Source organism: Peptostreptococcus russellii (assembly GCF_900110295.1).
GTDB classification, from domain to species: Bacteria; Bacillota; Clostridia; order Peptostreptococcales; family Peptostreptococcaceae; genus Peptostreptococcus; species Peptostreptococcus russellii_A.
The window spans coordinates 57,672-115,342 of record NZ_FODF01000003.1; the positions used below are offsets into that span (position 1 = coordinate 57,672).

Annotated in this window: 50 protein-coding genes (1 of these 50 only partly in view); 41 read left to right on the forward strand and 9 right to left on the reverse strand. The window is 31.0% G+C overall.

Annotation, left to right across the window (positions count from 1 at the left end):
- Window positions 1-258 precede the first annotated feature (258 nt).
- Window positions 259-1,515 (forward strand): Nramp family divalent metal transporter, encoded by a 1,257-nt coding sequence (locus BMY82_RS02815; RefSeq protein ID WP_091974461.1) that lies wholly within the window; start codon window positions 259-261, stop codon window positions 1,513-1,515.
- Window positions 1,516-1,766: 251 nt separating this feature from the next.
- On the opposite strand, the gene BMY82_RS02820 is transcribed toward BMY82_RS02815, so the two are convergent.
- Together BMY82_RS02820 and BMY82_RS02825 are read right to left on the reverse strand one after the other, a co-directional pair.
- The gene (locus BMY82_RS02820; RefSeq protein ID WP_091974463.1) at window positions 1,767-2,042 is read right to left on the reverse strand and encodes a GNAT family N-acetyltransferase; all 276 of its coding nucleotides are present in this window, start codon (window positions 2,040-2,042) and stop codon (window positions 1,767-1,769) included.
- A gap of 121 nt (window positions 2,043-2,163) precedes the next feature.
- Entirely contained in the window at window positions 2,164-2,676 is a 513-nt protein-coding gene (locus tag BMY82_RS02825; protein ID WP_091974465.1) for an ECF transporter S component, read from the reverse strand.
- A 249-nt stretch (window positions 2,677-2,925) separates the two neighbouring features.
- On the opposite strand from BMY82_RS02825, the gene BMY82_RS02830 reads away from it, so the two are divergent.
- The 14 genes from BMY82_RS02830 (at window position 2,926) to BMY82_RS02895 (ending at window position 19,147) form a co-directional block, all read left to right on the forward strand.
- Entirely contained in the window at window positions 2,926-3,675 is a 750-nt protein-coding gene (locus BMY82_RS02830) for a DeoR/GlpR family DNA-binding transcription regulator (protein WP_091974467.1), read from the forward strand.
- Between the two features lie 392 nt (window positions 3,676-4,067).
- The gene (pfkB, locus tag BMY82_RS02835) at window positions 4,068-4,988 is read left to right on the forward strand and encodes a 1-phosphofructokinase (RefSeq protein WP_091974468.1); all 921 of its coding nucleotides are present in this window, start codon (window positions 4,068-4,070) and stop codon (window positions 4,986-4,988) included.
- Between the two features lie 192 nt (window positions 4,989-5,180).
- Complete coding sequence (locus tag BMY82_RS02840; protein ID WP_091974470.1) at window positions 5,181-7,070, forward strand: PTS fructose transporter subunit IIABC; 1,890 nt, start codon at window positions 5,181-5,183, stop codon at window positions 7,068-7,070.
- Between the two features lie 215 nt (window positions 7,071-7,285).
- Entirely contained in the window at window positions 7,286-7,714 is a 429-nt protein-coding gene (locus BMY82_RS02845; RefSeq protein ID WP_091974472.1) for a hypothetical protein, read from the forward strand.
- A gap of 21 nt (window positions 7,715-7,735) precedes the next feature.
- The gene (locus BMY82_RS02850) at window positions 7,736-8,731 is read left to right on the forward strand and encodes an asparaginase (RefSeq protein WP_091974473.1); all 996 of its coding nucleotides are present in this window, start codon (window positions 7,736-7,738) and stop codon (window positions 8,729-8,731) included.
- A gap of 293 nt (window positions 8,732-9,024) precedes the next feature.
- Window positions 9,025-9,288, forward strand: a complete 264-nt coding sequence (locus BMY82_RS02855) for a TM1266 family iron-only hydrogenase system putative regulator (RefSeq protein ID WP_091974475.1) — start codon at window positions 9,025-9,027, stop codon at window positions 9,286-9,288.
- Complete coding sequence (gene hydE, locus BMY82_RS02860; RefSeq protein WP_330386660.1) at window positions 9,279-10,499, forward strand: [FeFe] hydrogenase H-cluster radical SAM maturase HydE; 1,221 nt, start codon at window positions 9,279-9,281, stop codon at window positions 10,497-10,499. The genes BMY82_RS02855 and hydE overlap by 10 nt, the downstream gene beginning before the upstream one ends.
- A gap of 113 nt (window positions 10,500-10,612) precedes the next feature.
- Window positions 10,613-12,016: a [FeFe] hydrogenase H-cluster radical SAM maturase HydG gene (gene hydG, locus BMY82_RS02865; RefSeq protein ID WP_091974477.1), complete on the forward strand. Its 1,404-nt coding sequence runs from the start codon at window positions 10,613-10,615 to the stop codon at window positions 12,014-12,016.
- Window positions 12,017-12,036: 20 nt separating this feature from the next.
- Window positions 12,037-13,224: a [FeFe] hydrogenase H-cluster maturation GTPase HydF gene (gene hydF, locus BMY82_RS02870; RefSeq protein ID WP_091974479.1), complete on the forward strand. Its 1,188-nt coding sequence runs from the start codon at window positions 12,037-12,039 to the stop codon at window positions 13,222-13,224.
- Between the two features lie 140 nt (window positions 13,225-13,364).
- Entirely contained in the window at window positions 13,365-13,853 is a 489-nt protein-coding gene (locus BMY82_RS02875) for a DUF1097 domain-containing protein (protein WP_091974481.1), read from the forward strand.
- Window positions 13,854-14,011: 158 nt separating this feature from the next.
- Window positions 14,012-15,109 (forward strand): PIG-L family deacetylase, encoded by a 1,098-nt coding sequence (locus tag BMY82_RS02880; protein WP_242938897.1) that lies wholly within the window; start codon window positions 14,012-14,014, stop codon window positions 15,107-15,109.
- Window positions 15,110-15,140: 31 nt separating this feature from the next.
- Complete coding sequence (locus BMY82_RS02885; protein WP_091974483.1) at window positions 15,141-16,193, forward strand: NADPH-dependent oxidoreductase; 1,053 nt, start codon at window positions 15,141-15,143, stop codon at window positions 16,191-16,193.
- A gap of 1 nt (window position 16,194) precedes the next feature.
- Window positions 16,195-17,205, forward strand: coding sequence for an SH3 domain-containing protein (locus tag BMY82_RS02890; protein ID WP_091974485.1), 1,011 nt, complete (start codon window positions 16,195-16,197; stop codon window positions 17,203-17,205).
- Between the two features lie 73 nt (window positions 17,206-17,278).
- Window positions 17,279-19,147 (forward strand): cation:proton antiporter, encoded by a 1,869-nt coding sequence (locus BMY82_RS02895; protein ID WP_091974487.1) that lies wholly within the window; start codon window positions 17,279-17,281, stop codon window positions 19,145-19,147.
- Between the two features lie 94 nt (window positions 19,148-19,241).
- Here the strand turns inward: BMY82_RS02895 and yaaA are convergent, their stop codons facing one another.
- Window positions 19,242-19,985, reverse strand: coding sequence for a peroxide stress protein YaaA (gene yaaA / locus BMY82_RS02900; protein WP_091974489.1), 744 nt, complete (start codon window positions 19,983-19,985; stop codon window positions 19,242-19,244).
- A 366-nt stretch (window positions 19,986-20,351) separates the two neighbouring features.
- On the opposite strand from yaaA, the gene purE reads away from it, so the two are divergent.
- From purE to BMY82_RS02965, 13 genes are all read left to right on the forward strand, one after another.
- A complete protein-coding gene (purE, locus tag BMY82_RS02905; protein ID WP_091974490.1) occupies window positions 20,352-20,825 on the forward strand; it encodes a 5-(carboxyamino)imidazole ribonucleotide mutase in 474 nt (157 codons plus the stop codon).
- Window positions 20,826-20,980: 155 nt separating this feature from the next.
- Window positions 20,981-22,057 (forward strand): phosphoribosylformylglycinamidine cyclo-ligase, encoded by a 1,077-nt coding sequence (purM, locus tag BMY82_RS02910; protein ID WP_091974657.1) that lies wholly within the window; start codon window positions 20,981-20,983, stop codon window positions 22,055-22,057.
- A gap of 150 nt (window positions 22,058-22,207) precedes the next feature.
- The gene (purN, locus tag BMY82_RS02915) at window positions 22,208-22,801 is read left to right on the forward strand and encodes a phosphoribosylglycinamide formyltransferase (protein ID WP_091974492.1); all 594 of its coding nucleotides are present in this window, start codon (window positions 22,208-22,210) and stop codon (window positions 22,799-22,801) included.
- A 115-nt stretch (window positions 22,802-22,916) separates the two neighbouring features.
- Window positions 22,917-24,449: a bifunctional phosphoribosylaminoimidazolecarboxamide formyltransferase/IMP cyclohydrolase gene (gene purH, locus BMY82_RS02920; protein ID WP_091974494.1), complete on the forward strand. Its 1,533-nt coding sequence runs from the start codon at window positions 22,917-22,919 to the stop codon at window positions 24,447-24,449.
- Window positions 24,450-24,812: 363 nt separating this feature from the next.
- The gene (gene purD / locus BMY82_RS02925; protein WP_091974497.1) at window positions 24,813-26,081 is read left to right on the forward strand and encodes a phosphoribosylamine--glycine ligase; all 1,269 of its coding nucleotides are present in this window, start codon (window positions 24,813-24,815) and stop codon (window positions 26,079-26,081) included.
- The gene (locus BMY82_RS02930) at window positions 26,065-29,841 is read left to right on the forward strand and encodes a phosphoribosylformylglycinamidine synthase (protein ID WP_091974499.1); all 3,777 of its coding nucleotides are present in this window, start codon (window positions 26,065-26,067) and stop codon (window positions 29,839-29,841) included. The genes purD and BMY82_RS02930 overlap by 17 nt, the downstream gene beginning before the upstream one ends.
- Before the next feature lie 758 nt (window positions 29,842-30,599).
- Window positions 30,600-32,522, forward strand: coding sequence for a BglG family transcription antiterminator (locus BMY82_RS02935; RefSeq protein WP_091974501.1), 1,923 nt, complete (start codon window positions 30,600-30,602; stop codon window positions 32,520-32,522).
- A gap of 13 nt (window positions 32,523-32,535) precedes the next feature.
- Window positions 32,536-32,976, forward strand: coding sequence for a transcriptional regulator GutM (locus tag BMY82_RS02940; protein WP_091974503.1), 441 nt, complete (start codon window positions 32,536-32,538; stop codon window positions 32,974-32,976).
- Window positions 32,977-33,043: 67 nt separating this feature from the next.
- The gene (gene srlA, locus BMY82_RS02945; RefSeq protein WP_091974505.1) at window positions 33,044-33,589 is read left to right on the forward strand and encodes a PTS glucitol/sorbitol transporter subunit IIC; all 546 of its coding nucleotides are present in this window, start codon (window positions 33,044-33,046) and stop codon (window positions 33,587-33,589) included.
- Window positions 33,590-33,643: 54 nt separating this feature from the next.
- The gene (gene srlE, locus BMY82_RS02950) at window positions 33,644-34,654 is read left to right on the forward strand and encodes a PTS glucitol/sorbitol transporter subunit IIB (RefSeq protein WP_091974507.1); all 1,011 of its coding nucleotides are present in this window, start codon (window positions 33,644-33,646) and stop codon (window positions 34,652-34,654) included.
- Window positions 34,655-34,747: 93 nt separating this feature from the next.
- A complete protein-coding gene (locus BMY82_RS02955) occupies window positions 34,748-35,104 on the forward strand; it encodes a PTS glucitol/sorbitol transporter subunit IIA (protein WP_091974509.1) in 357 nt (118 codons plus the stop codon).
- 127 nt (window positions 35,105-35,231) lie between these two features.
- Window positions 35,232-36,029: an SDR family oxidoreductase gene (locus BMY82_RS02960; protein WP_091974511.1), complete on the forward strand. Its 798-nt coding sequence runs from the start codon at window positions 35,232-35,234 to the stop codon at window positions 36,027-36,029.
- Window positions 36,030-36,066: 37 nt separating this feature from the next.
- Window positions 36,067-36,729, forward strand: coding sequence for an HAD family hydrolase (locus tag BMY82_RS02965; protein ID WP_091974513.1), 663 nt, complete (start codon window positions 36,067-36,069; stop codon window positions 36,727-36,729).
- A gap of 63 nt (window positions 36,730-36,792) precedes the next feature.
- Here the strand turns inward: BMY82_RS02965 and BMY82_RS02970 are convergent, their stop codons facing one another.
- The 4 genes from BMY82_RS02970 to BMY82_RS02985 form a co-directional block, all read right to left on the reverse strand.
- Complete coding sequence (locus BMY82_RS02970; RefSeq protein ID WP_091974515.1) at window positions 36,793-37,017, reverse strand: hypothetical protein; 225 nt, start codon at window positions 37,015-37,017, stop codon at window positions 36,793-36,795.
- Between the two features lie 665 nt (window positions 37,018-37,682).
- The gene (locus BMY82_RS02975; RefSeq protein WP_091974517.1) at window positions 37,683-38,237 is read right to left on the reverse strand and encodes a biotin transporter BioY; all 555 of its coding nucleotides are present in this window, start codon (window positions 38,235-38,237) and stop codon (window positions 37,683-37,685) included.
- Window positions 38,238-38,476: 239 nt separating this feature from the next.
- On the reverse strand, window positions 38,477-40,234 hold the full coding sequence (gene dhaK / locus BMY82_RS02980; RefSeq protein ID WP_091974519.1) for a dihydroxyacetone kinase subunit DhaK: 1,758 nt from the start codon (window positions 40,232-40,234) through the stop codon (window positions 38,477-38,479).
- A 304-nt stretch (window positions 40,235-40,538) separates the two neighbouring features.
- The gene (locus tag BMY82_RS02985; protein WP_091974521.1) at window positions 40,539-41,672 is read right to left on the reverse strand and encodes a glycerol dehydrogenase; all 1,134 of its coding nucleotides are present in this window, start codon (window positions 41,670-41,672) and stop codon (window positions 40,539-40,541) included.
- Window positions 41,673-42,200: 528 nt separating this feature from the next.
- Between BMY82_RS02985 and BMY82_RS02990 the strand changes: the two genes are divergently transcribed.
- Window positions 42,201-43,256 carry a PocR ligand-binding domain-containing protein gene (locus BMY82_RS02990; RefSeq protein ID WP_091974532.1) on the forward strand — a complete coding sequence of 352 codons (1,056 nt, stop codon included), beginning with the start codon at window positions 42,201-42,203 and terminating at the stop codon, window positions 43,254-43,256.
- Between the two features lie 139 nt (window positions 43,257-43,395).
- On the opposite strand, the gene aroF is transcribed toward BMY82_RS02990, so the two are convergent.
- Entirely contained in the window at window positions 43,396-44,202 is an 807-nt protein-coding gene (aroF, locus tag BMY82_RS02995) for a 3-deoxy-7-phosphoheptulonate synthase (protein ID WP_091974533.1), read from the reverse strand.
- Between the two features lie 473 nt (window positions 44,203-44,675).
- Here aroF and BMY82_RS03000 point away from each other — a divergent pair, with 473 nt between their 5' ends.
- Both BMY82_RS03000 and BMY82_RS03005 read left to right on the forward strand, forming a co-directional pair.
- Window positions 44,676-45,518, forward strand: coding sequence for a DUF5685 family protein (locus tag BMY82_RS03000; protein ID WP_091974535.1), 843 nt, complete (start codon window positions 44,676-44,678; stop codon window positions 45,516-45,518).
- An 84-nt stretch (window positions 45,519-45,602) separates the two neighbouring features.
- Window positions 45,603-46,958, forward strand: coding sequence for an MATE family efflux transporter (locus BMY82_RS03005; RefSeq protein WP_317316045.1), 1,356 nt, complete (start codon window positions 45,603-45,605; stop codon window positions 46,956-46,958).
- A gap of 66 nt (window positions 46,959-47,024) precedes the next feature.
- Here BMY82_RS03005 and BMY82_RS03010 read toward each other — a convergent pair whose 3' ends face one another.
- Window positions 47,025-47,708, reverse strand: a complete 684-nt coding sequence (locus tag BMY82_RS03010) for a class A sortase (protein WP_091974537.1) — start codon at window positions 47,706-47,708, stop codon at window positions 47,025-47,027.
- Between the two features lie 296 nt (window positions 47,709-48,004).
- On the opposite strand from BMY82_RS03010, the gene BMY82_RS03015 reads away from it, so the two are divergent.
- From BMY82_RS03015 to BMY82_RS03060, 10 genes are all read left to right on the forward strand, one after another.
- Window positions 48,005-49,312: a SpaA isopeptide-forming pilin-related protein gene (locus tag BMY82_RS03015; RefSeq protein WP_180366711.1), complete on the forward strand. Its 1,308-nt coding sequence runs from the start codon at window positions 48,005-48,007 to the stop codon at window positions 49,310-49,312.
- Window positions 49,313-49,485: 173 nt separating this feature from the next.
- Complete coding sequence (locus BMY82_RS03020; protein WP_091974541.1) at window positions 49,486-50,064, forward strand: hypothetical protein; 579 nt, start codon at window positions 49,486-49,488, stop codon at window positions 50,062-50,064.
- Window positions 50,065-50,545: 481 nt separating this feature from the next.
- The gene (gene sufC, locus BMY82_RS03025) at window positions 50,546-51,313 is read left to right on the forward strand and encodes a Fe-S cluster assembly ATPase SufC (protein ID WP_180366712.1); all 768 of its coding nucleotides are present in this window, start codon (window positions 50,546-50,548) and stop codon (window positions 51,311-51,313) included.
- The gene (gene sufB / locus BMY82_RS03030) at window positions 51,303-52,724 is read left to right on the forward strand and encodes a Fe-S cluster assembly protein SufB (protein ID WP_091974544.1); all 1,422 of its coding nucleotides are present in this window, start codon (window positions 51,303-51,305) and stop codon (window positions 52,722-52,724) included. The genes sufC and sufB overlap by 11 nt, the downstream gene beginning before the upstream one ends.
- Window positions 52,725-52,735: 11 nt before the next feature.
- Window positions 52,736-53,560 carry a SufB/SufD family protein gene (locus BMY82_RS03035; RefSeq protein WP_091974546.1) on the forward strand — a complete coding sequence of 275 codons (825 nt, stop codon included), beginning with the start codon at window positions 52,736-52,738 and terminating at the stop codon, window positions 53,558-53,560.
- A 36-nt stretch (window positions 53,561-53,596) separates the two neighbouring features.
- Window positions 53,597-54,832 (forward strand): aminotransferase class V-fold PLP-dependent enzyme, encoded by a 1,236-nt coding sequence (locus BMY82_RS03040; protein ID WP_091974548.1) that lies wholly within the window; start codon window positions 53,597-53,599, stop codon window positions 54,830-54,832.
- Window positions 54,822-55,268 carry a Fe-S cluster assembly sulfur transfer protein SufU gene (gene sufU, locus BMY82_RS03045; protein WP_091974550.1) on the forward strand — a complete coding sequence of 149 codons (447 nt, stop codon included), beginning with the start codon at window positions 54,822-54,824 and terminating at the stop codon, window positions 55,266-55,268. The genes BMY82_RS03040 and sufU overlap by 11 nt, the downstream gene beginning before the upstream one ends.
- A 158-nt stretch (window positions 55,269-55,426) precedes the next feature.
- The gene (locus tag BMY82_RS03050; protein WP_091974552.1) at window positions 55,427-56,317 is read left to right on the forward strand and encodes a hypothetical protein; all 891 of its coding nucleotides are present in this window, start codon (window positions 55,427-55,429) and stop codon (window positions 56,315-56,317) included.
- A 131-nt stretch (window positions 56,318-56,448) separates the two neighbouring features.
- Entirely contained in the window at window positions 56,449-56,757 is a 309-nt protein-coding gene (locus BMY82_RS03055) for a hypothetical protein (RefSeq protein ID WP_091974554.1), read from the forward strand.
- Window positions 56,758-56,792: 35 nt separating this feature from the next.
- Window positions 56,793-57,671, forward strand: the 5' portion of a protein-coding gene (locus BMY82_RS03060) for a leucyl aminopeptidase (RefSeq protein ID WP_242938902.1). 219 nt of this gene lie beyond the right edge of the window; the window shows 879 of its 1,098 coding nt (coding positions 1-879); its start codon is at window positions 56,793-56,795; the stop codon falls past the right edge of the window.

The window sequence follows — 57,671 nt, forward strand, 5'->3', positions numbered from 1 at the left end:
CTTTTTTTGTGATAAAAATAAATAAAAAATACTTATTTATAAGATATTATTTAATATGTTTAAGTATATTCCCATATGGGTATTTTCAAAATATAGCTGATTGAATATAATGGTTATTATTTTAATGATTTAGATATAAAAAACAAAAAGCCTTGAAATATTTTTAGGTGATTAATATATTAAGTGCACTATTAAAAATATTAGTAGAATATTTAAATTTATATAAGGGTGCAAAATATTTTATAGAAAGGATAGTTTATGGATTTTTTAGGAAAGTTTAAGACAGGTGGTCATAAGCCTGCAAATGGTATTAGAAATTTTTTAAAGTATGTAGGTCCAGGTTTGCTAGTTACAGTAGGATTTATAGATCCTGGAAACTGGGCTTCAAATATATCTTCAGGAGCGGATTATGGATATTCTTTATTGTGGATGGTTACCTTGTCTACAATTATGCTGATAGTGCTTCAGCATAATGCGGCACACTTGGGAATAGCAACAGGAGATTGTATATCAGAAGCTGCAAGTAAGCATCTTCCCAAGAAAGTATCGATTCCAGTTTTAGCAACTTCGTTAATGGCTGTAGTGGCTACCAGTATGGCGGAAATTTTAGGTGGTGCAATAGCTTTGAAGATGCTTTTTAATATTCCGATTAAACTAGGTGCAATTCTTGTATCTATTCTTGTAGTAATAATGATGCTTTCAAACTCATATGCTAAGTTAGAAAGGTATATTATAGGATTTGTATCTCTTATAGGTATTTCATTTATTATAGAGTTAAAAATGGTGCCTGTAGATTGGGGAGAAGCAGCTAGAAGCTGGGTAACAGTATCTTTGCCAGAAGGTTCTCTTCCCATAGTTATGTCTGTTCTTGGAGCAGTTGTAATGCCTCATAATTTATTTTTACATTCTGAAGTGATTCAGTCTAGAGAATTTAATAATGAGGATGAAACAGTAATAAAAAAGCAGTTAAAATATGAGTTTATGGACACTTTATTTTCAATGGTTATAGGTTGGGCTATAAATTCTGCCATGATTATATTGGCAGCAGCTACATTTTTTCAACATAATATAGCCGTTTCTGAACTAGAAAGTGCCCAAAGGCTTTTGACTCCTATGTTGGGTAATATGGCATCTGTAATATTTGCTCTAGCGCTTTTATTTGCAGGTATTTCATCTACAATTACAGCACTTATGTCAGGAGGATCTATATTTGCGGGAATGTTTGGTGAACCTTATGATATTAAGGATTTTCACAGTAGATTTGCAGTTATTGCAATAGTGATTTTGTCTACTATCGTTATATTCTTTATACCAGATCCATTTGAGGGTTTGATATATTCTCAGATGCTTTTATCAATACAACTCCCTATAACGGTATTTCTTCAGATATATTTGACTTCTTCAGAAAAAGTTATGGGTAAAAATAAAAATAGTTTTCTTACAAAAGCAATGCTTATAATAATAGCAGTAATTTTAACTGTTCTTAATATAATGCTTTTTAGAGAACTCCTGTAATAATTTAATAGTATTGAATTAATAATAGACACTATAAATAAAAAGAAAGAAGCTTCTCTTTACTAGAAGCTTCTTTCTTTTCTTGTGAATTTTATTTAAGCACATTATACGAGTTTAGCTTATTAAAAATAACCGACTTTAAATATCATTTAACGTATCTAACGTATCTAACATATCTAACATATTAAAATTATATCCCACATATTAAAATTTAAAATAACTAATTTACAATAAGTCTATCAAAATTATCGCTATTTTATAAATAGAAAGTTCTTTTCTGGATGTTTTTCAAGCCATTTTTTAGCGTAACTGCATTGCGCCTCTGCTTTCCATCCCTTGCTTTCTATTGTATCAACAGCTTCTTGCATAAGTTTTCCAGCCATACCTTGTCCTCTTAGGGCTGGAGAAACAAAAGTTTTGTTAATAGTTACAAGGTCTTTGTCTAGAAATGGAAAAGTGATTTCTGCAAGAGTATCCCCCTTATCATCTTCTAGATAAATTCTGTTGTTTTCTTTCTTAAAATCCATAACGCTTCCTCCTTAAAGTAGTACTTAATATAATATATACCATTAAAAAAATATAAGAAACAGTTGCTAATTATGGATTGTATAAAAAGTTTTTATTTTATAAAATTATGAAAAAAAACTTTTATTTTTTTAGAGCCTTTTTAACTCCTGCAAAAATTGCAAGGGCAGTAACGACACCAAATAACGCTTGCATTGTATTTGCTGGAACTGCTGCTATTGAAGTTTTAAGGTTAAACATAAATATTTCTCCTATAAAATAACCAGAAACCATTATTATTCCACCTACAACTGCAGCTATTGTTTCACCCTTTTTTCCAGGAACTCTTTCAGCAATAAGTCCACATATAAATCCTTCAAGTCCTTTTGTTACAAATGTAAGAGGAGCGTATACACCATATCCAGAAATTAAATCTGCCATAGCTGAACCAACTCCACCTATTAAAGCACCGTGTTTTTTTCCAAGGTATAAACCTGAGAATAAAACAACAGTATCTCCCATATTTACATAACCATGAGCACCTACAACAGGAATCTGAACTATCATTGTCATGACAGTTGTAAGTGCCATAAGTATTCCGCATAAAACGAAATCTTTGGTTTCAAATTTGTGTTCCTCATAAATCTGACTGCTCATAATTGACCTCCAATTAGAAAATTATTATAATTATTTGTTCAATAATAATAATAGTATAAATGGGGACATTATTCAATTTGTATTGGAAATAAAAATAAAGTGTATCGGTTCAATAGAAAAGCTTTGTAAAAAAAATGGAGGAAAATGAAAAAAATATAGCAAAATAATAGAAATAAAATGATTATTATTATATAGTAAATATATAAATAGTGTGTATGGGTACAAAAGCGATGAATTTTAGGAGGTCAGATGTTAACAGAAGAGCGTTTTAAATATATATTAGATAAAATAAAAATGAATGGTACAGTTAAATTAAAAGAACTAGTTTCAGAGTTAGATGTCAGTGAATCTACAATTAGAAGGGATTTCGATGAATTAGAAGATAAGGGACTTGTAAAGAGAGTTCATGGTGGTGCAGTTGGTACAAGAAGCAACTTTACATATGATAATACAATTACTGAGAGAATTACTCAATTTGTAAAGGAAAAGAAAAAAATAGCCAAGTACTGTGGAGAACTTATTAAAGATGGGGATTTTATCTATCTGGATTCAGGTACTTCTACATATGAAATAATACCTTTTTTACAGGGAAAAGATGTAGTAGTTGTAACAAACGGTGTATACAATATGGAAAAGCTTATAGAGAACGATATAAAAACATATATACTAGGAGGCGAAATTAAGCCTATAACAAAGAGCATAGTAGGAGAGCAAGCTATTATGCAGATTGAAGATTTTAGGTTCAGTAAGGCTTTTTTAGGGGCGAACGGTATTACAGTAAATGCTTCAATTACTACTCCAGATATTAGTGAATCACTTCTAAAGAGGGCTGCAATAAAAAAGGCAGAAGAAGCCTATATACTTGCAGATTCTAGTAAGTTTGGCAAGGTTTCATTTTCAAAGGTTTGTGATCTTGATGAGGTAACTATTGTTACAGATGCCAAGAGAAAAGATATTGAGGAATTATGTGCCTTTACTAGAGTTATTACAGTAGAATAAAATATTAGAAATAGATAATTTAATTGATTTTGTACTTTAGATACTTTACAAAAAATGTTATAATAAAAAGCAATAAAAAAGAAGGTGGCAGTTGCCATCTTCTTTTGGTTTTTGATAGGCAAAATAATATATATTTGCCTTACTTTATACTAATTACTATATTAAAAAATTTTATATATGTTTTACTGGGGAATGACAGAATTTGAAAGAATGTAAATGGAAAAACGATTTAAATGCAGCAAAAATGAAAGAAAATGATTGATTTTTGTTTTTTACAATGTTATAATCAAATAAATTAAAAAAAGATGCATTGAAAGTACTGTTTAATCAATGTTTATGGATTTATGAAAGATTTTGAAAGAAAAGAGTGAGGATATAAGGGGAGTGAGAATATGATATATACGGTAACTCTTAATCCATCAATAGATTATATAGTTGAAGTAGAGGAATTTATTGAAGGTGGATTAAATAGAGCAAAAAAGGAGTATTCAAATATAGGTGGCAAGGGAATTATGGTTTCTAAGCTTCTTAAAAATATAGGGATAGAGAGTACAGCATTAGGTTTTATAGGTGGATATACAGGAGATTATATAAAAACTTGCTTTGAAAAAAATGATATGAATGAAAATTTTACAAAGGTTAGGGAAAATACAAGAATCAATGTAAAATTGAAATCTAAGTGTGAAAGTGAAATCAACGGTAGAGGACCTGAAATAAAAGAAAATGAACAGGAAGATTTTCTAAAAAAGATAAAGAATATATCAAAAGGAGATACAGTAATCATTTCTGGTAGTAGTGCTCCTGGTCTTGATCAAGATATAATATCTCAAATAATAGATATATGTATAGAAAAAAAAGCAGATTTTGTGGTGGATATTTCTGGAGAAAAGCTTTTAGATTTGATATCAAGAAAACCCTTGTTAATAAAGCCGAATATAGATGAGCTTGGAGAGTTATTTGGGATAGAATTCAAGTCTATAAAAGAGATAATACCATATGGAAAAAAGTGTTTGGAAATGGGAGCTAAATATGTAATTGTCTCTATGGGGGAAGAAGGAGCTTTGTTCTTCAGTAGTGAAGATATTTACTTTGCACCTAGAATAGAAGGAAAACTAATCAATTCAGTAGGAGCTGGAGATTCCATGCTTGCTGGATTTGTAGGAAGTCTAAAAGAAGGAAAAGATAAAGTAGAAAGCTTTAAAATATCTGTAGCTTGTGGAACTGCCACAGCCTTTTGTCAAGATATAGCAAATAAAGAAGAAATAGAGAAAATATATAAAAAAGTACTTATAAAAGAGTACAGAACTCTATAAAAAAATTATGTAAATATACAGAGTAAAATAGTGAGATGAAAGTTTTAAGTATTGAGAGATATATGGTATAGCTTTGTATTTAAAGATAGATATAAATTTATATAAAATATAGTTAAAAGTTGATTATGAAGAATAGACATTAAAAATTTAGTATATATTTTTTAATGTCTAGGATATAGAAAGGGAAAGAGCATGAAAATTTCTGATTTATTAAAAAAAGAAATAATGATTATGGAACTTGCTGCGGACAATAAGATAGATGCAATAAATGAAATGATCGCTAAGTTAAAAGAGAAAAAAATGATAAGTGATGAAGAGTTATTTAGAGAAGAAATAATGAATAGAGAAGAACTTTCATCTACTGGATTGGGAGATGGCATAGCCATGCCTCATGCAAAGACTAAGGCAGTAAATACCCCTTGTGTTTTATTTGCAAGAAGTGAAAAAGGGATAGACTATGATTCTCTAGATGGACAGCCGGCACATCTATTCTTTATGATAGCTGCTGAAGAAGGCGCAAATAATACTCATATTGAAACACTTGCCAACTTATCAAAGCTTTTATTAAAAGCCAATTTTATAGAAAAGCTAAGAAAAGCTAAGAATCCAGATGAAGTAATAGAGCTTGTAGAAGCAGGAGAAAAAGAGAATAAAGAAATAGAAAAAAAGAAAAAAGAAGATAAGAAAATCCAGACAAAAGATATTAAAAAGCCTTTTATAGTTGCTGTAACAGCCTGTCCTACGGGAATTGCTCACACATATATGGCAGAGGATGCTTTGAAAGAAAAAGCTGAAAAAATGGGTGTGGATATAAGAGTAGAAACTAATGGAAGTGATGGAGCAAAGAATGTTCTTACAAAAGAAGAAATAGAAAAAGCCGTGGCTGTAATTGTTTCAGCAGATAAAAATGTTGAAATGGACAGATTTGATGGAAAGCACTTAATAAAGACTCCTGTAAGTGAAGCTATAAGAAATACAGAAGGACTAATTAATAGAGCTTTAAATAAAGATGGCAAAATATACAATGCTGAAAATAAAAATCAAGATAAAGAATCAAAGGGAAAATTATCAATAGGAAGTAAGATATACAAAGATGTAATGAATGGAGTCAGTCATATGCTTCCATTTGTAGTAGGCGGTGGTATTCTAATAGCAGTATCATTTATGGCTGAGAGCTTATTTGGTTCAAATAGTGAAATATATAAATTTCTTATGGATATAGGTGGTAATGGAGCCTTTTCATTATTAATACCAGTACTGGCTGGATATATAGCTATGAGCATTGCTGATAGACCTGCTCTTATGCCAGGTATGGTGGCTGGTCTAATGGCAGTTCAGACTGGATCAGGATTTTTAGGAGGACTTGCAGCAGGTTTTATAGCAGGCTATGTAATAGTATTGCTAAAGAAATTAACAGCTAAGTTACCAAAGTCCCTTGAAGGTATTAAACCTATGATTATATTCCCTGTGCTGGGGCTTTTAATTACAGGTGCAATTATGTATTTTGGAATTAATCCAGTTTTTTCAGGAATTAATAAGTCTATGAATGATGCACTTACTCATCTTGGAACAGGAAATGCCGTATTGTTGGGAGCAGTTCTTGCCGGAATGATGGCGGTAGATATGGGTGGACCTATAAATAAGGCAGCTTATACTTTTGCAATCGGTGTATTTACATCTACTCAACAGGGGAACTTTATGGCAGCAGTAATGGCAGGTGGAATGGTTCCACCTCTATCGATTGCCCTTGCTACAACAGTATTTAAAAGTAAGTTTACTAAAAAGGAAATACAGTCTGGTCTTACAAACTGGATTTTAGGGCTTACATTTATTACAGAAGGTGCAATTCCCTTTGCAGCAGCAGATCCTGTAAGAGTAATAGCCAGCTCGATAGTAGGTTCTGCAGTAGCAGGAGGTCTAACTCAGTTATGGCATGTAAGCACTCCTGCTCCACATGGTGGGATTTTGGTTGCATTTGTAATGGAGCCACATCAGATACTATTTTTCCTTCTTGCAATAGTAATAGGAACAGCAATATCTGGAATCATATACGGAATATGGAAAAAGCCAACAGAAATATAAGATAATTAATAATACACAAGATAAAAATGTACAGCCAATGGCTGTGCATTTTTTGTTTTGGAATAATTTAAACTAGATAAGTAAGTAGTTAGAGTGGATATATATTTTTCATACTGTGGAAAAACATAAAATTATTGTGTATAATATTCTATGTGTGCAATCCTTGCATGGTATTATTAGATGATAAGAAAAATATTAGATAAAGGGGAAGATGTATGAGATGGATAAGTGATAGATTTGATTTTCTTAGTGCTACAGTTTTTTCAGTAGGAATTTTTGGAATTGCGGCACTGATAAAAAGCATTGTCGATCTTTTTAGAGGTTTTATGGCCAAAAGTTATTTGGCGACGGAAAGCGTAATTACAAGAGGAGATATTTTTACTGTAATAGTAGTGATAGTAGGAGTTCTTTTTATTATATACAAAATGTATACATCACCTGAAAATATGACTCAGGAAGAAGATAATAGAAGGCAACTTTTCTACAAAATGATAATACTATTAATGCTTTTAGGAGCAATGTTATCATATTCAAAGCCTGTATTTTTAGTTGTTTTATTTAAGGTTAAATCCATAGAATTGTTTATGTTTGGATTTGTTGTATTCATGACATATAGAGTTGTAAAGAAGAAATTATATAATTAAATTTAAAAAAGAGGTATTGGGATGAAGAAAATATTATTAATTGCAACTGGTGGTACTATTGCCTCTAAGCCAACAGAAGTAGGTTTAGTACCTAGTATTACAAGTGATGAAATTCTTGAACTTGCCCCACATATTGCAGATTTATGTGAAGTAAGTGCTATTCAGCTAATGAACATAGATAGTAGTAATATGAGTCCAAAAGGCTGGATAAAAATAGCGAACTGTGTAAAGGAAAACTATGAAAATTATGATGGTTTTGTAATAACTCATGGAACAGATACTTTGGCGTATACAGCCTCTGCTTTATCTTATCTTATACAGAATTCAAAGAAACCAGTAGTAATGACTGGGTCTCAGAAATCTATATATCTAGAAGATACAGATGCTAGAAAGAATTTATATGATTCTTTTATATATGCTTGTGATGAAAAGGCATGTGGAGTACATATAGTGTTTGATTCTAAAATAATAGTAGGAACAAGAGCTAGAAAAACAAGAACTCATAGTTATAATGCCTTTGATAGTGTTGATTATCCTACGGTTGGAATAGTATTCAATGGTAGAGTAATTTATTATTTAGAAGAAAAAATCGAGGGAGAAACTATCTTCTATGATGAATTAAATACAAATGTAAATATTTTAAAGCTAGTTCCTGGAATAAGTCCAGATTTATTTGAGTTTATAGGTAAGGCATCAGATGTTTTGATAATAGAAGGATTTGGTGTAGGTGGAATACCTTGCTATGACGGAGATAACTCACTAGTTGAAAAGCTTCATGAATTGAAAAAACAGGGAAAAATAATTATACTTTCAACATCTGTGCCACATGAAGGTAGCAATATGGAAGTTTATCAAGTGGGCTATGAAATAAAGGGAAACCTTCACCTTCTTGAAAATTATAATATGACAACAGAATCTACTGTATGTAAAATGATGTGGATTACAGCTATAACAAAAGATGTAGAAGAAGTAGAGAAAATGTTTTATAAGCCAATATCACATGATATAGTTTACTAAAATATGAAGAATCAATTTTAAAATATAGTAAACCTCTTATGTAAAAATATGACATAAGAGGTTTTTTGTGTGGAAATTTTTATTGTCTTTTTATGGAATAAAAAGTATTTTTTTGATATAGTAAAGGGGTGGCTTTGTGACTAAAAAATATATTTTTATAAATAGAAATATAGGACTTTTATAAATGAAAAATATTAGGTCACAGTATAGGTTATTTTGTATTTTTAGTATTAGTACATTTAGCTGTAAAAGTATATATAGAAAGGCAAAATATATTTGGAAGGGAGATAGTTATGACGAAAAGAGTAGCTGTAATAAGTGCCATTCTGGAAAATCCAGCCTTATGTCAGAGTGAGTTTAATAATACTATATCGGAGTATAAGGGTATTGTAAAAGGCAGAATGGGCATACCATTTGAAGATGAAGGAATGTCTGTAGTAAGTATTACTGTAATTGCCACACTTAATGAAATAAATGGACTTACAGGAAGGCTTGGAACAATAGAGCATGTTACTGTTAAGACGGCTATTTCCAAAAAGGAGATGCCATGTCCATAGAAAATGGAAAAAACAGAATAAATAGCTATGTTGTGGCAGCCAGTGAATGGGAAAGAAAAAAAGGCAGTTCAAACAATGTATATATGTCTCAAGATTTTCAAGAAGAAAGATATTCTATTTCTGATGATGAAGAAATTATCAAAAAAGGTAAAGAGCATATACAAAAGATAATAATAGAGACTCTTTATAAGGAGCATGATCTAAGTGATAAGGACCTTATTTGGCTTATAGATAATATAGACAATAAGGGAAAAAAACTTCTTTTTGAGAAATCAAAATCTTTAAGAGACAAGTATTACGGAAAGAAAGTTTATCTTAGAGGTCTTATAGAGTTTACGAATTATTGTAAAAGAGAGTGTAGGTATTGTGGGATTAATGCCTATAATAAAAAAGCAGTTAGATATAGGTTGACCAAGGAAGAAATATTGGAGTGTTGTGAAAATGGAAGAAAATTAGGATATAGCACTTTTGTTCTTCAAGGTGGTGAAGATTCATATTTTAAAGATGAAGTAATGGTAGATATAGTTAAATCTATAAAAAAGAAATATAAGGGATGTGCAGTAACTCTTTCAATAGGAGAGAGAAGTTATGAAAGTTATAAGGTTTTGAGAGAGGCAGGAGTAGATAGATTTTTGCTTAGACATGAAACTGTAAATGAGGAACTTTATAGATGGCTACATCCAAAATCAAAATTTGAAACTAGAAAAAACTGTTTACTTAATCTGAAAAAGCTGGGTTATCAAACTGGAGCAGGATTTATGGTTGGACTTCCTTGGTACACGACAAAAGATTATGTAGGAGATTTAAGGTTTATAAAAAACTTACAAGCTGAAATGGTGGGGATAGGACCATATATTACACATGAAGACACAAGTATGAAAGATTATAAAAGTGGAGATTTAGAAACTACTATATTGATGCTTTCTCTTGTAAGAATGTTGCTTCCTAAAGTATTGCTTCCGGCTACAACAGCTCTTGGAACAATATCAAAAGATGGAAGAAAGGCGGGATTAGATGTAGGATGCAATGTAATTATGCCTAATTTATCGCCTGAAAATCATAGAAAAGATTACTCGCTTTACAATAATAAAAAAAGTAGTGGAAGTGAGTCTGCACAAGCCCTAAAACTTATAGTTGATGAAATTGAAAAGTATGGCTATAAATGTGATATGGCTAGGGGCGATAGTAAGATGCTTGATTCTTCTATTTAAAAGTAAGTATATATACATATAAAGCTAAAGATTAGAAAAATACTAAAAAATACATGCTAGTCTAAATATGTCTGACAAAAAAGAAATTATCTGATTTGAAAGGTGGAAAAACAATGACAAGAAAAAGATTCGATGAAAATATGAAGATAGACAGAGAGTATGTTCTATCTTTAATTGAAGGTGCAAAAGAAACTACAAAAGAGGAAATAGACAGAATTCTAGAAAAGGCTAAAAATAAAAAGGGGCTTGAACACTCTGAAGTAGCAGCTCTTTTGGAAATTGAAGATAAAGAGCAGGTAAAGAAGTTATTTGAAATAGCAGGTCAAGTAAAGAAAGATGTCTATGGAAATAGAATAGTACTTTTTGCTCCATTATATATAAGCGATTATTGTGTAAATAACTGTGTATACTGTGGATATAAATGTAAAAATAAATTTGTAAGAAGAAGACTTACAATGGATGAAATAAGAAAAGAAGTAGAAATACTTGAAAAAATGGGACATAAAAGATTGGCTCTTGAAGCAGGTGAAGACCCTGTTAACTGTCCAATAGAATATGTTCTTGAATCAATAAAGACAATATATGATACATATGAAAAAAACGGAGCTATAAGAAGAATAAATGTAAATATAGCAGCTACAACTGTGGAAAACTACAAGAAGTTAAAAGAAGCTCAAATAGGAACATATATACTTTTCCAAGAATCATATGATGAAGAAGTGTATAAGAAAATGCATCCGAACTGCTTGAAGGGAAATTATGATTATCATACTACTGCCTTTGACAGAGCTATGGAAGGTGGAATAGATGATGTAGGAGCTGGAGTTTTGTTTGGACTTGCAGATCCTAAGTTTGAAGTTTTGAGTTTGATGATGCATAATCAACATCTTGAAAAGAAGTTTGGAGTAGGTTTCCATACAATATCAGTTCCTAGGTTAAGACCAGCAGAAGGAGTAACACTTGAAAACTTCCCACATCTTGTAGATGATGATATGTTTAAGAAGATAGTTGCAATTATAAGATTGGCAGTTCCTTATACTGGAATGATTCTTTCAACTAGAGAAGATGAAGAGATGAGAAAAGAACTTCTTGAATATGGAATATCTCAGGTAAGTGCTGGTTCATGTACAGGTGTAGGTGGATATGAAGAAGCTATGAATGGAAAGAATGTAGATCAGTTTGAAAAAGCCGACGAAAGAACACCTATAGAAGTAATAGAAGATTTAATAGATCATAATTATATTCCAAGTTATTGTACAGCCTGTTATAGAACAGGAAGAACAGGTGAAAAGTTTATGAATATAGCGAAATCTGAAAAGATTCACTATATGTGTAAGCCAAATGCCTTAACTACATTGATGGAATATGCAATAGATTATGGAGATGAAAGATTTCTTAAAAAGGCAGAGAAGTTTGTAAGAGAACAGGCTTCTACAATAGATAGGGGTGATATAAAAAAATTCATTCTTGCTAATATAGACAAACTTAAAAATGGCGAAAGAGACCTGTATATATAGTCAAAAAGGATGTATAGAAAATGAATAAGACACCTATGGCAAATAGAAAAAGTATAGTTCTTGCAGGTAATAGAAATGCTGGAAAGTCCACTCTTTTTAATAAATTAATAGGACATGAAAGATCTATTGTATCCGATGTAGCGGGAACTACAACAGATCCTGTTTGGAAGGCATCAGAAATTATAGGATTTGGTCCAGTAAAAATTGTAGATACAGCTGGAATTGATGATATAGGAGTATTGGGTGCTCAAAGAGTAAAAAAGAGTCAAGAAGAATTAAAAGAAGCTGATTTGATAATATATCTTATAAATATTTTAGAAATAAAAGACATTTCTGAAACAAAAAATATTATTGAAGCTTTTAAGAAAAAATACTCAGATAAGCAGATAATATTTGCAATAAATAAATGCGATCTAAAAGATAAAGAAACATTAAATAGATTAAAAGATAGTTTTGAAGACGTCGAGTTTATATCTGATAAAAGTGAGGCTTCATATGAAAGAATCTTATCTAAAATAATAGAAAAGCTAAAAAACACAGAAGAAGAAAAAGATCTTTTAGAGGGAATGCTTGAAGCGGGAGAGACTGCTTTATTAGTAGTACCTATTGATACAGAAGCGCCAAAAGGAAGATTGATACTTCCTCAAGTACAGTTAATAAGAGCATGTCTAGACAATGGTATAAAAATAGTTGTATGCAGAGACGAAGAACTAGAAGAAACTATATCAGAAATAAAAAAAATAGACCTTGTAATTACAGACTCAAAAGTATTTGAGAAAGTAGGAAAGATAGTTCCAAAGGACATAAAAATTACAAGCTTTTCTATACTTTTTGCAAGACAAAAAGGAGACATAGATGAGTTTTTAAATGGAGCAAGAAAACTAAATGAATTGAAAGACGGAGAAAAAATACTTATAGCTGAGTCTTGTACTCATACAGTTTCACATGAGGATATAGGTCAGGTGGTAATACCAAATCTGATAAAAAAGAAAACAGGAAAAAAACTTGAATTTGTATTTTCATATGGAAAGACTTTGCCTGAAAACCTAAATGATTTTGCCTTAATAATCCAGTGTGGTGGATGTATGATGAGCAGAAATAATATGATGAATAGAGTATATAAGGCAAGAAAGAAGAATATTCCTATTACAAATTATGGAGTAGTACTGGCATATTTAAAGGGAGTATTTGAAAGAGCTGTATATTAATTGAAGTATAGTATACAATAGTATAATGATTTCTAAAGCAGTATGTCAATAAAATTGAACATACTGCTTTTTTTATAGCAAATATCTTTTAATATATGTTATAATATACGGAATGAATTTAATTTATCTAGGAGGCACTTATGAGTATGTTATTTGCTTTAGGTCTTGGTACTGGTATTTTTTGTGGTATCTGGGGTCTAATATCTTCATTACCTTCTCTAGGACTTGTTACATGGATAGGTTTTGCAGGATGCACAGCCTATTTTGCATGTGGAAAGCATGGTCTTGAAGGTGTAAAAACAGCAATTTTTTCAACTATGTCTGGAATGATATCTGCACTTTTTGCGATGTTTGTATCAGGATTTATACCAGGATCAATAGTATTTGCTGCATTAATGACAGGAATTATATCTGCAACAATGTGTTGGCAGGCAAAGGCTAAGCAACTTTGGTTTATACCAGGAGCTTTTATTGGATGCTTTTCTACATTTGGAGCTGCGTCAATGGGGCTAAATGTTTTGGGAGGAGATCTTCCAAAAGTAATAATATCTTTCCTATGTGGAGCTATATTAGCCCTATGTTGTGATACAAGCGGGCAGTGGTTTTTCAAAAAATTTGGTAAAGAATAAGAGTAATAAAATAATAGGAATATGCTATAATTATAGTATGGTTATGTATAGTAACCATACTTTTTTTCTTATAGACTTATTATGTATATAAGAATAAAACAGAATAAATTTAAGAAAATCTTTTAAAAGATTTTTAGAGATTTTTAAGAGGAGAAAAGATGAAAAGAAGTAGACGTGCTAAAAGGTTGCTTTATATAGGTTTTTCCTTAGTTATTATACTTGGAATAGCAAGCTATTCACATTTTAAATCAAATAGGCACGATGAGTATGCAAGTATACAGAAACCTTTGGAAGATAAAAGTGCAATAAAAAATGGTGTAGTAGTAAATGATGAAAAAGATAAAGAAGATATAAAGGTAAAAAAGTTTGAAAAAATAACAAAGAATAAAAAGGAAAAAACTAAAAATCATAAATATCCATATTATACTTTGGGGGACATCGGTGATGCTAAATATAGAATGCCAAAAGTAATAGATCCCATGCCACCTACAGGAATGACGGTCGATAACATAGATGAGACACCAGATGGAATAAACAGAAATGTAGTAAATGTACCATTTAATAAATATGTTATATTTTATCCTCAACATCAGGATGATGAAGTTTTGTGGGCGGGAAGCGCTATAAGATATGCTGTAAGAACAAGAGGAGCAGACCATGTATTTATAGCATTGGTATCTTCTGGAACAGGACATAAGGTGTTTAAAGAGGAAGAGTTTAAGGGTATGACTCTAAAAGAGAAGGCAGAATATAGAAATAGAGAATTTTTGGATTCTTGCAAACATCTTGGGATACCAAGAAAAAATATATTTTTTCTGTATAAGCAAAGGGATGATTGGAAGACAGATTTTAATCTTGAAAGAGAATTTGCTTTGAAAATGGAAAGTAAATATAAGAGTGTAACACATATAACACATTCGTATAAGTATGATGATCATTTTATGCATAGGGCAAATGGAGAAACTCTGTATAAATTATGGGTAAATGGAGATATAAAAGACTTGAGATTTTATATAAAACCATTTCTACTAGAATATGTAGATGCTTCATTGAATAATCTAAATGTATATTCAGTTTACAATAAGGAAGATTACGATAGAATCAGAAATGCATGTAGAGCATACAAATATATAAATCCTGCTATGTATAGGGCAGGAATTGGGTATAAAACAGACTATATGAGTTTTGATAAATTAGTATACAATAAAGAGGAAAGATCATTTATAATAATACAAAATAATAAAATAAAAGGATAGAAGATTTTTAAATCGGAAGGAGAATAATAATATGAGAAATGAAACAGTGGAAAGATTATTAGGACATAGAAGTATAAGAGCTTACAAGGATAAAGCAGTAGAAAAGGAAATAGTAGACAATTTAATTGAGGTTGCAAATCATACATCTACAAGTATGGGCATGCAGTCATTTAGCATTATAAGAGTTACTGATAAGGAAAAAAGAACCAAAATAGCAAGTATATGTAATCAGGAATATGTAAAAGATGCTCCTGAATTTTGGGTTTTTATTGCAGATCTTTACAGAAATTCTTCAATAGCAGCAGAGCAAGATTGTTATCTTGACACAAGAAATGATGCAGATAGATTTTTCCAAGGATTTACAGATGCTTGTCTAGCGGCACAAAATGTTTTAGTTGCAGCGGAATCATATGGATTAGGTGGAGTATTTTTTGGAAGTATTTCAAACGACCTTGCAGGAATTATAGAAGTATTGAATTTACCAGAATATACTTTTCCTGTTTTAGGTCTTGGAATAGGTTATCCTGATCAAGAACCACTTTTAAAGCCAAGAATGGATTCTAAATTTAAAGTATTTGAAAATGAATACAAAAAAGAGGAGAATTACCTTGATGCCTTGAAAGAATATGATGAAGAGATGAAAAAGTATTATGATATGAGAAATCCAAGTAAGTATCTTGATGAGTTTACAAAGCAGGTAGTAAATATTCTTACTGCAGCAAATGATAAAAAGAGCCATATAATTACTGTTATGAGAAAGCAAGGATTTAATCTTGAACTTGAATATATACCTGAAAGTGAAATAAGAACTATGTTCAAAAAAACTCCTGAAAAGATAGAGAAGAAGGAGTTTGAGGAAAGTAAATCAGGGTTGAAACTAGATACAAATCTTCAGGAATTATTTGATATGTATCCTTTTGTAAAGTCATATCTTTTATCTATAAACCCTAAGTTCAATAAAATAGCGGCAATGAGTATGTCGGGTAGACTCAATGAAATGACTATGACAGACCTTGCAGATATGGGAGAGATGCCAGCAGATTCACTTATTTATATGATAGAATCGAGAATTGACGAGGAATAAAATGAGGTGGAATGATAATAACCTAGATAAGCCTAAAGTTTTTGATAGCAAAGATTTAAGTGAAGATACACAAAAAATTATGCTTGATAAGATTCAAGAAAGGCTTAAAGAAGAGGAAGACTATACTGAAGAATTTAAGGCATATGAAGAATATAAAATAAGTGAAAAGAAAAAAAGAAAAAAGATTTTAATAATAGTAACAGTAATAATTTTAGTTCTGATTTCAGCAGTAAGTTTTTTTACAGTTAGGAAAATGTCGAGAATAACAAACATGGAGTATGAAGCTCAAGAATATATAAAAAAAGAAGAGTATGACAAGGCGGCAGAAATATATAAAAAACTATATGAAGAAACTGAAGATGCTGAGTATATACAAAACTATAGATTTGTTTCCAAAAACGTAGAGAATAAGGAACTTTTTAAAGAAGCAGAAAATAATATGAAGTTAAAGGATTATGAAGGTGTAATAGAGATTTTACTTACAATATCAACTAATGATGATAAAGTAGCAGATAAGATTAATTCTCAAATTAGTATTGCATCAAAGGCTTGGCTAGATGAAATAAAGGGCTATTATGACTCTGGCAACCTAGACAAATGTGTTTCTGAAATTAATAAGTTTGTAAATTTATTACCTGATAACATAAGTGGAATAGACTTTAGAAATCAAGTAGTAAAAAATGATAAATCAGATTTAGAGAAGTCCAAGAAAGGCTTTATTGAAGATAAGAAAGAAATAGAAAAATTAAGCACAAAAGCAAGTAAAAAAATGCTTGAAAAATCAAGGGCTATAGTAGGTACACAACAGTATATTACAGTTGAAAATGCTAATGTAAGAGAAAAACCTAATAGAGATGCCAATGTTTCTGGTTTAGTACATAAGGGTGAAAAAATATATATAGAAGATACTTATGTTGAAGCTTCTAACAATATATGGTGTAAGGTAATTTACTCAGAAAATAAGACGCAGAAAACAGGTTGGATATCTTTCAATATAATAAGTGGAAATTAAAAAATATTAATAGATTATCGCTGAAACTGTAGAAGAATTTTGCAGTTTTGTATAATAAAAAGGAGGCATAATTATGAATTTTTCTACGACCTTTGCTGTAGCGATGATAGTCCTACTGGGAGTTTTATCCCAGTGGGTTGCATGGAAAATATCAAAGCCAGCTATAGTAATTATGAGTGCATGTGGGCTAATAGTAGGTCCCATATTAAATTTAATAGTTCCAGCAGAACTAATAGGTGATGGGATGTACAAATCCATCATATCGCTATCTGTTGCATTGATACTATTTGAAGGAAGTTTATCTCTTAATTTTGAAGAAATCAAAGATACAAGACTTACAATTAAGAGAATAGTAACAATAGGAGCTTTTATTGCTTGGATATTAGGAAGTTTAAGTGCATATTTCTTTGCAGGACTTTCTTTAACAACATCTCTTGTAATAGGGGCAATACTAATCGTAACAGGACCTACTGTAATTCTTCCATTATTAAGACAGGCAAAACTAGATAAAAAGGTTTCATCAATTTTAAAATGGGAAGGGATATTAGTAGATCCACTGGGAGCTATACTAGCTGTATTTTCATTTGAGCTTGCGGGAGTTTTTACATCACCTTCATCAGCCAATGTACATAACTTGATACAGTTTGGTATAGGAATAATAGTAGCTGTAATAATAGGATTTTTAATAGGACTTCTTACAGGAAAAGCTCTTAGAGAAGACTATTTCCCTGAATATTTAAAGGCAGCTATGGTACTTTGTTTGGTAATAGTGGCATTTACTTTAAGCGAATTATTCTCACATGAAACAGGACTTCTTGCAGTTACTGTAATGGGTGTTGTAATGGCAAATATGAAGATACCTACTCTAGATGATATACTTCATTTTAATGAGAATATATCTATAATTCTTACATCATCAGTATTTATTATGCTTACGGCATCGCTATCAAGAGATGTTTTACTAAATATATTCCAGCCAGGAATTATACTTTTTGTTTTGGCAATGCTATTTATAGTAAGACCTTTGTCAATATGGATATCGACTATAGGAACAGATATTAGCAATAAGGAAAGGGCTTTGGTAGGCTGGATTGCTCCAAGAGGAATAGTTGCCCTTACTGTGACAGGTTATTTTTCAACTTTGCTTGTTGAAGAGGGGTATCAAGACGCTGAAATGCTTCTTGCACTTACCTTTGCATTGGTAATAGTAACAGTTATAGCACATGGATTTTCAATACAACCACTTGCCAAAAAATTAGGTCTTGCACATGATGGAAAACCAGGGCTTTTAATAGTGGGAGCAAATACATTTTCTGTTGCCTTGGCTGAATTTTTAAAAGATGAAAATATACCTACATTAACTGTAGAATACAATGACAGATACCTTAATCATGCCATTGAAAGAGGTATTGAATATCATCAGGGTGAAATATTATACGAAGTCGCAAACTATAATCTTGACTTGGTAATATACAAGAAGATGCTTCTTAATACACCGATACCTTTATATAATGTATTAGTATCAAAACAATTTTCAACAAAAATGGGAAGAGCAAATATATGTCTAGTAAATGTACTAGGAGATAAGTTAAAAGATAATTTTAAAGAACTAAATCATATAGATGTTCCAAGATTAGGAGATTATAGAGCAACATATCTTAAACTTATAGGTCTGATAAATGAAGGTTACAGTTTTAATAAAATACAAATAACAGAAGATTTTACTGAAGAAGATTATTATGAAAATATGGATTATAGAAGAGTAAATCTTTTTGTAATGACAAAGTTAGGAGATATAGAATTCTTTACAACAATAAAGCATCCAAAAGTTTCAGTAGGAGATTATATAGTGTCTCTAGCTCCTGATGAAATTCACGATGAAGGAAAAGATCAGGATATAACTGGTGATGAAGCGGCATTTAAAGTTTTATCACAATTATAGTTTTGATAAATGAATTTAAATTTTATTTCAAAAGAGATAGATTTAGGATAGGTATATTTAAAAGTCCCTAGAAAACTTTCTAGGGACCTTTATTTTATTTCTTACAAACAAATATAAACTCATTTGCTGAAGAAAGATCTTCTCTAAATACATAATTATCTTCTGAAAAGTTTTTTAGAAGCTCTGGGTCTTGTATTTTGTTTTTTACTATATAGGCTAGCATCTTTCCACGAGCCATTTTAGAGGCTGTAGATTCAACTTTTAATTTAGAGTTTTTATCTACTTTAAAAACACATGAAATATACTTTTCATTATTTAAATACTTTCTAATGGCTTTGGAGTACTCGTCAGAAGCTAGATTTATAATTATATCATCAGATTCTTTGGATAAGTTGTCATAAATATCAGAGGCCCAAAAGTCATATAGATTTTTTGTATTTTCAACTGAAATCTTTGACAAAAAGTCTAGTCTATATGGATATATAGAGTCATTTGTTTTTAAAACTCCATATAAAGCAGAAAGAATTCTAATGTGTTTTTGAGCAAAATTAAAATTATCTTCTGTAAAGCTATCCAGTCCTATATTTTTATACTGTATACCATTATAGGCTAGAAGTGCAGGAGTACCCTCTTTATCGAATTTAAAATTAGCAAAACGTTCAAAGTTTAGTTTAGCTATTTTATCATTTACCTTCATAGCCTTTTTTATATCTTCTTGACTGAAGTTTTTTAGTTTATCAATTATTTTCTCAGATTTGTCTATTAGAGCAGGAATAGAGTCTGCTTTAATTTCTATATCGTCATTAAAACCCTTAGCAGGGGAAATCAATATTATCATATAAAAATCCTTTCTATAAAAATTATCTAATAATAAGTATACCAGATTAGAAGGAATTTCAAACTTATCGAATGATAACATCATATAAAAGGCATAAAGTTCGTAAAAAATACGATTATTTTGATTATTTTTCAAAAAACTATTGAAAAAAACTGTATATTAAGTTATGATTTTAGTATAAAGTTCGTATTTAATAGAATATTTAAAGGTGAAAAATTATACAACATATTGTAAAAACTATAGAATAATCTATTATTGGCGAAAAAATTATACAAAATTTGTAAAATTTACTTTCAAAGAGCAATATAGTGTTTTTTAAAGCGTATTGTTCGGGAAAAATGGTATTTAAAAGGAGAATGTTAAGTTATGAAAATTGCGGTAGTTATGGGATCAAAGTCAGATTTACCTAAATTAGAAAGTGGAATAGAATTAATGAAAAGTTTTGGTGTAGAAGTAGTTGTGAGAATTTTATCTGCACATAGAACTCCAGTAGCTTTAACTCAATTTCTAAACGAAATAAAGGATGATACAGATGTAATAATAGCGGCAGCAGGTAAGGCAGCACACCTTCCAGGTGTAATAGCAGCTCAGACTCTTATACCAGTAGTAGGGCTTCCGATTAAGTCTTCTACAATGGATGGTCTTGATTCACTTCTTTCAATGGTTCAGATGCCAAGTGGAATACCAGTTGCAACTGTTACAATAGATTCTGGAACTAATGCGGCTTTGATGGCTTTACAAATAGCAGCTATAAAGGATGATGAAGTGAAATATAAGCTTTCAGAGTATAGAAATGAAATGGCAAGAAAAGTTTTAGCAGATGATGCTTCAATACAGTAAGATTAATTGATAAGAGTTATATAGAAAACAATAATAAATATAAAAATAGATGGAAACAAATATTAAAATAGAATATTTCCAATTTGAAATAAAATTCTCATTGGTTATTTAAAAATATAAAGAAACTTATTAATATAGGAGAATGGGAGATGGCGATGTTAACTTATAAGAATTCAGGTGTAAATATTGACGAGGGTAATAGAGCAGTAGATTTAATAAAGGGGAAGATAAAGGAAACATACGATTCAAATGTTGTTGGTGACCTTGGAAACTTCAGTGGTTCTTACTCTATAAAGGACTTTATGGGAATGGAAGAACCTATACTTCTAGCATCTACAGATGGCGTAGGTACAAAATTAAAGATAGCTCAGATGATGGATAAACATAATACAGTAGGTATAGACCTAGTAGCAATGTGTGTAAATGATTTAATTTGTCAGGGAGCAAAGCCTTTATTTTTCTTAGACTATATAGCACTTGGAAAGCTTGTTCCTGAACATATAGAAAAAATAGTAAGTGGTATAGCTGACGGTTGTAAGATGAGTAGTTGTGCTCTTATAGGTGGGGAAACTGCAGAGATGCCGGGAATGTATGGAGAAGATGATTACGATCTAGCAGGATTTTCTATAGGTATAGCAGATAAGAAAAAAGTTGTTTCAGGAGCAGATGTAAAATCTGGTGATGTACTTGTAGGTATATCTTCAAGTGGTATTCATAGTAACGGATTTTCATTTATAAGAAAAATATTCCTTGATGAGTATAAATATGACTTATCAAAGTATGTTGATGAGTTGAATATGAGTTTAGGAGATGCACTTCTTACTCCTACTAAGATATATGTTGACCTTGCGCTTGATGCAATAAAGAACAACAATATAAAGGCAATAGCTCATATAACAGGTGGTGGTCTTATAGAAAATATTGTAAGAGTAATACCTAAGGGACTAGGTCTTGATATAGAAACAAAATCATGGGAAAAGGCTCCTATCTTCAAAATGATAGAAGGCTTTGATGCAATAGATAAAAGAGAACTTCACAAGAGCTTTAACATGGGGGTAGGTCTTGTGATGATAGTTAACAAGGAAGATGTAAACAAACTTGTAGATTTTGTAAACAACAGAGAAAATAAGAATATAGCTTTTGTAGAAGATAAATACAAGGAACTAATGGAAGATAAGGCATATATCATCGGTGAAGTAACTGAAAAACACGAAGGTGTAGAGCTTATATAAGATTTTAACTAATTCTGGACTTCATAGTCATCCAAATATAACCTTAAAATAAATTATATCAACCAATGTAATTTGGCTATGAAGTCCAATTGTATTTATATAAAGAGTTTTTACTGTGCAGGTAAAACTTTTACTAGGGGAGGAAAGCTGATGAAAAAGATAGCGGTTCTGATTTCAGGTGGTGGAACTAATCTACAGTCAATAATAGACGCTGTAGAAGCTGGAAAAATAAAGGGAGAAATCAGATTAGTTATATCTAACAAGGAAGATGCCTATGGATTGGAAAGAGCTAGAAAACACAATATATGTGCAGTGTTTGACAATGATGAAGCATCGATAATTGATAGACTAAAAAGTGAAGAAATAGATCTTGTTGTATTGGCAGGATTTTTGAAGATATTAAGCTCTAATTTTACTAGGGCATTTGAAAATAAAATAATTAATATACATCCTTCTCTTATACCAGCATTTTGTGGTAAGGGATACTATGGATTAAAGGTACATCAGTCTGCAGTAGACTATGGTGTGAAGGTTAGTGGAGCAACAGTGCATTTTGTAGATGAAAATGCAGATACAGGTCCTATAATTTCACAGGAAACAGTAAAAGTACTTCCTGATGATACAGCAGAAATTCTTCAAAAGAGAGTTTTAGAAGTTGAACATAGGATACTTCCAATGGTAGTTTCTAAGTTTTGTGACAACAAAATTATAGTAGAAGGAAGAAAAGTATTTATAGAAGAATAAAAGTATTTAAGGAATAATTAAAATATAATATAGAGTTTGTCTGGCTAGATCTTATTAAAAACAAGACTAGTCTATACAGACTTTGCTTTTTAGATTTGAAAGGGGTTTATAAGTAATGAAAAGAGCGCTGATAAGTGTAACTGATAAGACAGGTGTAGTAGAATTTGCAAAGAAACTTAATGAATTAGGATATGAAATTATTTCTACAGGAAACACATTTAAAAAGCTTGATGAGAATGGAGTAAATGTAATTTCTATTGAAGATGTAACACATTTTCCAGAAATTTTGGATGGAAGAGTAAAGACACTTAATCCATATGTTCATGGAGGAATTCTTTATAAGAGAGATTTGCAGCCTCACGTTGATACAGTTGAAAAACACAATATCGGACCTATTGATATGGTAGTTGTAAGCCTTTATGATTTTGAAGGTGCTGTAAGAAGTGGAAAATCACATGATGAAATAGTAGAAAATATAGATATAGGTGGACCTTCAATGATAAGATCTGCATCTAAAAACTATAAAGATGTAACAGTAGTTGTAGATATAAATGACTATGATATGGTAATAAAGAAGCTTGAAGAAGGCGGCCTAACTGTTGAAGACAGAAGAAAGCTTGCTTATAAGGCATTTTCAGTAACAGCAAGATACGATACTTTAATCTCTTCATATTTTGCAGAAGTTGTAGAAGATAAGTATCCTGAAATACTTAATCTGACATTTGAAAAGGATACTGAATTAAGATATGGTGAAAATGCACATCAGAGAGGATTTTTATACTCTCAACCAAATGCCAAGAATCCTATACTTAACTTTGAACAGCTTCATGGAAAAGAGTTATCTTTCAATAATATCAATGACCTATACGGATGTTTAGAATTTATGAGAGAATTTAAAGACGATGAAGATGTATGTGCAGTAGCTATCAAACATGCAAATGCTTGTGGTGTAGGTCTAGGAAAGACTTCTCTTGAAGCATATACAAAGTGTTATGAGTCAGATAAGGTTTCAATATTTGGAGGAATAATAGGGATTACTTCAAAGATAGATAAGGCTACAGCAGAAATACTAAACAAAATTTTCTTTGAAATAATAGTAGCTTACGATTTTGATGAAGAAGCTCTTGAAATATTGAAGTCAAAGAAAAATCTTAGAATTTTAAAGCTTGCAAAGATAGAAGATAGCAAGCAAAAATTCGATATGAAGTATCTTGATGGCAAACTTCTTTTACAGGATAGAGATTTTATAAAAGATGAAAAGCAGGAAGTAGTAACAAAGAAAGCTCCTACAAAGGAAGAATTAAAAGATATGGAATTTGGTATGAAGGTTGTGAAGAACTTAAAATCAAATGCCATAGCAATAGTAAAAGATGGTCAAACATTAGCAATGGGTTGTGGTCAGACTTCTAGAATATGGGCTTTGAGTAATGCAATAGAAAATAATAAAGATGAGAAGAACTTTGAAGGTGCAGTTCTTGCATCAGATGCCTTTTTCCCATTTGATGACTGCGTAAGACTTGCAGCAGAATATGGAATAAAATCTATAGTTCAACCAGGTGGATCAATAAGAGATGAAGATTCAATTAAGGCTTGTGATGAATTAGGACTTTCAATGGTATTTACAGGAGCAAGACACTTTAAACACTAAAATATAGAGTATAATTAAGAATTAAAGGGATATTAAAAGATAAAATTAAGAGAAATAGCTAAACATAGAACGGAAATAAAAAACAAAAGAAAAATAAAAAAACGATTAAAAATTAATAGTGTAATTAGCTTAGAAATTAGAGATTTGAACAAAAAACATGAAATAAGTAATGTAAAAATATATATAAAGTAAAATGCTGCTTTAAAGCATAGGTACTGTAAATGGTAACAACTTAAATATTATAAAAGCAAAAGTTAAGAAGGAAATTATCTTTCTTAACTTTTGCATGAAATTTTGAATTTGAAAACAATAGCCTAGGGGCTTTAAAATATTTGCAATTATTTAAGAATTGGGGGATTCAATATGAAAATTTTAGTAGTAGGCGGCGGTGGTAGAGAACACGCTATATGCTGGAAACTAAGTCAGGAAAAAAATGTTGAAAAAATCTACTGTGCACCTGGAAATGCAGGAATAGCAGAAGTTGCAGAATGTGTAGATATTCCTGTAACAGAATTAGAGAGACTTGCTGATTTTGCAGAAGAAAAAGAAATTGATCTTACTGTAGTAGGTCCTGAACTTCCGCTTGTAATGGGAATTACAGATTTATTTAATGAGAGAGGTCTTAGAGTATTTGGACCAAACAAGCAGTGTTCACAGCTAGAAGGAAGTAAACTTTTTTCTAAGGAGTTTATGGTAAGACATAATATACCTACTGCAAAATATAAGGAATACACAGATTTAGAGGAAGCTAAGTCTGAGATAGATAGCTTTGGATATCCTGTAGCTGTAAAGGCAGATGGTCTTGCAGCTGGAAAGGGAGTAATTATAGCCAAGGATAAAGAAGAGGCAATAGATGCTTTAGAGACTATAATGAAGGATAAAAAGTTCGGAAAAGCAGGTAGCCTTGTAGTAGTTGAAGAATTTCTTTCTGGTGTTGAAACATCTATACTTGCTTTGGTAGATAAAAACACTATTGTAGCTATGGAAAGTGCAAAAGATCATAAAAAGATATTTGAATTTGAAACAGGTCCTAATACTGGTGGAATGGGAACTTTCTCACCTAGTACAATATATAATGACGAACTTTCAAAGAGGGTGTATGATGAAGTTTTACTTAAATCTTTAGAAGGATTTAAAAAGGATAATCTTGATTTTAGAGGAATATTATTTGTAGGACTTATGATTACTGACGAGGGAGAGAAGGTTTTAGAATATAATTGTAGATTCGGAGATCCTGAAATTCAGTCTATACTTATGAGATTAGACAGCGACCTTTCTGAAATAATGATGGCGATAACAGAAGATAGACTATCTGAAGTAGAAATAAAATATTCAGATGACGCAGCAGTTTGTGTAATACTTGCATCAGGAGGATACCCTGAAAGCTATGAAAAGGGCAAGGAAATTACGGGACTAGATAAACTAGATGATGATATTGTAGTATTCCATAGTGGAACAAAAATATCTGACGGGAAGATAGTTACAAATGGTGGACGAGTTCTTGGAGTATGTGCAAGAGCCAAAGACCTAGAAACAGCTGCCAATAAAGTATATGAAAATATAGATAGAATAAAATTTGATAAAGTACACTACAGAAAGGATATAGGAAGAAAATATGAAGAAGGTAAATAGAGTTTTTGTTGAGAAAAAAGAAGGTTTTGATTTAGAGTCTGTAGCTATGCAAAATGATATAGCTGACAGTCTTCACATAGATACAGGGAGAGTAAGAGTAATAAATAGATACGATATAGAGGGTATCAGCGAAAGTATATACAAAAAGGTTTCGGAAACAATACTTTCAGAACCCAATCTAGATAATGTATATTATGAAGAAATACCCAATCTAAAGGGAGAAAGAATGTTTGCAATAGAATATCTTCCTGGACAGTACGACCAAAGAGCAGATTGGGCTTCTATGTGTGCAGAAGTAGTAAATGAAGGAAATAGACCTAAGATAAATTCATCAAAACTTATAATAATAGAAAATGAAATTTCAGATGAAGATTTTGCAAGAATAAAGAATTATCTTATAAATGCAGTAGATAGTAGAGAAGCTTCTCTAGAAAAACCTGAAACACTTGAAGTAGAGTATGAAGTACCAGAAACAGTAGAAATATTAGAAGGATTTAGAGAACTTGATGAAGAAGGGCTTGCGAAGTTTTTAAAAGAACAGGGATTAGCAATGTCTAATGATGATTTAAAGTTAATACAGGCATATTTTAGAGATGATGAAAAAAGAGACCCTACTATTACAGAAATCAAGGTTCTAGATACATATTGGTCAGATCATTGTAGACATACTACATTTATGACTAAGTTAGAAGATGTTGAAATTGCAGAAGGTAGATTTACAGATGCAATTCAGGAAACTTATGACAAGTATCTTGAAGATAGAATATATTTGGATAGAAAAAAGGACATCTGTCTTATGGATATAGCTACATTAGCTATGAAGAAACTAAAAAAAGATGGAAAGCTTAAAGATTTAGATGAGAGTGAAGAAATAAACGCTTGTAGTATTAATATAGATGTTGAAATTGACGGCAAGAATGAAGAATATCTTCTAATGTTTAAGAATGAAACACACAACCACCCTACTGAAATAGAACCTTTTGGTGGAGCAGCAACTTGTCTAGGTGGAGCTATAAGAGATCCACTTTCAGGAAGAAGCTATGTATATCAGGCAATGAGAGTAACAGGATCTGCAGATCCAAGAACATCTCTTGAAGATACACTTCCAGGCAAGTTAATGCAAAAGAAGATTACCACTGAAGCTGCTAATGGATATAGCTCTTATGGTAACCAGATAGGACTTGCAACTGGTCAAGTGGCAGAAGTATATGATGAAAATTTTGTAGCTAAGAGAATGGAAGTAGGAGCAGTAATAGCTGCAGCCCCAAAGGAAAATGTAATTAGAAAAAGACCTGAAACAGGCGATGTAATAATACTTCTTGGTGGTAAAACAGGAAGAGATGGTTGTGGTGGTGCTACTGGATCATCTAAGGAACATAGTGAAGAGAGTATATCTACTTGTTCAGCAGAAGTTCAAAAGGGAGATGCTCCTAATGAAAGAAAAATTCAGAGATTCTTTAGAAACTCAGAAGCAGCAAAGATGATAAAAAGATGTAATGACTTTGGTGCAGGTGGTGTTTCAGTTGCAATAGGAGAAATAGCTGATAGTTTAGATATAAACTTAGATTTAGTTCCAAAGAAATATGATGGTTTAGACGGAACAGAACTTGCTATTTCAGAATCACAGGAAAGAATGGCAGTTGCTATAGATAAGGAAAATATGAATAGATTTATAGAATTAGCTAATTTAGAAAATCTTGAAGCTACTCATGTTGCAACTGTTACTGATACAGGATATATGAGATTATTCTGGAATGGAAAGGCAATAGTAGATATAAAGAGAGAATTCCTTGATACAAACGGATATCAGCAAAAGGCAAGTATTAAGGTAGAAGAAATAGATGAAGAATCAAAATATGAAGAACTTTTAGATAGAACAAAGAACTTTAAAACTTTGGAAGAAAAGTATCTAGAAGCAATGAAAGATTTAAATGTTTGTTCACAAAGAGGTCTTACAGAAAAATTTGATAACACAATAGGTGGAAATACGATAATAGCTCCACTAGGAGGTAAGTATCAGGCTACACCAGCAAACGGTATGGTTGCTAAGATACCGGTATTAGGAGCAGAGACAAATACTTCTTCAATAATGACATTTGGATACAATCCTAAGATAGGTAAGTGGTCTCCATTCCACGGCGCACTTAATGCAGTAGCAGAATCAGTTGCCAAACTAGTAGCTTTAGGTGGAGATTACTCAACAGCAAGACTTACATTCCAGGAGTACTTTGAAAAGTTGGGAGAGGACTCTACTAAGTGGGCAAAACCATTCTCAGCACTTCTTGGAGCATATTATGCACAGTCATCATTTGAAATACCTGCAATAGGTGGTAAGGACAGTATGAGTGGTACTTTCAATGATATAGATGTACCTCCTACTTTAGTATCTTTTGCGGTGAATACAGCAGATGCAGAAAAGGTAGTATCTCAAGAATTCAAGGAAGCTAATAGTGCAGTAGTACTTTTAGAAACACCAGAAAAAGACTATGCTTTCCCTGATTTTGAAATAATGAAAAATAACTTTAGAGTCTTACACAAGGCTATACTTGAAGGAAAAATAAAGGCAGCTTATGCACTAGGTTATGGTGGAATAGGTGAAGCTATTGCAAAGATGGGATTTGGTAATAAAATAGGAATGAGCTTTGATGAAGGAGTTTCTGAACTATTCTTAGATAAGGATCAGCTATTTAAGCAAAGTTATGGAAGTATAATAGTAGAGATGGATTCAAGTGATTTAGACATACTTGATGGTTCAAACTACATAGTAATAGGTAAAACAATAGACAAGCCAGTAATAGATGTATTTGGAGATATAATAGAATTAGATAGGTTATATAATGCATCTTTAGAGCCACTAGAGAATATATTCCCTATAAAGGCTAGCAAAGAAATTACTTCTCCAATAGAAAATATCAGTTATATAAACGATAAAAAGCCAGCAAAGTCATCTCTAAGTATAGTAAAACCTAGAGTATTTATACCAGCTTTCCCTGGAACAAACTGCGAGTATGATTCAGCTAGAGCTTTTGAAAGAGCAGGAGCAGAAGCCAAGATAGGCATATTTAGAAATATGAGCTATAAGGATATAGAAGCATCAATTGACATGATGGTTGAAGAAATCAATAAGAGTCAGATAATAATGCTTCCAGGAGGATTCTCTGCAGGAGATGAGCCAGATGGTTCAGCTAAATTTATAGCAACAGTATTTAGAAATCCTAAGATTGAAGAGGCAGTGATGAATCTTCTAAATAATAGAGATGGTCTAATGCTAGGTATTTGTAATGGTTTCCAGGCTTTAATAAAATTAGGTCTAGTACCATATGGAGAAATAAAAACACCTTCAGCTGATATGCCTACACTTACATATAATGATATAGGACGTCATCAGGCTAAGATGGTAAATACAAGAGTAGCATCAAACAAATCTCCTTGGATGGCAGCTACAGAAGTTGGAGATATACACACAATAGCAATATCTCATGGAGAAGGTAAGTTTGTAGCAAGTGATGAAGTAATGAAAAAACTTATAGAAAATGGTCAGGTAGCTACTCAGTATGTAGACTTTGAAGGAAATGCTACATATGATCCAGACTTTAATCCAAATGGCTCATATTATGCAGTAGAAGGTATAACTTCTTTAGATGGAAGAATACTAGGTAAGATGGGACATTCAGAAAGAAGAGGAGATTTTGTAATTAAAAACGTAGTTGGAGAAAAAGATCAAAAACTATTTGAATCAGGAGTAAAATACTTTAAGTAAAATTGCTGAAGTTTAAAAATCATAAATATAAAGTAAAAGTTCAATTTAGTAAGTTATATTTACTGACTGCTAGAAGGCTAGCAGAAAAATTTAAGTAGGAATCAACAGATTCAGTAATTGCAGATATATAAAATAAGGTAGATAGCGTAAGCTATCTGCTTTATTTTTTTGAAAAAAATATAAATACAAAAAAAGAGATTAAAAATAGGAAAAAATGGTAAAAGAAAGCATATAAATAGAAAATTAAAAAAGAGAACTTAGATAAAAATAAAATAAAGTTTATCATAATAGATACTTTTCTAGTGAAATAGTAGAAAAAATATAATAAAAAAGTGGAAATTTAGTTTGAGATTAAAATTAACCTTCGAAAAAATTCACATAACAAATGAATTTAGAAAATTTAAAATATAACTATAATTATATAAAAAATTAACGAAAATATAATAAAATTTAAGAAAATAGAAAAAAAGTTTTTCTTTTAAAGAAAAACATGATAATATAAAAAAGCCTATTTTAATACTTATATTATGTAATTTACTATTTTATACATTTCTTTCCATTGTTAAGAATTAGTCGTTATTAATATTTTTATCTATTATAGATATAATGGTATTAGAAAATAAGAACAAGATAATGACTGTGATTCAATAGAGATGTATAAGAGCCGATTACAAGAGTCGATTGAATATAATGATATATAGTTTTATCGAGTTAAGTATATAGGTGAATATATTAGAATTTATTAAGGAGGGATATGAATGGATTTTTACAATTTTGAAAGTAGAGAGTTAAGACTTCTTAATATACTGGAAGGCAGTCAGATAGTAAAAGAATCATATTTAAAAAGTTTATTTTCAGTAAGTTTAAAAACAATAAATAATGATGTGAAAGCCCTTAACGGTTTGTTTAAAGACTTGGCTGTTATAAGGCATGATAAAGAGCGATACTCAATGTTTATTATAGATTTAGAAAAATATTTATTGAGAAAAAATGAAATCTATAAGTCAAGAATAGATTTTAATAGTGTGAAAATTAGAATGTCCTATATATTTGTAAAGTTGGCTACCAATAAAAGTTATATTATGGATGATTTAACTGAAGAAATGTCAATTAGCAAGAGCACTCTAAATAGTGATATATCAAAGCTTAAACAAGTTTTAAAACCTTATAGGATAAGTATAGAAAGCAAGACAAATAAGGGGATATGGTTAGAAGGAAGCGAAATAGATATTAGATTCTGCGTAATGGAGAATATGTTTCGATATGCTTACAAGGAAAACCTTTTTGAAATTTCCGATGAAGCAAGGATAAAAGAAATATTGAAAAAGTACGATGTGGAGACATCTCTTATAAAGTCACTAATGAAATATCTTACAGTATCTATAGACAGATATCAGGCAGGATTTTTAGTAGAAATGAATGATAACGATGAAGAAATTCTAGATAATTACTATCTTTCAATAGTAGATGAAATAAGCGATTATATAAAAGAAAAATACTTAATAAAACTTCCTGACGAAGAAAAAGCATTTATTTCAATATGTTTTATTACTAGCAATATAAGCATCAATATAAGAAAACTAGAAGATAACTTAGATAATTACACTGAATACAATAATCTTGTTGAAAATATTTTAAATGATATAGAAGAAGTATACGGTGTAAATATAGATAGAAAATATGTAAATAAAGAGTTCATGTATCATCTTTTTTTCATGATAAAAAGAATACAGTATGGAATAAGAAGTAGAAATGAGCTAAAAGAAAAAATAAAAGAAAAATATGTTATTTCATATAAAATGGCAAAGACGGCAAGTAAAACAATAGAAAGAAATTATCCCTATAAAGTATGTGATGATGAAGTTGCTTTCCTTGCAATGTATTTTGAGTTATTTGTAAACAATATGAATAGCAAAAAAAGTTTGAATGCACTTTTAATATCTGACTCTAGTAATTTGTGTAAAAAGTTGATGATTCAAGAAATAAAGAAGCAACAAGGCGGAAACATAAATATTACACATACAAGTAGTAGTGAATTAGATAGAAATCTAGATGAATATGATTTTGTAATTTCAACTATTAGAAAGGACATTGATACTCAAGCACCTGTAATATATCAAGATGAGATTTTAGATATATCTTATGTTTGTAGAAGAATAGATGCCCTAAGAATTTTAGGTAAAGATATTACTTTAGTAAGAGGTCTTGATTCAATATTGATAAGTTCTCTTACTGAAGAAACATTTTACATAGCCAATAGTAAAAAAACATATTCGGAAAATATAGGAAATGTTTTAGATGATCTTTATGAAAAAAACATAATAGATGAGGAATTTAGACAAACTATTAATCAAAAAATAAAAAGCAGTGCATCGCTTTTTACAAAGAAAATAGCAGTTCCCCATGCAGTTAATAAGTCCACTGATGATATTGTAGTATCAATGATTGTTTCAAAAAATGGTACATCAGACTATCCAGATTTGAGATTGATTATACTTCTGGGAATACCTGAAGAAGCTGATAGCAGTACGCTTTTAGTAAGATTGTATGAGGAAATAACAACTGTAATTAGAGATGAAAAATTTATAGAAGGCATCGGTAATGTAGAAGATTACCATAGAGTGGTTGATTACTTTATACATAATTCAAACAATATAAATGATATAAGTAATGGAATATAAAGGAGGTATGACTTTGAACCTTATTGTAATAGGAATACTTTTTGTTTTGGCATTTATAATGCAATATGCTTTCACTTTGATTCAGATGAAAAGCTTTAAAGTAAGTTATAGAAATCTTAGAAGAAAAGGAAGAGTTGTAATAGGCAAGAAAAAAGGTGCATATAGGGCAGGGGCAATAGTTATGATGGCAATTGATGATAATAACTTTGTTATAGATACTGAGTATATGCAGGGAACAACTATCTTTGCAAGATTTAAAAAACTGGATTGTTTAAATGGATACAATATTGAAGAGATAGATTTAGAACTATGTAAAGAAAAAGGTTTATCAAACTCTTTAAAAAACTCAATTGTAGATGGAGTTACAAACTTCAAGAAGATAATGAGTGGCGAAGAAATAGAAATGCCGAAAAGTCCTTTAGGTAAATTGGCTGACAAGGTAAAGACAGTATAGTCAAAGTCAATTAATTAGTTAATAATGCACAAAGGTGTATAAAAATATAAAATCAGGAGGAAAGATTATGGATGTAATAGTAAACCTAGCATCAAGTTTTACAGGATTATTCGAGGCAGGAGGTAAGGTATTTGTAAGTTGGGTAGTAGGAATAGTTCCTAAGGTTCTTTTACTACTTGTTTTCATGAATGCATTAATAGCATTTATAGGACCTAAAAAGGTTGAAAAGTTTGCAAAAATTTGTTCAAAAAATGTAATACTAGCATATGGAATATTACCGTTTTTATCAGCATTTATGTTAGCAAATCCAATGGCATTATCAATGGGTAAGTTCCTTCCAGAAAGAATGAAGCCAAGTTATTATGCGTCAGCTTCATATCACTGTCACACTAACAGTGGTGTTTTCCCTCATATCAATGTAGGAGAAATATTTATATATCTAGGAATAGCAAACGGTATTACAACATTAGGGCTTAATGTATCAGATCTTGCTGTAAGATATATGCTTGTAGGTCTAGTAATGAACTTCTTTGCAGGATGGGTTACAGACTTTACAACTAAGTTTGTAATGAAGCAGCAGAATATAGAATTAAGTAATGAAATCAAGCACTAAAAATATAGCATAGTTTGCAGTACTATTAAGAAGATTTGAGAGAGGATGAGAGATATGAGTTATAAAAGCATAAAAGTTTCAAAAGGTCCAGGAGGATTCGGTGGACCTTTAGTAGTAAAGCCAGAAGAAGGTAAAGATGTATTACTTTATATAACAGGAGGCGGAGCTGAACCTAAGATAGTAGAAAAGATAGTAAATATTACAGGTTGTAGAGCAGTAAATGGATTTAAGAGCTCTGTTCCAGAAGAAGAAATATTTATGGTAATAATAGATTGTGGTGGAACACTTAGATGTGGAATTTATCCACAGAAGAGAATACCTACTATCAATATTATGCCTGTTGGACCAAGTGGACCATTAGCCAAGTTTATAAAGGAAGATATATATGTTTCAGCAGTAGGTCTTGATGAAGTAGAAGCAGCAGAAGCTACTGAAGAAGTTAAAGTTGCAAATACAGAAGAAAAGAAAGAAACAAAGAGAGAATTTAAATACAGTGCAGACAAAAAGGTTAGTCAGACTCTAGGAGAAAAGGGAAAATCTTCAATTATACAAAAGATTGGTCTTGGAGCTGGTAAGGTAATAAATACTCTTTATCAGTCAGCTAGAGATGCAGTTCAATCAATGATAACAACAATACTTCCATTTATGGCATTCGTTGCAATGCTTATAGGTATAATACAGGCATCAGGATTCGGTGACTGGTTTGCCAAATTGCTAACACCACTAGCAGGAAATATTATAGGATTAGTAATATTAGGATTTATATGTTCTATTCCATTCTTATCAGCACTACTTGGACCTGGGGCAGTTATAGCACAGATCGTAGGTACATTAATAGGTGTAGAAATAGGTAAGGGAAATATACCACCAAACCTTGCATTACCAGCATTATTTGCAATAAATACTCAGTGTGCTTGTGACTTTATACCAGTAGGTCTTGGTCTTGCAGAAGCTGAACCAGAAACTGTTGAAGTCGGAGTTGTATCTGTACTTTATTCAAGATTTATAGTTGGTGTTCCAAGAGTTGTAGTAGCTTGGTTAGCAAGTTTTGGACTATATTCATAAAATTAAAAATTAAAAAAATCCAATAAAAATAAAAATTAGATCAGCAAAATAAAGTTTTGTGAAATTATTAAGTAAATAAAATGAGGTGAAGAGATGATAATATACGATAACAATATTAAGAATATGGGGAGCATGGTAGAGGCTTTTGGAAATGAAATGGCTATACTTTTTGGCGATAATGCTCCAGATACTCTAAAGGATTACTGCTATACAATAGATGTAAAGGATGCAGATGACAAGATTGAAGTAGGAGATACAATCATTATAGATGATGAAAAGTTTTCAATTAAGGCTATTGGAGATCTTGCACAGAAAAATCTTGAAGCATTAGGACATTTAACTATTAATTTCACAGGAGATGAAAGTGGTCTTTTACCAGGGGCTATAGTAGTAGAAAAGAAAGATTGTCCAAAGATAAATATAGGCACAAGAATAGTTATAGAAAAGTAAGATTATTGGCAGTAAAAACAAGCAGATAAAAAATAGCAAATGTAGTAATTTAATAAAGTAAAACCTTGAAAAAATATAAAAATAAAAACAGTGAACAAAACCTTTAAAAACATAGGGAGGACAGATTATGAGTTGGTTAGAGTTAGAAGAAAAAACAGTTATAGTAACTGGTGGAGCATCAGGAATAGGAAAAGCTGTAGTAGATGAATTTCTAAGACAGGGATGTAATGTTGTTGTAAGCGATATTACAGAAAAAGAATCAGATAATCCAAAGCTTTCATATGTGAAGTGTGATGTAACAAAAAGAGAAGACGTTAAGAATATAATAAAGTTTGCAGTAGAAAAATATTCTACAATAGATGTACTAGTAAACAATGCTGGTATTAATATACCATGTTTATTATGTGATTACGGAGTAGAAGATAGCAAGCACGAACTAAATGATCAGATATATGATAGAGTAATGGATATAAATGTAAAGGGTGTTTATCTATGCTCTCAGGAAGTTTCAAGAGTATTCAGAGAAAAGGGTAAGGGTGTAATTATCAATATGTCATCTGAATCAGGAATTGAAGGTTCTGAAGGACAGAGTATATATGCAGCAAGTAAAAATGCTGTAAATTCATTTACAAGATCATGGTCAAAAGAACTAGGAAAATACAATATAAGAATAGTAGGAGTTGCACCTGGAATTCTTGAAGCTACAGGTCTTAGAACACTTGCATATGAAGAAGCACTTGCATATACAAGAGGAGTAACAGTAGAAAAGATAAGAGAAGGATATGTAAGCACTAAGACTACACCACTTGGAAGAGATGGAAAGCTTTCTGAAGTTGCAGACCTTGTAACATTCTTATCAAGTGACAGAGCAAGCTATATTCATGGAACAACTATCACTATAGGTGGTGGAAAGACTAGAGGATAGTAATTAATAGATAACTGTTTGCAGAAAGGTGGAAAAGATGAAGAAAGCCGTAATATTTGATATGGACGGACTTATGTTCGACACAGAAAAACTGTCTGTAGATATGTGGTTATATGCAGCAGAAAAGCAAGACTATAAAATGCCTAGAGCAGTTGCACTTAGCATTTTAGGTTCAAATAAAGAACAGATATACAGCACTTTTAGAGAATACTTTAAAGATAATGAGAAATTTGATGTAGACAGATATATGGATGATTACTACAAATATATGGGGGCACACTTGTTCAAAGACGGTCCTGAAAAAAAATACTATATAGAGGAAATTCTGAAGTATCTAAAAGATAATAAGATTCCAGTTGCTGTGGCATCATCATCTGAAAAAGAGTATATTAATAATAATCTAGAAAAAACAAATTTGACAGACTATATTGATGAGATTGTTTCAGGATGTGAAGTTGAAAAAAGCAAACCAAATCCAGATATATTTCTCAAAGCAGCAGAAAAGCTATCTGTAAAGCCGGAAGAATGTATTGTGCTAGAAGATTCTAAAAATGGAATACTAGCTGGAAACAGTGCAAATATGACAGTAATAATGGTACCTGATCTTTATGAGGCAGAAGAAAGTATCAAAGATAAAATTGATTATATAGCTAAAGATCTATCGGAAGCAAAAAAAATAATAGAAAATTTAATAGTTTAAACTGAAAAAATCAAAAGAAAAAGGGATATGTGTTTAACATATCCCTTTTATATATAAAATTATTTATTGGTTACCTTTTAATTCTTCTTCAATTTCTAGAATAGAATCCTTTTTATCTGAATAGGCAGCCAGTAGTGATAAGCAAGCTGTAATCATTATTATCCCAACTTGATTTCCATTTTGTGGAAGAAGAAGAGTAGCTTCACCTGAAAGTAGAAATACAAGTGAGGCTAAGGAAAAATAAATCTTAGCGGCTTCAATAAATACTATAAATAAAATCCTAAACATAATATCGATCCCTCCTCTTCGATATAGAAAATACAAGTTTATTGTGTTTAACTATATTATAGCAGAAAAGGGATAAAAATAGAATAATGTTAAGTCTAGATAGCTTTAAATTAATTATTTAAAAAATAATGTCATAAAAAGCTTATACTATATTAATTATATAAAAGCAGTTAAATTCATATTTAAAAGTAAATGCGTTTTAAAATATTAAAAAAAGGTATTTACAAAAAGAGCTTTATAAAAATAAAAATCTATATAAAAAATATATTTATCATTCTACAAAGCGTATAAAGAACTAATAAAAATCTATATATTTATTATATAAATACAAATAATAAACAAAAGTTTTAAAATATGTAAAAATTTTTATCTAAGAAAATACATAACACATAAATTTGTTGAAAAAAGGTCTTTAAATGGGAAGTTCTAATTAAAAAAATACCCCCTGCTAGTATTGATGCAGAGAGTATTCTATACTTTATGCCTGTAGGTTGAAAGGCTTGTGCACATTCTTAAAATGTTATTCAAAATATCTTAATTAGATAATTTAGACTTATATTTATAAACATTATAAATTATCTATAATCCTTTACAGTCATTATAGCATTTTTCATATACAAATAGTCGATTATATGAAAAATTGTGATAATTTTGTAAATTTCTTTTTAGTTAGAATTTACAATTTTAAGAAGTCTAGGTGCTACAAGGGATACAACTATACAACTAAAGATGTCTTTTGCAATGGCAAAAGGAAAAAGGCTAGCAAGACATGCCCAATAAGGTATAGGATTGTGCATAACATTTTTTAGAATAAAATATGTATATACTGTTCCTATTAAGTATGTAACGAGCATTGCTAAAATACAACCAGCAATAAGCTTTCCAACTGATTGAGTGCCAAACTTTTCTCTAGTAAGACCTACTATATATGAGGCAGCTATGAAGGCTATTAGATATCCAAAAGTAGGTTTGAGTAGATATCCAAGACCACCACCTTCTGTAAATATAGGAAATCCTATAAGACCTATTACAACATAAAGCAATGAAGCTAAGGCACCTCCTTTTGATCCAAGTATCATTCCTGCAAGCAGAACAAAAGTAAACTGCAAAGAGAATACTGTCACAGGAAGAGGGATTCTTATAAAGGCTCCAATTGCGATTAGTGCTGTAAAAAATGAACAAAGAATCATTGTCTTTGTATTTAATTTTGTTTTTACCAAAACAATACCTCCAAAATGGACTGATTATTAATATATAAATAAAGTCCTGAAAATTTAAATTACAAGTGATATTTAATAGTTTACCATAATAAAAGAGCATTGTAAACCTATAAAAAAATAGAGTTTACAATGCTCTTTTATTCCAAGATATTCTAATATATGGGAATAGAAAAAGGACTGAAAAATCAGTCCTTTTTTGAGTATGGTTAAATTAATTAATAATATGAAATGTTTGCTAACTAATTAAGAGACTCAGATACTTCTGTAAATATTACACCAAGTCCATATGCACCAGCGTCTGGATATCCAATACTTCTGTCGCCTACAGTACCAGCTCTACCCATTCTTGCTGCTATTTTTTCAGTGGATTTTGCTCCTTCAACTGCAGCCTTTGCACCTTCCTTAAGAATTTCTATTATATCCATAGAATCATCATTAGCAAGTTCTGCTATTTTGTCTGCACATGGAGCAAGAGCATCTACAAGAGTTTTATCTCCTACTACTGCACCTCTACCAAAAGATCTTTCTCCAGTCTTTTGAACACCGCTAACAGCTGCCTGCATCATATCTGCAAAATCTTTAGAAGTAAGTTCAATCTTGTCTCCTACTTTCTTTCCTGCTGAACGGAATGCAGATCCCCATATTGGACCTGAAGCACCACCACAGTATTCCATGATAACCATTGAGCATGCATCAAGGAATTCACCTATATTATTGCTACAATTAGCAAGTATATCTTGCCATTCGCGCTTTAATTGCTTGAATCCTTTAGCTACACTCATACCAAAGTCGCCATCACCTGCATGAGCATCTAGCTCACAGAATGGAACTTCATTTTTTATTATACATTCACTCATCTTGTCAACAATGTACTTCATGTTATTTAAAGATATTTTGTTGTTTTCAATTTTTGCATGAGACTGGTCTATTGTCATTTCATGGCTAACTTCTACATTTTGTTGATCGTTAAGTTTCATGTTCACATATGGGATGCTTTCAACAGGGCCGTCAACCTTAAAAGCAGGTGTGTTGCTTTCAGAATCTATTAATTCTTTAAGCTGGTCATCCATTTTTAGAAGGGAAACAGATGCTCCTGCCATATCTATACTTGTCATATAGTTTCCAACGAAAGTACGGTATACCTTGATATTCTTTTCAGAAAGTACACGAGTTACTGAGTTGTTTAATAGATAAAGTTCCTGTAGAGGAGTTGCGCCAAACCCATTTACAAGTAAAGTAGCTTCATCTCCTGATTTAAGGTTTAATTCTTTTATTAGAGAAGTAACCATTCTTTCTGCTATTTCATCGGCAGAGATTACTTTTTCTCTCTTTATTCCTGGTTCGCCGTGGATACCAACACCGTATTCCATTTCATCATCGGCTATATCAAATGTTGGAGTACCCTTAGCTGGTACAGTACAAGATGAAAATGCAAATCCTATACTTCTAACATTAGCTATTGCATTTTCAGCAGCAGCTTTAACTTCCTCTAGCTTCATGCCCTTTTCAGCAGCAGCACCTGCTACTTTGTGAACAAGAACAGTACCTGCCACACCACGACGACCTACTGTGTATAAACTATCGTTAACAGCTATGTCATCATCGACCTTTACAAAGTCAACCTTTATACCATCTTCTTCAGCCAAGTGAGCAGCATTTTTAAAGTTCATCATGTCACCACTATAGTTCTTGATTATAAGTAAAGTACCTTCATCACTTGCTGTCTTTTTAATTGCTTTATAGATTTGTATCTGAGATGGAGAAGCAAAGATATCTCCACATACTGCAGCATCTAACATACCCTTACCAATAAAACCAGCATGGGCAGGTTCATGACCACTTCCACCACCACTTATAAGGCTTACTTTATTTTTATTGATATCTTTTTTCTTTAATATTTTATATTTTTGAACGAACTCTAATTCAGGATGTGCCATTGCCATACCATTGCACATTTCTATTACGACTGTTTCTGCCTTGTTAATTATTTTTTTCATTTCAAATTACCTCCTTGTGAGAACATATTTCTCTATTACCTTAAATTTATTTTATTAATTGTCAATTTTAAATAAGAAAGCGCAAATGCCTTCTATGTCTAGCTAAGAAATAGATCTTCTTAGTTTTTATAATGTATAGATATTCTATACTTCAGAATACTTAATCAAAATTCTGAACTAAAGAATATATCAACCCGGCCTATAAATATTAGGCGTTTTCAATAGACCGGGTCAATTTTCAATTGGCTAAATATATTTTTTGTTATGTGACTTAACTTAGATTAAGTATCTAGTCTTTTGCGATTTATAAAAGACCAGCTTTGTACTTTCTACCTATTTCATCAGCAGCCTTAATTGATGCTGCAACATTTTCTATTGTAATAGGGAATGGCATTGCATATATTGATTCTTCAGGTATACAAGCCTTCTTTGCAACTTCTATAAGTTCCTCATCAGTGATTTCAGTTACACCTATATCTTCAAGACAAACAGGAAGACCTATAGCATCACAGAAATCAAGAACTTCTAGTATTTCTTCCATAGGAGCGTTTTCAAGAGCTAACTGGCAAAGAGTACCGAAAGCAACTTTTTCTCCGTGGAAGTATCCGTGAGTTCCTTCAAGTATTGTAAGACCATCATGGATTGCATGAGCTGCAGCAAGACCACCACTTTCAAATCCTAAACCAGAAAGAAGAATATTAGTTTCTATTATATTTTCTAATGCTGGAGTAACAGCGTTAATATCACTTGCCATCTTAGCCTTTATACCATCTGTCATAAGGTTTTCATAACAAGCCTTAGCAAGTACAAAAGCTGCATTTGTTCCTCTAGCTTCTGGACAAAGTCCTTCTCTTACACCACAAGGTAAACCTGCATTTACCTTAGTAAATGATTGAACATTTGCTCTTGCTTCAAAGTAAGTAGATAGGGCATCACCCATACCAGATACAATGAAACGAGTAGGTGCGTTTGCAATAACCTTAGTGTCTATAAGTATTACACTTGGACTCTGCTTGAAGTATGCGTAGTCATCAAAAGCACCGTCTGGAGTATATAAAACTGCTGAATGGCTTGTTGGAGCATCAGTAGCTGCTATTGTAGGAACTATGATAAGGTTATCCCCCTCAGCAACACACTTAGCAGTATCTATTGCCTTACCACCACCTAGACCGATTGTACAGTCGCAGTTCTTTTCTTTAGCTAATTCTTGTAGACGCTTAACTTCTTGTCTAGAACACTGACCACAGAAACCGCTTTCTACAAATGTAATATTAAACTTCTTCTTTGTTTCTTCAAGCTGAGTTTTTACTCTTTCAACATCATCTGGATGTGCTATTAATAAAGCAGACTTTCCATAAGTCTGAACAAAATATCCTAAGTTTAATAATTCGTCTTCACCCTGAACATATTTAGTAGGGCATATTAATGCTTTTCTCATAATTTACCTCCGAAATTTTTGAATAATTTTTTAATGGTTTTTGAAATTTTTTAACTTTATACTATTTTTATACGTTATATAAGGTTTATATATGTTCGAAAACTATCGAAATGTTTTCCTTGATTACATAATAGCATAGAAAAAAAGCTTAATCATTAGATAAAAATGTCATATAATTATACTTTTATATCGTAATTTATTTCCATAATATATAAAATAGTGCTTTTTTTACTTAAAAATTGTAAAATGTTATTGATTTTACAAAGATTAATAGATATAATTAAATAGTGAAGAAAGCTAATAATCATCTTCTTTTGTGAAAAGGTTTTTCATGGTAGGGGAAAATGATAATGTCTAGAAGATAGTAAAATCAATGATTTTACAAAAATAATTAGTATAGATAAAACATATAATATAAAATATACAGATTGCTTTTTATTATAGAAAAAAGAAATAAATAAGGTATCATTTTTATGAATATATGCTAAAAATGATAAAAAAATATCATTTAGGCTGGAGGTAAAGAAATTGTTTATAATAGAGGATATTTTTGGAAATGAGTCTTGGGAAAAATTACAGGATTCATTAGTAGATGTAACAAAATTGGCAATTACAATATCAAATTATAGTGGCGAGCCAGTTACAAAACACAGCGGTTGTCATGAATTTTGTCAAAAAGTGAGAGCAAATAAAAGGCTTAGCAAGTTTTGTGAAAGATGCGATGCAAGAGGTGGCTTTGAAGCAATGAGAATGAACCAACCTTTTATATATAAGTGTCATTTTTCAATTGTGGATGTTGCTATACCAGTTGTAGTAGATAATAAATACATTGGGGCTATAATGGCAGGGCAGGTAAGATTACCTAAGGAGGAAGATGATCTCCTTGAGATTATAATGACTCCATCAAGTAAAGAAAACATAGAGGGAGAAAAAGAAAAATTAATAGAGTTATATAATCAATTGCCTGTACTTACTCTTACGCAAATTCAGATGATAGCGAATATGCTCTATTATATGTGTAACTATATGTGCAATGAAAAACAAAAATCAGTTGAAAAAGTTCAAGAGATAATAAATAATATAATGCCAAGTAATATGGTGAATGCTTATAAGGCAAAAGCTTCAAATGACAGTGCATTCGATATAGAAATAGAGAAGAAAGAAAAAAACTACTATGATTTAGATGAAATTAATAGATATACAACAGGTGAGTATAGCTATTATAGTGAAGTTGTAAAAAGAGTGTTTGAATATATTTTTTCAGGAGAACCACATTATCCAGCGCTTAAAGATTTGGCAGAACACTGTCATGTAAGTGTAGGTTATCTAAGTAGAATATTCTCTAAAGAAGTAGGAGAGAGCTATTCAGAGTTTATTTCAAGATTGAAAATAGATAGGGCAAAGAGTATGCTTGAAACAAGTGATATTAGTATTTTTGAATTAGCTGATATGCTTGAATATAAGGATACAGGATATTTTATTAAAGTCTTTAAAAAACAAATAGGGGTAACTCCTGCAAATTATAGGAAATTTATAAAGGAAAAGGAACTTAACAAAAAATACTGTCCCATTCCTGTAAAATAATATGATATTTATAAGAAAGCTTTAAAAGAGTTAAACTATTATAAATGTATAAATGTATAAATGTATACTTGTATATTTGTATATTTGTATACATTTTAAAAAACACCTTTTACATAATAATGTAGAAAGGTGTTTTTTATTATAATACTTTTTTAATTTTCTTTGATTTTTCAACGATTTCTTTGAATTTATCAGGTGTAATTGATTGAGCTCCGTCAGAAAGAGCATTTTCAGGACAATTATGAACTTCTATCATCAGTCCATCGGCACCAGCTGAAACCGCAGCAAGTGACATAGGTTCTACCAAAGAACTAATTCCAGTTGCATGACTAGGATCCACAATTACAGGAAGGTGGGATAAGTTTTTTAAAAGTGGAACAGCAGAAAGATCAAGTGTATTTCTTGTCCAATCTTCAAAAGTTCTTATTCCTCTTTCACAAAGTATAACATTTTCATTTCCATTTGACATAATATACTCTGCACTATAAAGAAGCTCTTTTAGAGTATTGGCAAAACCTCTCTTTAAAAGAATGGGCTTTTTAGATTTTCCAAGCTCCTTTAAAAGTTCAAAGTTTTGCATATTTCTAGCTCCTACTTGGAGTATATCAACATCATCAAATAGATCAATGTGATTTAGTGCAACAATTTCCGATACAATTGGAAGATTAGTTTCCTTTTTTGCAAGGCTTAAAAGTTTTAGTCCATCTGCTCTTTTTCCTTGAAAATCATATGGAGAAGTTCTAGGTTTAAATGCTCCACCTCTCAAAATATTGCCTCCTGATTTTTTAATTGCCTTTGCAATTTCGACTATCTGTTCTTCAGATTCGACGGAACAGGGACCACCGATAATAGTAAGGTTTCCATTACCGATTAATGTATCTCCAACCTGTATTACTGTATTGTCAGGATGCATTTTTCTACCTGATTTATTTAAATTATCTATCATTATTTCCTCCAAATCCTATTTTGCCCGGATATACCGGTATGTATAAATAATGTTCTTTATTTTAAACTAAGATAAGCAAAGTAAATAAACTTTGCAAAAGTACAAATAACTGAATAAATTATAGACCTATTATACCATATTTTAAGCTCGATTAAGTGTAGCGAAAGACATATTTTACAAGAATTAAGAAAAAAAGTCAATTGAAAATCTTCAAAAAATAGATATATTTTATATAAGTTTAGATTTAAAATATTAAAATTTAAAGTTCTGATAAAAGTTATATCTGTTGTAAAAAATTAAAATAATAAGAATAAGTATTTTTTAAGAAATAAAAGTAAGTAAAGGAGTCTGAAATTATAATATAATAAAAGATGTTTTCAAAAACTCATTTTTTATGTATTTACAATAAATTTTATTACGTTTACAATGTTTATAGAAGTGTTTCAGCAAAGGAACAAAGGAGGAAGTTTAAGATGTTTGGTTATGTTAGAATAAACAAGATGGATTTAACTTTCAGGGAATACGAACACTATAAAGCCTACTATTGTGGCTTATGTAAGACTTTAAAAAGAGATTATACAGAAATATCAAGAGCTAGTATTAATTATGATATTACTTTTCTTATTTTAATTCTTACAAGTGTGTATATGCCAAAATCAGAAGTTTTTTATGAAAAGTGCATAGTGAATCCTGTTAAAGATAAAAAACATATGGCAAATGAATTTAGTGAATATGCAGCGGCTGTGAATATAATACTTACTTATTATAAGTTGCAAGACAATGTAGATGATAGGGGGGATTTGAAGGATAAAGTAGCAAGAAAAGTTTATGAGAAAAGTTTCAAAAAGGCATATGAAAAATATCCAGAAAGAGCCGATAAAATAAAGAAACATCTTGATGAACTTGCAGATTTGGAGAAAGAAAATTCAAATAGCATAGACAAGACCTCCAATACTTTTGCCAATCTTATGGGAGAGATATTTATGTACAAAGATGACGAGTATGCCGAAAGACTTAGGGAGCTGGGATTTAATATAGGTAAGTACATTTATATTTTGGATGCATATGAAGATTTGGAAAAGGATATTAAAAATAATGAATATAATCCTTTTAAGGAATATGAAAATAGGGCAGAGGAATTGAAAGAAAAGGTAGATAGAAATATTATGATGTGTCTTTCAAGACTTGAAAAAGCTATATTGGATTTGGATATTAAGGTTAATAGGGGGATTATAGATAATATTATATATTCTGGAATATACTTGAGATATAAAGGTATATTAAATAAAAATATAGACGAGAAAAATATGAAGTAGAAAACTTATAGTATTTGCTTAAAGTATATTAAAATATAAATATATATAAATAAAAAGCTGGAATACAGCAGAAGGGGTGGTTAATTGGAAAAAGCTTTAGAAAGAGAAAATAAGATGGGCACTATGCCAATTAATAAATTAATAATAAGTGTTTCAGCTCCGATTATGATTTCGATGCTTGTACAATCTCTTTACAATTTGGTAGATAGTGTATTTGTATCGAAAGTGGGAGAAGCTGCAATTACATCAGTAGCTCTTGCTCTTCCTCTTCAACAGTTAATGATGGCTGTTGGTATAGGTACAGCAGTAGGTGTTAATTCATATGTATCGAGGAGTTTAGGAGCAAAAAACTTTGAAGAATCTAACAAAGCTGCCAATAACGGTATTTTACTTGCCTTTATAAGTTTTATGCTATTCTTTTTTATTGGACTGTTTTTTTCAAGAAATATAATTGAAATGCAAACAAAAAATGCCGAAATAGTCTCTACTGGACCCATTTACTTACAAATATGTTGTATGGGATCTTTGGGGATATTTATGCATCTGATGTTTGAAAGATTACTTCAGTCTACAGGAAAGACAATTTATACTATGATTGCTCAGTGTATAGGCGCAATACTAAATATTATACTTGATCCGATTTTAATATTTGGTCTTTTGGGAGCACCTAAAATGGGACTTACAGGAGCGGCAGTAGCTACAGTAATTTCACAGTGGATAGGAGCCTTTACGGTGATATTTTTCTGTTTGAAATACAATAAAGAGATAGAGATTTCATTTAAATTTATGAAGGCAGATGCCACTATAATTAAAAACATATATAAGGTAGGTATACCTTCAATTGTTATGATTTCTATATCTTCTATAACAGTATTTTGCTACAATAAAATATTATCTACATTTTCAACTACTGCAATTGCACTAATGGGAATATATTTTAGACTGCAAAGTTTTATATATATGCCAGTATTTGGTCTTAATAATGGAATGATAGCAATTGTAGCCTATAATTATGGTGCAAGAAAAATTGATAGAATGAAGGAGTGTATTTTTACAGGAATAAAATATAGTACAGTAGTAATGACTTTGGGAATGTTGATGATGCTTTTGATACCAAGACAATTGTTGACTATATTTAGTGCTTCAGATTATATGATGAAAATAGGTGTAGTATGTTTTAGAGTATTTAGTCTTTCTTTCATACTTGCTGGAATATCTATAATATGTTCAGGTGTATTTCAAGCAGTAGGTAAGGGTGTTTTATCTATGCTAATATCTATTACTAGACAAATATTTATATTGATACCCCTAGCATATATATTCTCTTTAACAGGTGATATCAATAAAGTTTGGTGGAGTATGCCAATAGCAGAAGCAATAGCTATTATATTGAGCATATATTATATGAGAAAACTTTTAAAGGATGTTGAAAGCATATAGTTTAAAAATTTATATTTGATAAAAAAGCCCTAGTTGCGTAAAATTACTAACTAGGGCTTTTATAATTTATTTTTCTGTTATTCCTTCAAGCATTCTACTTTCGCTATAAGGGTAAAGCTTTTTAAACTTTCCTATTACAAAATATCTATATCCTTCTTCATCTTTATAGCAAGTCATCAATGATACCATTGCCTTTCCATCGTCATGATTAGTAAGACCATCTCCAATTAAATCAGTTCTAGTATCACTAGCCTTAAACATATTTACAACTTCATATTCATAAATATTTCTTTTATTTGTAAGTTTTATAATGTCTCCTTTTTTGATATTAAATAAACCACCAAAAAGTACGTCATCTTTTTTGCAATAATGTCCAGCTAAAGCATAGTTTCCAGTACCCATTCTTTGATTTGCCTTCATTGTACAAGCGCCATACATAAGATTGTTATTTTCAAGCCCATCAAAAATAGCGATATTCTTATTGATAGAAGGTATTGTCATCTGTCCTACAACTTTACTCATATCTGCCTTTTCTCTATTTAGTATAACGCCATTAATATCTATAGGCTTTACCTTAGAATGATCATATGATTTGTTTCCACGTTCTGCATTTTCTTCAAGTTTATTTTTAGGGATTGTATCTATATCAACAGATTCCTCTTTTTCTTTAAGCATCAAACTCGAAATAAAAGGCAGGGCAAGTATCAATACACCGGCTAAAATTAATATTAGTGCAATTTTTTTTCTCATTATTTAAAATTCAACTATGCAAAAGAGCGATAGTTTATTCTCCTTTCATTTTCTATTTAAGGTTATTATATCATTTTTTATAGTCTAAATGGAATTTATTAAATTAAACAATGTAAATATTATTTAAAAATTTAAAAAGTTACAAAAACGTTATACTAAATTATTTATATACAGTTTAAAAAGATGTGATTTTATGGTATTATGATAATGAATAGAAATTTTTAGATTAGTAAAATTTTGATTAGTTTATGAATATGAAATTATTATCAATAAAAGCTATAACCTTAGGAGGGAATATGATGAAACACAATAGAAAAGTACTTAATCTTTTAGCAGCTTTGGCAGTTGCAGTGCCGATGACTGCACCATTATCTAATATAGATTCTGTGTTTGCAGAAACAATAGAATTTACTAAGCATGATGAAGATTCTTCAAGTGAAAAGTTAGCAGGAGCTGTGTACGATTTTTATGAAATAGGCATGGGAGAAAATCCTGACAAGAAATTATTTTCTGCAGCTACTAAAGCAGATGGAACTTTAGATATAAATAGCGTAGTAGTTGCAAAGGGTGTTAAGAATCCTGTAAAAGATGGAAAGATAGATTTAGGAGAAGGCTCTTATTATGCAGTAGAAACAAAGGCACCAGAAGGGTATATGCTAAATACTAAACTAGTAAACTTTTTAGTAGAAAATGGAATATCATCTATACCAGTAAGGGCATCAGATAAAAAGTTTGAAGGAGAATATGGTCAAGCTGTAATTTTATCGAAGTGTGAAAAGACAGGAGCCCCTATATCAGGTGCAACTTATGAACTATCTAAAAAAGAAGGAAATACATATAAGAAAATAGCAAACTTATCTACAGACAATAATGGGTATTTTGTTGATGCTTCTGACATAGAAAAAATGTACAATGGTACACTTTTACTTCCAGCTGGAGAATACAAGATCAAAGAACTAAATGTTCCAGGAAACTATGTTTTAAATAGTACAGAATATAAGTTTAATGTTGAAAAGGGCAAGGTAAAATCTATGTCAATACTGCATAAGCTAAAGAATACTGATGCCAATGCAGGGAATCAAACAGGTTCAAATACTGGAAATACAGGTTCAACAAGTAATTTAGATAAGACTACAGGTGTCAAAATAAGAATAATAGATTCAAAGGATAATAAAAAGGCATTATCTGGAGTAGCTATAAGTGTTTATTCAGTAGACAAAAATGGAAAAGAAACTTTAGTATATAATGGTAAAACTAATAGCGATGGATACCTAAGTGCAAATGATGCAAAGATAGGTGGGAATTTAGTATCTAATAATGTATTACATCTTTCACCAGGTAAATACTATTATAAGTTAAGCGATTATCCAAATTCTAAGAAACATGAATTTACAGTTCAAAAAGGTAAAATAGGAGATCAGATATTAAAGCTTAACATAAATGGCAAGAGCCCGACTTCAAATACAAAGAAAAGCTCAAAAGATTCTTCTAAGAAACTTGCTAAGACAGGTTCAGAAGATACAGCAATCTATACAGTAGCTGGTGTAGCTCTATTATCAGCAGGTGCAATAGTTGCGATGAAAAAGAAAAAAGAAGTAAAATAATATAAATGAATTTTTTAAAGCTCTGTGTTTATTAGCGCAGAGCTTTTTAAAAATAGAAAAACATTTTAAAAGAACTTGTATATGTTTGTAGAAAGAAAATCTTTAGAGAAATTTTAAAGACATCAAGAAAAGCAAATTTTGAGTCTAGTAAGTTTTGTAAAGCGGTGATAAAATTGAAGAAAAAAAGAATATTAATCCTTTTATTATTGATATTAGTAGCAATTATTTCCATAGTATCGTATTTAAAAGAAAAAAAAGAAGAGAAAATTGAAGAAAGTGTAGTAACAGTTACTGAAATAGGTCAAAAGTTAAAAGGAAGAGATTCAGGACTTGTATATAAGGCAATTGTAAAAAATAAAGAAAGTATATTATCGGAAAATCCAGAAAAAAATATCTATTTAATAAAAATTCTTGGAAAGAAAAAAAATAGAGACGAGTACAAAATATATGCCAATGTACATTCTGTAGAATATAAGAAAACTAGCGATGGAAAATATGTGGAAGATTCGGGTTACAGTATACCTATGAAAATTGTATATAAGCTTAGTGGTGGTAAATATGTAGATCCAAAGCTGTATATACCTGAAGACGGTGAAGAGTATCCTATATCATTGAAAAAAATAACAAAAGACTATCCCTTTATGTATGAAAAAATGTTAAATAATAGAGGGAATTTTGGTTCAGACAATGAAATAAATGAGCTTGCAAAAGAAGTTTACGGAAATAACATTGTTGAAATAATAGAAAAATAAAATATATGTAATTAATAAAAAAGTCCTTATTTTAAATAATAAAGGACTTTTTTGTTTGCCTTTTATTGATTTAAAGTGTCTAATTTTAAGTTATAATAGTAATCTAATTATAGAAAATATATTTATAAAAAAATCACTCATAAAGAAAGTCTTAAAAGCCTTTTAAATGCAAAATATACATTTCGTTTTAAAGTAAAGAGTTATAATAATTATTACAGTTTAAACTAATATATAAATATAAGAAAGAAAAGAATAAAAATATGTTTTATTTATCTATTAAATTGGGTATAAAAAACTACAGGAGGCTGTATATGCAGTGTTTTAATTAATAATCGCTATTTTGCGAAAATAATTCCGAGTGATTTAGTCGGAATTCATTGATTTTAAGTTTAATTCATAGTAATATGGTCTTGTATAAAAGTATAAAAAATATAATTAAAAATAAAATAAATTTATATTATCTGAAAGGGATGTGAAAACAGTGAGTGAAAATAAATTATTAGAAGTAAAAGACCTTAGTGTGAAGGTTGGAGATAAGGATATATTAAAAAATGTTAATTTGACTATAAAAAAGGGTGAGACTCATGTAATAATGGGACCAAACGGTTCTGGAAAGTCTACTCTTGTAAATACAATAATGAGTAATCCAAAGTATAAGATTACTTCAGGAAATATCTTCTTTGAAGGTGAAGATGTAACAGAACTTGCAGCAGATGAAAGGGCAAAGAGAGGAATATTTATGTCTTTCCAATCTCCAATAGAAGTTCCAGGAATAAGTGTTGAAAACTTTATAAGAACTGCAAAATCTTCAGTAGACGGTAAGGCAGTATCAGTACTTAGATTTAACATGGATCTTTCCAAGAAGATGAATGAACTTCAGATGAAGCCAGAATATGCAGCTAGATATATGAATTATGGCTTCTCTGGTGGAGAAAAGAAAAAGACAGAAATACTTCAGATGCAGATACTAAATCCTAAACTTGCAATGCTTGATGAAACAGATTCAGGACTTGATGTAGATGCAGTAAGAGTTGTTTCTGAAGGAATTAAGAACTTCAAGAAAGATGATAATGCTGTTCTTATAATTACTCATCATAAGGAAATAATAAGTAGCGTAGTTCCAGATTTTGTCCATGTAATAATAGATGGAGAAATTGTAAAGGAAGGCGATGCTTCATTGATAAAGAGAATAGAAGAAGAAGGTTATGGTTGGATTAGAGATGAGGTGAATTCATCAAATGGAAAATAAGAATGTAAGAAAGAAAACTCAGATAGAAGAACAAGATCGTGGAGTATATGATGTAAAAAATGAGTTTAAATACAAATCAAAGACAGAAAAAGGTCTGACTCCAGAGATTGTTACTCAAATCAGTAGAGAAAAAAATGAACCAGATTGGATGCTTGAAATAAGACTTGCTTCTTTAAAAAAGTTTTATGAATTAGATAATCCTACTTGGGCGCCTAATCTTGATGAGGTAAATATAGATGATATTACTACATATATTAGACCAGATGCAGATTTAGTTGAAGACTGGGCAGAAGTTCCAGAAGATATTAAAAATACTTTTGATTTACTGGGGATACCAGAAGCAGAAAGAGAAAAGAATCTTTCAGGTGTAGGGGCTCAGTACGATTCAGAAGTAGTATACCATAATATACAGCAGGAACTTTTAGATCAGGGGGTAATATATACTGACTTTGACAGCGCAGTAAAACTTTACCCTGAAATAGTCAAAGAATACTTTATGAAGTGTATTTCAAATGCAGATCATAAATACGCAGCTCTTCACTATGCTGTTTGGTCAGGTGGATCTTTTGTATATGTACCAAAGGGAGTGCAGGTAGATGTTCCACTTCAATCATATTTTAGATTAAATGCTCCAGGAGCAGGTCAGTTTGAACATACACTTATAATAGTTGAAGAAGGTGCATATTGCCACTTTATAGAGGGGTGTTCAGCACCAAAGTACAATGTTGTAAATGTCCATGCAGGAGCAGTTGAACTATTTGTAAACGAAGGTGCTACACTTAGATATTCTACAATAGAAAATTGGTCAAGAAATATGTATAACTTAAATACAAAGAGATGTATAGTTGAAAAAGACGGAAAGATTGAATGGGTATCAGGTTCATTTGGATCTAAGGTATCCTGTCTATATCCGATGAGTATATTAAAGGGTGAAAATGCAAAGTCTGAATTTACAGGAATTACTTTTGCAGGTGCAGGTCAGTTCCTAGATACAGGAACAAAGGTTGTTCATGCAGCGCCCAATACATCATCGACTGTAAACTCAAAATCGATCTCTAAGGGTGGAGGAGTTGCAATATACAGAGGTCTTGTTAAGGTAACAAAGAATGCAAAGGGATCAAAGTCAACTGTTAGTTGTGAATCATTGATGTTAGATGAAGAATCTAGATCAGATACTATACCAGTTATAGATATAGCAACACAGGATGTAGACCTTGGACACGAAGCCAAGATAGGTAGAATTGATGACGAGGTAATATTCTACTTGATGAGTAGAGGTATTAGCGAAGGTGAAGCGAAGTCAATGGTTGTAAGAGGATTTGCAGAGCCTATAGCCAAGGAACTTCCACTTGAATATGCAGTTGAAATGAACAACTTAATAAATCTTGAACTTGAAGGTACAATAGGTTAGGAGGAAAAAGAATGATAGCAAATACATTACCACTTCTTACTTGGAGATGGCTGAAGGTAAACGAGGCCCTAATCGAATTGCCTGAAGTTGAAGACCAAGTAAAAGAAATAACAGCAAAAGAAGGGGATACAGTATCCGCCTTATTTGATATAAATAGTGTCTATGGTGGATCTAGACATACAAAAATAAATATCCATGCACTAAAGGGATCAACAGTAAATATATATTATGTATCAAGATGTCATGATGAAAATGCAGCCCTTACTGATATTAATGCAGATGTAGAAGAAGGCGCAACAGTGAACTTGATACAGGTAGAAGCTGGTGCGAAAAGAACTGTTACAAACTATATTGCCAACCTTAAAGGAAAGGGAGCAGCAACTAATGTTGAGGCAGTATATTTTGCAAATGAAGAGAATAACCTTGATCTTTTCTATAATATTAATCAAATTGGAGAAGAAACAAAGTCTAATATACTTGTAAATGGAGCCTTGAAGGATAAAGCGAAAAAGACTTTTAAGGGTACAATAGATTTTAAGAGGGGGTCTAAGAGATCTACTGGAAGCGAAGAAGAATTTGCAACACTTCTTGATGACGATGTAAGAGCAATAGCAGTTCCTGTTCTTTTATGTCAGGAAGATGATGTAGAAGGTGTTCATGCAGCAAGTGCAGGAAAGATAGATCAAGATAAACTATTCTATATAATGAGTAGAGGTCTTAATCTTGAAGAAGCGAAAAAGATGATTGTAGAAACAAAGCTTGCTCCTACAATTCACAAACTTCCAGATTCAAAATTAAGCGAAGAAGTTTGGCATCAGATTGAATCAAGAATATAAGATAATAACACATAGAATTTGTGAGGTGTTTTAAAGATGGATAAAGATAAAGTAATGGAGATAAGAAAAGAATTTCCGTATTTAAATGAAGAAAAAATGGGAAGAAAAATAGTTTACTTTGATAATGGAGCAACTTCACAGAAACCACAATGTGTAATAGATGCACTTTCCAATTATTATAGTTATCAGTGTGCTAATCCACATAGAGGGGCACACTATTTGGGAATGGTTTCTACTGATCTTTATGAAGGAGCAAGAGAAAAAGTAAAAGAATTTATAAATGCTAAATGGGCTAAAGAGATAATATTTGTAAGAAATACAACTGAGGCTTTGAATTTAATAGCCTACTCTTATGGCTTGGAAAACTTGAAAAAGGGCGATGAAATAGTCTTATCAGTATATGAACATCATAGTAATTTAGTTACATGGCAGTATGTAGCTAAGAAAACAGGTGCAGTTTTAAAGTATGTATATATGAATGAAGATCACGAACTTGATATGGATATGTATAGAAATACTTTAAGCGAAAAAACAAAGTTAGTAGCTTTAGCAGGAGCTTCTAATACAGTAGGTGGAGTAATTGATGTAAAAGAAGTTACTAGACTTGCCCATGAAGTAGGTGCAGTTGTTTCTATAGATGCTGCACAACTTGCACCACATATTAAAATGGACGTTCAGGACTGGGATGTAGATTTTATATCTTTTTCAGGGCATAAGATGTATGCTCCTATGGGTATAGGTGTTCTTTATGGAAAGAAAGAGATACTTGAGTCAATGACTCCATTTATGTATGGTGGGGATATGATTGAATATGTATATGAGCAAGATACGACATTTGCCCCAATACCGGCAAGATTTGAAGCTGGAACTCAAAATGTCGGTGGAGCAGTGGCTCTAGCAGCTGCAATAGATTTTATGGAAAGAATAGGTATAGAAAATATTCACGAACATGAGCTTGCTCTTACAGATTATGCCTATAAGAAGATGAAGGAATTAGATTTTGTAGAAATTCATTCTACGCCAAATTATAACAGGTCGCCTCTTATAGACTTTAATATAAAAGATATCCATTCACATGACGTTGCAACTGTTTTAGATAGCTTTGATATAGCAATAAGAACAGGTCATCATTGTGCAATGCCACTACATACGCATTTAAAAGAAAATTCAACTTGCAGAGCTAGTTTTGCAGTATACAATACATTTGAAGAAATAGACTTCTTTATAGACAAATTAAATGAAGTAAGAAAGGTGATGGGATATGGATCTTAAAAGTTTATATACAGACTTACTTTTACAGGAAAGTAATAACAAGGCAAATAGAAGAGATTTAAATGATCCTACTTTTAAAGAATTAGGTCATAATCCAAGTTGTGGAGATGAAATTACTCTTCAGGTAGAAATGGATGGAAATATAATAAAAGATGCCAGCTATACAGGAGAAGGATGTGCAATATCAAGGGCATCTGCTTCTATGATGGTAGATTTAATCAAAGGCAAAGATATTAGAGAAGCAAAAGAACTAACAGAAAAGTTTATAGGCATGATTAAGAAGGAAGTCGATGTAGATGATGACCTAATAGATAGTCTAGGAGATGCAGTAGTTCTTGAAAATGTTTCAAATATGCCAGCAAGGGTAAAGTGTGCCGTTTTGGCATGGCATACTCTATCTAATATAATAGATAGTAACTTTGAGAATAAAAAATAAAATTTTAGAAAAATTAAATCAAATTTAATAAAATAATTTGGAATAGGGATGCTCATTTTATATTAAAGTATGCCCTATTCCTATTTATAGATTTTTTTTAGTAAATAATGTATAATATACTTGTTAGTTGTGGATTTATATTTCTAAGAGGTGATATTATGGTTTACAAAAAGATGATGAATATGAAATTTACGTCGGATGATATTGAAGACAAGAATATGGCAAATGACGATGATTCTGGATATGAGCTTGATGATTCAGGAATGATACCCAAACTTGAAGAACTAAAGGCAGCCGGAAAGAAGGAAGATGAAGAAAGTGAAAGCAGCAATGTGTTGTTAGAAGAAGAGAAAACATTTTCAGAAGAAGCTTCTAAAAATTTAAATTTTAAAAAAGATAATTTAGAAGAAAGTATTGTTGGAGAAGAAAATATATCGAATAAAGAATTATCCCAATATGACTTATCCGATAATGAGGGAATGGGAAAAGAGGACATAGAGATGAGCCCACTAGAAGAAGATTTTGCAAGAAGCAAAATAGTAGAGAAAGACGATCTTGGAGATACGGTACTTTTTGACTATAATTTAGAAGACATAAATAATGGTGTAGATGATGAAGATTTGTCAGATGATGTAGAAGATTTTTTTGAAGATGAAAGAGAAGAGTATATAAATAATAATGAGAGTTTTGACTTTGGAAATGAAGAGGAGTTAAAGGACCTTGAAAAGTATGATGAAGATAGAATCTACAATTTTGATGACGAAGAAGAAGATCAATCATTAGAACAGCAAAAGTTTTTTAGTGAGGATGACTTTATAGATGATATTCCAGACGATTTATCAGATGTAAAGGTGAAATTCTATGATGATGAATCTGCAAGCGATAGTACAGATATATTGTCAGCTTTAGACAAGATAGCAGATAGAAGAGAAATACTTGAAGCAATTGACGATGCTTTTTTAGATGTTGAAAGATTTTTAGATACAATGGATAGAATAGCAGACTCTTTAGATAGAATAGCAGATAGTCTTGAATTAATAGAAAAATAGATATCAAGGGGGCAGAAAATTAGCTTTTCTAAGTTCTGTTCCTTTTTTATATATAAATAAATATAGCTTTCATATTCTTAGAAGGCAATTTTAGATAAGAAATATAATAAACATATAAAAGGAGATTAAATATGAAAATAGTTTCAATAGATAAAATCAAAAAAACAGGAGTAGATACGATAGTTATAGTTTCAGACAGAGGAAGAATTAAAGAAATAGCTAAAAGTTATTCTGAAATAAAACAATATTTAGGCTCAGATTATTTTGATGGAGAAAAGTCAAAAAGATTTGTCCTACCTTCAATAATAGAAGGTAAAAAGTTAAAGTATATTTTATTTGCAATGGATGAAAATGTTTCAGAAGAAGAAATTTTAGAAGAATTTGGTAAAACTGCTAAGGATTTTTCATCTGATAAGGCAAAAATGTATTTGTTGATCTAAGCTTATTCTCATCTATTCATACAAGAGAAAAAGTTATAGCAGCTTTAAAGGGACTTGCTCATGGAAGCTACAGTTTTAATAAATTCCTTACAGAAAAAAGTGCCATAGAAGCAGACTTAATAGAAGTGTATTCAGCTGGTGTAATAAAAGAGGAAGTTTTTGATTATGCAGAAGAAATTAATAGAAGCATAAGACTTGCCAAGGAAATGGTAGATGAACCAGCTAATATTATGACACCTAAAGAAATAGCCAATATTGCCCAAGAAAGCCTAAAAGACACAGAGCTAGAAGTTAAAATATATGATGAAAAAGAAATAGAAAAGTTGGGAATGAATCTTTTTATGAGTGTAGCAAAGGGCTCAAAAGAAGAAGCTAAGTTGATAGTAATGAAATATATGGGAAATTCAAAATCAAGAGAAGTTACAGCCCTAATAGGAAAGGGAATTGCCTATGATACAGGTGGTTACTCTTTAAAAAGCACAAAACATATGAAAGATATGAAAAGTGATATGGGTGGAGCTGCAGCAGTAATAGGAGCGATGAACTTAATAGCAGCAGAAAAACCAAAGATAAATGTAGTAGGTGTAGTTGCTACTTGCGAAAATAGAATATCAGATGAAGCATACCTTCCAGGAGATATAATTGTATCTATGAATGGAAAAACAGTAGAAATAGAAAATACAGATGCAGAAGGTAGACTTACTTTGGCAGATGCGATGACATATGCAATAAGAAATGAGTCTGCAACTAAGCTTGTAGATATATGTACTCTTACAGGAGCTTGTGTAGCAGCTTTGGGAGAAGAATATGCTGGAGTAGTTACAAAGGAAGATGAACTATGGGAAAAGCTGGAAGAGGCATCTTTAAAGAGTTTGGACCCTTGCTGGAGATTACCTATAAATAAGAGAATAATA

What these genes read in the sequence shown, in the direction of transcription:
- srlE (WP_091974507.1), top strand. Translation starts at nt 33,644, where the DNA reads ATGAGTTATAAAAGCATAAAAGTTTCAAAAGGTCCAGGAGGATTCGGT.
- BMY82_RS02965 (WP_091974513.1), top strand. Translation starts at nt 36,067, where the DNA reads ATGAAGAAAGCCGTAATATTTGATATGGACGGACTTATGTTCGACACA.
- BMY82_RS02985 (WP_091974521.1), bottom strand. Translation starts at nt 41,672, where the DNA reads ATGAGAAAAGCATTAATATGCCCTACTAAATATGTTCAGGGTGAAGAC.
- BMY82_RS02875 (WP_091974481.1), top strand. Translation starts at nt 13,365, where the DNA reads ATGAGTATGTTATTTGCTTTAGGTCTTGGTACTGGTATTTTTTGTGGT.
- BMY82_RS02830 (WP_091974467.1), top strand. Translation starts at nt 2,926, where the DNA reads ATGTTAACAGAAGAGCGTTTTAAATATATATTAGATAAAATAAAAATG.
- BMY82_RS02960 (WP_091974511.1), top strand. Translation starts at nt 35,232, where the DNA reads ATGAGTTGGTTAGAGTTAGAAGAAAAAACAGTTATAGTAACTGGTGGA.
- yaaA (WP_091974489.1), bottom strand. Translation starts at nt 19,985, where the DNA reads ATGATAATATTGATTTCCCCTGCTAAGGGTTTTAATGACGATATAGAA.
- purD (WP_091974497.1), top strand. Translation starts at nt 24,813, where the DNA reads ATGAAAATTTTAGTAGTAGGCGGCGGTGGTAGAGAACACGCTATATGC.
- BMY82_RS03050 (WP_091974552.1), top strand. Translation starts at nt 55,427, where the DNA reads ATGGTTTACAAAAAGATGATGAATATGAAATTTACGTCGGATGATATT.
- purE (WP_091974490.1), top strand. Translation starts at nt 20,352, where the DNA reads ATGAAAATTGCGGTAGTTATGGGATCAAAGTCAGATTTACCTAAATTA.
- hydF (WP_091974479.1), top strand. Translation starts at nt 12,037, where the DNA reads ATGAATAAGACACCTATGGCAAATAGAAAAAGTATAGTTCTTGCAGGT.
- BMY82_RS02935 (WP_091974501.1), top strand. Translation starts at nt 30,600, where the DNA reads ATGGATTTTTACAATTTTGAAAGTAGAGAGTTAAGACTTCTTAATATA.
- BMY82_RS02850 (WP_091974473.1), top strand. Translation starts at nt 7,736, where the DNA reads ATGAAGAAAATATTATTAATTGCAACTGGTGGTACTATTGCCTCTAAG.
- BMY82_RS02815 (WP_091974461.1), top strand. Translation starts at nt 259, where the DNA reads ATGGATTTTTTAGGAAAGTTTAAGACAGGTGGTCATAAGCCTGCAAAT.
- sufU (WP_091974550.1), top strand. Translation starts at nt 54,822, where the DNA reads ATGGATCTTAAAAGTTTATATACAGACTTACTTTTACAGGAAAGTAAT.
- BMY82_RS02955 (WP_091974509.1), top strand. Translation starts at nt 34,748, where the DNA reads ATGATAATATACGATAACAATATTAAGAATATGGGGAGCATGGTAGAG.
- BMY82_RS02855 (WP_091974475.1), top strand. Translation starts at nt 9,025, where the DNA reads ATGACGAAAAGAGTAGCTGTAATAAGTGCCATTCTGGAAAATCCAGCC.
- purN (WP_091974492.1), top strand. Translation starts at nt 22,208, where the DNA reads ATGAAAAAGATAGCGGTTCTGATTTCAGGTGGTGGAACTAATCTACAG.
- BMY82_RS02840 (WP_091974470.1), top strand. Translation starts at nt 5,181, where the DNA reads ATGAAAATTTCTGATTTATTAAAAAAAGAAATAATGATTATGGAACTT.
- BMY82_RS02885 (WP_091974483.1), top strand. Translation starts at nt 15,141, where the DNA reads ATGAGAAATGAAACAGTGGAAAGATTATTAGGACATAGAAGTATAAGA.
- sufB (WP_091974544.1), top strand. Translation starts at nt 51,303, where the DNA reads ATGGAAAATAAGAATGTAAGAAAGAAAACTCAGATAGAAGAACAAGAT.
- purH (WP_091974494.1), top strand. Translation starts at nt 22,917, where the DNA reads ATGAAAAGAGCGCTGATAAGTGTAACTGATAAGACAGGTGTAGTAGAA.
- pfkB (WP_091974468.1), top strand. Translation starts at nt 4,068, where the DNA reads ATGATATATACGGTAACTCTTAATCCATCAATAGATTATATAGTTGAA.
- aroF (WP_091974533.1), bottom strand. Translation starts at nt 44,202, where the DNA reads ATGATAGATAATTTAAATAAATCAGGTAGAAAAATGCATCCTGACAAT.
- BMY82_RS02845 (WP_091974472.1), top strand. Translation starts at nt 7,286, where the DNA reads ATGAGATGGATAAGTGATAGATTTGATTTTCTTAGTGCTACAGTTTTT.
- BMY82_RS03055 (WP_091974554.1), top strand. Translation starts at nt 56,449, where the DNA reads ATGAAAATAGTTTCAATAGATAAAATCAAAAAAACAGGAGTAGATACG.
- BMY82_RS02890 (WP_091974485.1), top strand. Translation starts at nt 16,195, where the DNA reads ATGAGGTGGAATGATAATAACCTAGATAAGCCTAAAGTTTTTGATAGC.
- hydE (WP_330386660.1), top strand. Translation starts at nt 9,279, where the DNA reads ATGTCCATAGAAAATGGAAAAAACAGAATAAATAGCTATGTTGTGGCA.
- hydG (WP_091974477.1), top strand. Translation starts at nt 10,613, where the DNA reads ATGACAAGAAAAAGATTCGATGAAAATATGAAGATAGACAGAGAGTAT.
- BMY82_RS03010 (WP_091974537.1), bottom strand. Translation starts at nt 47,708, where the DNA reads ATGAGAAAAAAAATTGCACTAATATTAATTTTAGCCGGTGTATTGATA.
- BMY82_RS02880 (WP_242938897.1), top strand. Translation starts at nt 14,012, where the DNA reads ATGAAAAGAAGTAGACGTGCTAAAAGGTTGCTTTATATAGGTTTTTCC.
- BMY82_RS02825 (WP_091974465.1), bottom strand. Translation starts at nt 2,676, where the DNA reads ATGAGCAGTCAGATTTATGAGGAACACAAATTTGAAACCAAAGATTTC.
- purM (WP_091974657.1), top strand. Translation starts at nt 20,981, where the DNA reads ATGTTAACTTATAAGAATTCAGGTGTAAATATTGACGAGGGTAATAGA.
- BMY82_RS02970 (WP_091974515.1), bottom strand. Translation starts at nt 37,017, where the DNA reads ATGTTTAGGATTTTATTTATAGTATTTATTGAAGCCGCTAAGATTTAT.
- BMY82_RS03035 (WP_091974546.1), top strand. Translation starts at nt 52,736, where the DNA reads ATGATAGCAAATACATTACCACTTCTTACTTGGAGATGGCTGAAGGTA.
- BMY82_RS02820 (WP_091974463.1), bottom strand. Translation starts at nt 2,042, where the DNA reads ATGGATTTTAAGAAAGAAAACAACAGAATTTATCTAGAAGATGATAAG.
- BMY82_RS03040 (WP_091974548.1), top strand. Translation starts at nt 53,597, where the DNA reads ATGGATAAAGATAAAGTAATGGAGATAAGAAAAGAATTTCCGTATTTA.
- srlA (WP_091974505.1), top strand. Translation starts at nt 33,044, where the DNA reads ATGGATGTAATAGTAAACCTAGCATCAAGTTTTACAGGATTATTCGAG.
- BMY82_RS03015 (WP_180366711.1), top strand. Translation starts at nt 48,005, where the DNA reads ATGATGAAACACAATAGAAAAGTACTTAATCTTTTAGCAGCTTTGGCA.
- BMY82_RS03000 (WP_091974535.1), top strand. Translation starts at nt 44,676, where the DNA reads ATGTTTGGTTATGTTAGAATAAACAAGATGGATTTAACTTTCAGGGAA.
- dhaK (WP_091974519.1), bottom strand. Translation starts at nt 40,234, where the DNA reads ATGAAAAAAATAATTAACAAGGCAGAAACAGTCGTAATAGAAATGTGC.
- BMY82_RS02930 (WP_091974499.1), top strand. Translation starts at nt 26,065, where the DNA reads ATGAAGAAGGTAAATAGAGTTTTTGTTGAGAAAAAAGAAGGTTTTGAT.
- BMY82_RS02895 (WP_091974487.1), top strand. Translation starts at nt 17,279, where the DNA reads ATGAATTTTTCTACGACCTTTGCTGTAGCGATGATAGTCCTACTGGGA.